The sequence below is a fragment of the Bradyrhizobium sp. AZCC 1719 genome (assembly GCF_036924525.1).
GTDB lineage: Bacteria > Pseudomonadota > Alphaproteobacteria > Rhizobiales > Xanthobacteraceae > Bradyrhizobium.
In genome coordinates, this window is the sequence record NZ_JAZHRU010000001.1 from 2,766,583 (window position 1) to 2,822,680 (window position 56,098).

55 protein-coding genes and 1 pseudogene (2 of these 56 running past the window's edge) are annotated in these 56,098 nt (G+C 63.3%); 33 read left to right on the forward strand and 23 right to left on the reverse strand.

Going from position 1 to position 56,098, the window contains the following annotated elements:
* The 7 genes from V1292_RS13150 to V1292_RS13180 form a co-directional block, all read right to left on the reverse strand.
* Positions 1–799 carry the 5' portion of an alpha/beta fold hydrolase gene (locus V1292_RS13150; protein WP_334373012.1) on the reverse strand. It extends 233 nt beyond the left edge of the window, so 799 of the gene's 1,032 nt are visible here — the first part of the coding sequence; it begins with the start codon at positions 797–799; its stop codon lies beyond the left edge, outside the window.
* Positions 800–928: 129 nt separating this feature from the next.
* Entirely contained in the window at positions 929–1,225 is a 297-nt protein-coding gene (locus V1292_RS13155) for a HigA family addiction module antitoxin (RefSeq protein ID WP_225705153.1), read from the reverse strand.
* 141 nt (positions 1,226–1,366) lie between these two features.
* A complete protein-coding gene (locus V1292_RS13160; protein WP_334373013.1) occupies positions 1,367–1,762 on the reverse strand; it encodes a type II toxin-antitoxin system RelE/ParE family toxin in 396 nt (131 codons plus the stop codon).
* Positions 1,763–1,900: 138 nt separating this feature from the next.
* Positions 1,901–2,923 (reverse strand): YeiH family protein, encoded by a 1,023-nt coding sequence (locus V1292_RS13165; RefSeq protein ID WP_442895613.1) that lies wholly within the window; start codon positions 2,921–2,923, stop codon positions 1,901–1,903.
* Between the two features lie 305 nt (positions 2,924–3,228).
* A complete protein-coding gene (locus V1292_RS13170; protein ID WP_213251868.1) occupies positions 3,229–3,450 on the reverse strand; it encodes a hypothetical protein in 222 nt (73 codons plus the stop codon).
* Positions 3,451–3,586: 136 nt separating this feature from the next.
* Positions 3,587–4,321 carry an SDR family NAD(P)-dependent oxidoreductase gene (locus V1292_RS13175; protein WP_334373017.1) on the reverse strand — a complete coding sequence of 245 codons (735 nt, stop codon included), beginning with the start codon at positions 4,319–4,321 and terminating at the stop codon, positions 3,587–3,589.
* A 14-nt stretch (positions 4,322–4,335) separates the two neighbouring features.
* Positions 4,336–5,364, reverse strand: coding sequence for a LacI family DNA-binding transcriptional regulator (locus V1292_RS13180; protein ID WP_334373019.1), 1,029 nt, complete (start codon positions 5,362–5,364; stop codon positions 4,336–4,338).
* A 197-nt stretch (positions 5,365–5,561) separates the two neighbouring features.
* Here V1292_RS13180 and V1292_RS13185 point away from each other — a divergent pair, with 197 nt between their 5' ends.
* The 8 genes from V1292_RS13185 to V1292_RS13220 all read left to right on the forward strand — a co-directional run bounded on the left by V1292_RS13185 (position 5,562) and on the right by V1292_RS13220 (position 13,900).
* Positions 5,562–6,863, forward strand: coding sequence for an ABC transporter substrate-binding protein (locus tag V1292_RS13185; protein WP_334373020.1), 1,302 nt, complete (start codon positions 5,562–5,564; stop codon positions 6,861–6,863).
* Positions 6,864–6,936: 73 nt separating this feature from the next.
* The gene (locus V1292_RS13190; protein WP_334373021.1) at positions 6,937–7,824 is read left to right on the forward strand and encodes a carbohydrate ABC transporter permease; all 888 of its coding nucleotides are present in this window, start codon (positions 6,937–6,939) and stop codon (positions 7,822–7,824) included.
* 9 nt (positions 7,825–7,833) lie between these two features.
* Positions 7,834–8,661, forward strand: coding sequence for a carbohydrate ABC transporter permease (locus V1292_RS13195; RefSeq protein WP_334373022.1), 828 nt, complete (start codon positions 7,834–7,836; stop codon positions 8,659–8,661).
* A 7-nt stretch (positions 8,662–8,668) separates the two neighbouring features.
* Positions 8,669–9,673 carry an alcohol dehydrogenase catalytic domain-containing protein gene (locus V1292_RS13200; RefSeq protein WP_334373024.1) on the forward strand — a complete coding sequence of 335 codons (1,005 nt, stop codon included), beginning with the start codon at positions 8,669–8,671 and terminating at the stop codon, positions 9,671–9,673.
* Between the two features lie 5 nt (positions 9,674–9,678).
* Positions 9,679–10,752 (forward strand): ABC transporter ATP-binding protein, encoded by a 1,074-nt coding sequence (locus V1292_RS13205; RefSeq protein ID WP_334373026.1) that lies wholly within the window; start codon positions 9,679–9,681, stop codon positions 10,750–10,752.
* Positions 10,753–10,793: 41 nt separating this feature from the next.
* Complete coding sequence (locus V1292_RS13210; RefSeq protein WP_334373027.1) at positions 10,794–11,723, forward strand: sugar kinase; 930 nt, start codon at positions 10,794–10,796, stop codon at positions 11,721–11,723.
* Complete coding sequence (locus V1292_RS13215; RefSeq protein WP_334373028.1) at positions 11,720–12,757, forward strand: tagatose 1,6-diphosphate aldolase; 1,038 nt, start codon at positions 11,720–11,722, stop codon at positions 12,755–12,757. Before V1292_RS13210 ends, V1292_RS13215 begins: the two co-directional genes overlap by 4 nt.
* A 15-nt stretch (positions 12,758–12,772) precedes the next feature.
* Positions 12,773–13,900, forward strand: coding sequence for a mandelate racemase/muconate lactonizing enzyme family protein (locus tag V1292_RS13220; RefSeq protein ID WP_334373029.1), 1,128 nt, complete (start codon positions 12,773–12,775; stop codon positions 13,898–13,900).
* Between the two features lie 53 nt (positions 13,901–13,953).
* On the opposite strand, the gene V1292_RS13225 is transcribed toward V1292_RS13220, so the two are convergent.
* Positions 13,954–14,229: a winged helix-turn-helix transcriptional regulator gene (locus V1292_RS13225; RefSeq protein WP_334373030.1), complete on the reverse strand. Its 276-nt coding sequence runs from the start codon at positions 14,227–14,229 to the stop codon at positions 13,954–13,956.
* Positions 14,230–14,420: 191 nt separating this feature from the next.
* Positions 14,421–15,200 (reverse strand): DNA-binding transcriptional regulator, encoded by a 780-nt coding sequence (locus V1292_RS13230; protein WP_334373032.1) that lies wholly within the window; start codon positions 15,198–15,200, stop codon positions 14,421–14,423.
* A 135-nt stretch (positions 15,201–15,335) separates the two neighbouring features.
* On the opposite strand from V1292_RS13230, the gene V1292_RS13235 reads away from it, so the two are divergent.
* Genes V1292_RS13235 through V1292_RS13265 form a run of 7 tightly spaced genes read left to right on the forward strand, consistent with a single transcriptional unit; the run spans position 15,336 to position 22,477 of the window.
* Entirely contained in the window at positions 15,336–16,154 is an 819-nt protein-coding gene (locus tag V1292_RS13235) for an HpcH/HpaI aldolase family protein (protein WP_334373034.1), read from the forward strand.
* A complete protein-coding gene (locus V1292_RS13240; protein WP_334373036.1) occupies positions 16,138–17,070 on the forward strand; it encodes a hypothetical protein in 933 nt (310 codons plus the stop codon). Before V1292_RS13235 ends, V1292_RS13240 begins: the two co-directional genes overlap by 17 nt.
* Before the next feature lie 28 nt (positions 17,071–17,098).
* A complete protein-coding gene (locus V1292_RS13245; protein WP_334373038.1) occupies positions 17,099–18,070 on the forward strand; it encodes a DUF6282 family protein in 972 nt (323 codons plus the stop codon).
* Positions 18,071–18,126: 56 nt separating this feature from the next.
* Positions 18,127–19,221, forward strand: coding sequence for an alpha/beta hydrolase (locus V1292_RS13250; protein WP_334373040.1), 1,095 nt, complete (start codon positions 18,127–18,129; stop codon positions 19,219–19,221).
* Positions 19,222–19,265: 44 nt separating this feature from the next.
* Positions 19,266–20,237 (forward strand): Bug family tripartite tricarboxylate transporter substrate binding protein, encoded by a 972-nt coding sequence (locus V1292_RS13255; protein ID WP_334373042.1) that lies wholly within the window; start codon positions 19,266–19,268, stop codon positions 20,235–20,237.
* A 16-nt stretch (positions 20,238–20,253) separates the two neighbouring features.
* Positions 20,254–21,015, forward strand: coding sequence for an SDR family NAD(P)-dependent oxidoreductase (locus tag V1292_RS13260; RefSeq protein ID WP_334373044.1), 762 nt, complete (start codon positions 20,254–20,256; stop codon positions 21,013–21,015).
* A gap of 43 nt (positions 21,016–21,058) precedes the next feature.
* Positions 21,059–22,477 carry an aldehyde dehydrogenase family protein gene (locus V1292_RS13265; RefSeq protein WP_334373046.1) on the forward strand — a complete coding sequence of 473 codons (1,419 nt, stop codon included), beginning with the start codon at positions 21,059–21,061 and terminating at the stop codon, positions 22,475–22,477.
* 30 nt (positions 22,478–22,507) lie between these two features.
* Here V1292_RS13265 and V1292_RS13270 read toward each other — a convergent pair whose 3' ends face one another.
* Entirely contained in the window at positions 22,508–23,437 is a 930-nt protein-coding gene (locus tag V1292_RS13270) for a GlxA family transcriptional regulator (RefSeq protein ID WP_334373047.1), read from the reverse strand.
* Positions 23,438–23,590: 153 nt separating this feature from the next.
* On the opposite strand from V1292_RS13270, the gene V1292_RS13275 reads away from it, so the two are divergent.
* Positions 23,591–24,430: a dienelactone hydrolase family protein gene (locus V1292_RS13275; RefSeq protein ID WP_334373048.1), complete on the forward strand. Its 840-nt coding sequence runs from the start codon at positions 23,591–23,593 to the stop codon at positions 24,428–24,430.
* Positions 24,431–24,470: 40 nt separating this feature from the next.
* Here V1292_RS13275 and V1292_RS13280 read toward each other — a convergent pair whose 3' ends face one another.
* From V1292_RS13280 to V1292_RS13310, 7 genes are read right to left on the reverse strand one after another with little or no spacing between them, the layout of a single operon-like run.
* Entirely contained in the window at positions 24,471–24,998 is a 528-nt protein-coding gene (locus tag V1292_RS13280; RefSeq protein ID WP_334373050.1) for a MarR family winged helix-turn-helix transcriptional regulator, read from the reverse strand.
* Positions 24,999–25,018: 20 nt separating this feature from the next.
* Positions 25,019–25,747, reverse strand: coding sequence for an SDR family NAD(P)-dependent oxidoreductase (locus V1292_RS13285; protein ID WP_442895520.1), 729 nt, complete (start codon positions 25,745–25,747; stop codon positions 25,019–25,021).
* A gap of 12 nt (positions 25,748–25,759) precedes the next feature.
* The gene (locus tag V1292_RS13290) at positions 25,760–26,272 is read right to left on the reverse strand and encodes an aromatic-ring-hydroxylating dioxygenase subunit beta (RefSeq protein ID WP_334373053.1); all 513 of its coding nucleotides are present in this window, start codon (positions 26,270–26,272) and stop codon (positions 25,760–25,762) included.
* A 1-nt stretch (position 26,273) separates the two neighbouring features.
* On the reverse strand, positions 26,274–27,587 hold the full coding sequence (locus V1292_RS13295; protein WP_334373055.1) for an aromatic ring-hydroxylating dioxygenase subunit alpha: 1,314 nt from the start codon (positions 27,585–27,587) through the stop codon (positions 26,274–26,276).
* A gap of 11 nt (positions 27,588–27,598) precedes the next feature.
* The gene (locus tag V1292_RS13300) at positions 27,599–28,561 is read right to left on the reverse strand and encodes a PDR/VanB family oxidoreductase (RefSeq protein WP_334373057.1); all 963 of its coding nucleotides are present in this window, start codon (positions 28,559–28,561) and stop codon (positions 27,599–27,601) included.
* Between the two features lie 2 nt (positions 28,562–28,563).
* Positions 28,564–30,108 (reverse strand): indolepyruvate oxidoreductase subunit beta family protein, encoded by a 1,545-nt coding sequence (locus V1292_RS13305; protein WP_334373059.1) that lies wholly within the window; start codon positions 30,106–30,108, stop codon positions 28,564–28,566.
* Entirely contained in the window at positions 30,105–32,267 is a 2,163-nt protein-coding gene (locus tag V1292_RS13310) for an indolepyruvate ferredoxin oxidoreductase subunit alpha (RefSeq protein ID WP_334373061.1), read from the reverse strand. The genes V1292_RS13305 and V1292_RS13310 overlap by 4 nt, the downstream gene beginning before the upstream one ends.
* Before the next feature lie 282 nt (positions 32,268–32,549).
* Here V1292_RS13310 and V1292_RS13315 point away from each other — a divergent pair, with 282 nt between their 5' ends.
* From V1292_RS13315 to V1292_RS13345, 7 genes are read left to right on the forward strand one after another with little or no spacing between them, the layout of a single operon-like run.
* Positions 32,550–33,725, forward strand: a complete 1,176-nt coding sequence (locus V1292_RS13315; protein ID WP_334373063.1) for an acyl-CoA dehydrogenase family protein — start codon at positions 32,550–32,552, stop codon at positions 33,723–33,725.
* Between the two features lie 41 nt (positions 33,726–33,766).
* Positions 33,767–34,162, forward strand: coding sequence for a RidA family protein (locus V1292_RS13320; RefSeq protein WP_334373064.1), 396 nt, complete (start codon positions 33,767–33,769; stop codon positions 34,160–34,162).
* A gap of 53 nt (positions 34,163–34,215) precedes the next feature.
* On the forward strand, positions 34,216–35,343 hold the full coding sequence (locus V1292_RS13325; protein ID WP_334373066.1) for a cupin domain-containing protein: 1,128 nt from the start codon (positions 34,216–34,218) through the stop codon (positions 35,341–35,343).
* Between the two features lie 10 nt (positions 35,344–35,353).
* Entirely contained in the window at positions 35,354–36,265 is a 912-nt protein-coding gene (locus V1292_RS13330; RefSeq protein WP_334373067.1) for a fumarylacetoacetate hydrolase family protein, read from the forward strand.
* 9 nt (positions 36,266–36,274) lie between these two features.
* Complete coding sequence (locus tag V1292_RS13335; RefSeq protein ID WP_334373069.1) at positions 36,275–36,922, forward strand: flavin reductase family protein; 648 nt, start codon at positions 36,275–36,277, stop codon at positions 36,920–36,922.
* A 47-nt stretch (positions 36,923–36,969) separates the two neighbouring features.
* Entirely contained in the window at positions 36,970–38,061 is a 1,092-nt protein-coding gene (locus V1292_RS13340) for an NAD/NADP-dependent octopine/nopaline dehydrogenase family protein (RefSeq protein ID WP_334377036.1), read from the forward strand.
* Positions 38,058–39,035 carry a 3-hydroxybutyryl-CoA dehydrogenase gene (locus V1292_RS13345; RefSeq protein ID WP_334373071.1) on the forward strand — a complete coding sequence of 326 codons (978 nt, stop codon included), beginning with the start codon at positions 38,058–38,060 and terminating at the stop codon, positions 39,033–39,035. Before V1292_RS13340 ends, V1292_RS13345 begins: the two co-directional genes overlap by 4 nt.
* A gap of 308 nt (positions 39,036–39,343) precedes the next feature.
* Here V1292_RS13345 and V1292_RS13350 read toward each other — a convergent pair whose 3' ends face one another.
* Positions 39,344–40,279: a LysR family transcriptional regulator gene (locus tag V1292_RS13350; protein ID WP_334373073.1), complete on the reverse strand. Its 936-nt coding sequence runs from the start codon at positions 40,277–40,279 to the stop codon at positions 39,344–39,346.
* Positions 40,280–40,375: 96 nt separating this feature from the next.
* Here V1292_RS13350 and V1292_RS13355 point away from each other — a divergent pair, with 96 nt between their 5' ends.
* The 3 genes and pseudogenes from V1292_RS13355 to V1292_RS33850 form a co-directional block, all read left to right on the forward strand.
* On the forward strand, positions 40,376–41,251 hold the full coding sequence (locus V1292_RS13355; protein WP_334373075.1) for an aldo/keto reductase family oxidoreductase: 876 nt from the start codon (positions 40,376–40,378) through the stop codon (positions 41,249–41,251).
* Between the two features lie 80 nt (positions 41,252–41,331).
* Positions 41,332–42,249, forward strand: a complete 918-nt coding sequence (locus V1292_RS13360) for an alpha/beta fold hydrolase (protein ID WP_334373077.1) — start codon at positions 41,332–41,334, stop codon at positions 42,247–42,249.
* A pseudogene (locus tag V1292_RS33850) lies at positions 42,250–42,339 on the forward strand (IS5/IS1182 family transposase); the annotation flags it as partial.
* Between the two features lie 71 nt (positions 42,340–42,410).
* On the opposite strand, the gene V1292_RS13365 reads toward V1292_RS33850, so the two are convergent.
* The 4 genes from V1292_RS13365 to V1292_RS13380 are packed head-to-tail and all read right to left on the reverse strand — an operon-like array spanning position 42,411 to position 47,117.
* A complete protein-coding gene (locus V1292_RS13365; RefSeq protein WP_334373079.1) occupies positions 42,411–43,124 on the reverse strand; it encodes an ABC transporter ATP-binding protein in 714 nt (237 codons plus the stop codon).
* On the reverse strand, positions 43,121–44,890 hold the full coding sequence (locus V1292_RS13370; protein ID WP_334373081.1) for a branched-chain amino acid ABC transporter ATP-binding protein/permease: 1,770 nt from the start codon (positions 44,888–44,890) through the stop codon (positions 43,121–43,123). The genes V1292_RS13365 and V1292_RS13370 overlap by 4 nt, the downstream gene beginning before the upstream one ends.
* Positions 44,887–45,930 carry a branched-chain amino acid ABC transporter permease gene (locus tag V1292_RS13375; protein WP_334373083.1) on the reverse strand — a complete coding sequence of 348 codons (1,044 nt, stop codon included), beginning with the start codon at positions 45,928–45,930 and terminating at the stop codon, positions 44,887–44,889. Before V1292_RS13375 ends, V1292_RS13370 begins: the two co-directional genes overlap by 4 nt.
* Positions 45,931–45,968: 38 nt before the next feature.
* Complete coding sequence (locus tag V1292_RS13380; RefSeq protein ID WP_334373085.1) at positions 45,969–47,117, reverse strand: ABC transporter substrate-binding protein; 1,149 nt, start codon at positions 47,115–47,117, stop codon at positions 45,969–45,971.
* A gap of 139 nt (positions 47,118–47,256) precedes the next feature.
* Between V1292_RS13380 and V1292_RS13385 the strand changes: the two genes are divergently transcribed.
* From V1292_RS13385 to V1292_RS13410, 6 genes are all read left to right on the forward strand, one after another.
* The gene (locus tag V1292_RS13385) at positions 47,257–48,093 is read left to right on the forward strand and encodes an alpha/beta fold hydrolase (protein WP_334373087.1); all 837 of its coding nucleotides are present in this window, start codon (positions 47,257–47,259) and stop codon (positions 48,091–48,093) included.
* A gap of 494 nt (positions 48,094–48,587) precedes the next feature.
* The gene (locus V1292_RS13390) at positions 48,588–49,385 is read left to right on the forward strand and encodes an aspartate/glutamate racemase family protein (RefSeq protein WP_334373089.1); all 798 of its coding nucleotides are present in this window, start codon (positions 48,588–48,590) and stop codon (positions 49,383–49,385) included.
* A gap of 137 nt (positions 49,386–49,522) precedes the next feature.
* Entirely contained in the window at positions 49,523–50,701 is a 1,179-nt protein-coding gene (locus tag V1292_RS13395; protein WP_334373090.1) for a thiolase family protein, read from the forward strand.
* Positions 50,698–51,939 carry an SDR family NAD(P)-dependent oxidoreductase gene (locus tag V1292_RS13400; RefSeq protein WP_334373091.1) on the forward strand — a complete coding sequence of 414 codons (1,242 nt, stop codon included), beginning with the start codon at positions 50,698–50,700 and terminating at the stop codon, positions 51,937–51,939. Before V1292_RS13395 ends, V1292_RS13400 begins: the two co-directional genes overlap by 4 nt.
* A 29-nt stretch (positions 51,940–51,968) precedes the next feature.
* Positions 51,969–52,754 (forward strand): cyclase family protein, encoded by a 786-nt coding sequence (locus V1292_RS13405; RefSeq protein WP_334373092.1) that lies wholly within the window; start codon positions 51,969–51,971, stop codon positions 52,752–52,754.
* A gap of 27 nt (positions 52,755–52,781) precedes the next feature.
* Complete coding sequence (locus V1292_RS13410; protein ID WP_334373094.1) at positions 52,782–53,939, forward strand: ABC transporter substrate-binding protein; 1,158 nt, start codon at positions 52,782–52,784, stop codon at positions 53,937–53,939.
* Positions 53,940–53,961: 22 nt separating this feature from the next.
* Here V1292_RS13410 and V1292_RS13415 read toward each other — a convergent pair whose 3' ends face one another.
* Positions 53,962–55,584 (reverse strand): AMP-binding protein, encoded by a 1,623-nt coding sequence (locus tag V1292_RS13415; RefSeq protein WP_334373096.1) that lies wholly within the window; start codon positions 55,582–55,584, stop codon positions 53,962–53,964.
* Between the two features lie 185 nt (positions 55,585–55,769).
* Between V1292_RS13415 and V1292_RS13420 the strand changes: the two genes are divergently transcribed.
* Positions 55,770–56,098, forward strand: partial view of an ATP-dependent acyl-CoA ligase gene (locus V1292_RS13420; RefSeq protein WP_334373098.1) — the start only. 1,315 nt of this gene lie beyond the right edge of the window; only the first 329 of its 1,644 coding nucleotides appear in the window; its start codon is at positions 55,770–55,772; its stop codon lies off the right edge, out of view.

A 56,098-nucleotide genomic window follows, 5' to 3' on the forward strand; every position in this document is an offset into this window, starting at 1 on the left:
CAGCCTTGAGGAAGTCGTCGAACTCTTTGCGGAACACAGACCAGGCTTTCTCATGCGGAAGCAGAATGTGGTTCTTGCTCTCAAGCGGTACGAACCGGGCATTCGGGATCATCGCCGCCACCTGTCGACCCGCCTCGAACGGCACCATCGCATCGCCGCGAACGTGAAAGACGAGTGTCGGCACGCGCACTTTGCCCGCCTCAGTACGTATGTCGAAGGCGTGGAAGGCACTCCAGAGCCGGCAAGCGGTTTCAGGCGACGCACTGCGCCGCTGCAACTCGCCGATCCATTTGAGCTGCTCCTTGCCGCCGTCCGGCATCAGGAGATTGGCAAAGACCTCGCGGAACGCGCCGGCATCCCGGCCCCAACCGATCTCGATCATCTGCGCGAGTGTCTGGGCCTGCCTGGCAGTTTTCTCGGCTGCACCGTCGACATAGGCACCGTGCGGATAGGCGCTGTAGAGGACGAGCCTGCTGACCCGGTCCGGGTGGCGTGCCGCGTAGGCAATCGCAACCGAGCCGCCCTGGCACAATCCAAAAAGCGGGAACCGGCGCAGGCCGGCAGCATCGACCACCGCTTCGAGGTCTGCCACCCAGGCATCCAGCGAGAAATCCGTCACGTTCCTGTCGGAAAGGCCCGAGCCTCTGGGATCGTGGCGGATAAGCGTGCGCTGCTGCACGAATGCCTCCAGCCAGTGCCGCCAGACCGGACTCTCCCAGTCGATCTCGAGATGCGTGAACCAGTTATTCACGCGAACAATGGGCGGTCCATGGCCGGCTGTGGCAAAGGCGATGCGCACTCCGTCGCGGGACGTGCAGAACCGTATCGTCTGCCTCATCGTTGCTCCGTAGCCTTGCCACCGGTCAGAACAAAACTGCGAACACTGGGCGGACCTTAGGTTATCCGGTGCGGGCGATTTGCGTAGCTCTCATACCGCCTCGTAAGACGCAATCTTCTTGATCTGCGGCGCGAGCACGTCTTCGGCCGTTTCGAGATCGAAGCGTGCCTGCATGTTCATCCAGAACGCAGCGCCGGTCTTGAAGAACTTGCCAAGCCGTAGCGCGGTGTCGGCCGTAACGGGCTTTTCTTCGCGCGCGATGCGTTCGATCCGGGTGCGCGGCACGTTCAGAGCGGCCGCGACCGCATAAGGAGTCAGTTTAAGCGGAACGAGAAATTCCTCCCGCAGGATTTCGCCGGGATGAACCGGCGGAAGTTTCTTTGCCATTTGCGATCTCCTACTCGGTGGCCGCATTCGGCCGGGCTGGGCTAGGGCCTTTTCGGTTCTGATTAAATCAGAACCCGGCTCTAGATTCTTGTTTTCGCGTTTACTTGACGCGAGCCGGTGTCCACTTCGCTTGAAAACGCGTTAGTGATAGTCGACTATCTCCACGTCTTCTGGTCCCGCATCGGTCCACCGGAACACGACCCGCCATTGATCATTGATGCGGATCGAGTGCTTACCCGCCAAATCGCCCTTAAGAGCTTCAAGGCGGTTGCCGGGAGGCGAGTTCAGGGCCTCAAGAAAGTCAGCGGAGTCGACCATAATCAGTTTTCGGCGAGCTATCTTGGCGAGATTTGCCGGGAAACCCTTCGGGACCATGCGGCCCTGAAGGATCGACTCGGCAAATTTCCCCTTGAAGCTCCTGATCACCGGCAATACGTATCTTATCGAGATACGTATTGCAAGGCTTTCGTATCTCGACAAGATACTAACGGCGAAACGCAGCGCTTGCGCCGGATCGACCGTCGTCGTGCGCTTCAAGCAAAACCCGGCGCCATCACGAACGATGGGGATTGCTGGTCGAGCCGCAGGTCCTGGCGGATGCGGTGCCGCACGCCGTCTTCAATCCGAAATGGCAATCCTGCAATTGAGGCTTCGACGGAGCTGCGCGCCACATGGTCACGGGAATAGGTGGACGAGCCCGATGCTAAGGCCCAGCAAGAGGAGCAGCGACAGCGTGACGGCGGCGGTGACCCTTCCGCCCACGGTCGAGAGCACGCGCACGTCGACGCCAAGGCCAAGCGCAGCCATAGAGAGGACGGTCAGGATAGCCGCTGTCTTCGTCACCGGTGCGACCACAAGATCCGGCACGAGCTGGAGCGAGCGCAGCGCCGCGAGCACCAGAAAGCCGATGATAAACCAGGGCACCAGCTTGAATGGGCTGATGGCGGCGACCTTCGTTTGATCGGCGTGGAGCTTGCGGCGGCGCGCCGCGACCAGCGAGAGGGCGACCACGATCGGCCCCAGCATCAGCACGCGCACAAGCTTGACCAGCGTGCCAATTTGCGTGCTGACGATGCCCGCGGGCACGGTCGCCGCCAATACCTGCGGAACGGCATAGACGGTGAGGCCCGCCAGAATGCCGTATTGTGTCGCCGACAGGCCCAGCATGGGGATCAGGAGCGGCAGGCCCAGCACCATCAACACGCCGAGGATGGCGGTGAAGGAGATCGACGAGGCGACATCGTCGCTATTGGCCCCGATCACCGGCGCGACGGCAGCGATTGCCGAGTTGCCGCATATCGAATTGCCGCAGGCGATCAGGATCGACATTTTCGTAGGAAGTCCGAGCATGCGACTGAGGCCGAAGCTTACCGCGAGCATCACCGCGACGGTGGCGACGATTGCGCCGATCAGGAGATAGCCGGAGGCCGCGATCGCGCCAAAGCTGACGGAGGCGCCGAGCAGCATGACGGCAACCTCGAGCAGTTGCTTGGCGCTGAAGGCTATGCCGGAACGCCAGCGTTGGGATGGTTGCCAGACGGAGCGAATCGCCATTCCGAGCAGGATCGCGATGACCAGTGCCTCGACGTAAGGATGGATGAAGACGTGCTCTTCGAGGCGTTGCGCGCCCAGCGAAACGGCGGTGATGATGCCGCAGAGCGTGATCCCTGGAACGAGGGCCATGCCGCGACCGAGCATGCCGGGTCGTGGCTTTGCGTCGTCAGAACTGCTTTGGGGGGGCGGCACTTATCCTCCTTGGAGAATAATTTATGCGCCGGACCGCGCGGGCTCGCTAGTACATTTTCGGATTGTGCCCATACAGAGAGGTTATATCCCTCAACCTGCATTTGCAGGCGTCGGCGTGGCCATCGTCCCGGTGGCGACCAACGAGGCTCAGATCAACTTGGGCGGTTCAAGGTAGTCCTGCGGCGGTCGCGTTCGAACGGATCATTGGATCGGGACGTCGGGGCAGCCCAACCCGTACTGCGCATGCCGGCAAGATATTAAAGCGAGGCGAGCAAGCCCTGCGCCCACGCGACGGCCCGCTCGAAGCTGAGATCGCCCGGTTCGAAATAGACCGCGCGCGCCAGCACGATGACGCCGACAAGCCCCCAGAACAGGCCGATGCCGGCTGACTTCAGCCATTTGGACGCGCCGACCGGTGCAGTCGAAGGATCGACCGCCGGGACCGGCTCCCCAAAGGGATCGAATGCGGGCTGGCTCATGGTAGCTTCCGTTTGGCTAAGGCTAATGTCGCCAATAGCTGCGCGGAAGCAAGGGTAGAGGAATGCCTTTTGTGGCCGCGGCGTGGAAGCTCGTTTTCCGCTGCAGCCCCGGGCTAGGGTTTTCTTCTACCGCCCCTCAGCCCGCGAGAAATCCGCCATCAACGGCGACAACCGTGCCGGTCGCATATTGCGACGCCGGCATGCAGAGAAATGCAACCGCGCCGGCGATGTCCTCCGGCTGTCCCCACCTTTTGAACGCCGTACGATCGGCAATGCGCTGGTAGTGCGCGCGATCGGATCGTCCTGCTGCGTTGATCGCCGTCTCGATGTAGCCCGGCGCGACCGCGTTGACGCGGATGCCTTCTTCCGCCCAGGCCAGTGCCAGCGCCTTGGTCAGCATGACGACGCCGCCCTTGCTGGCGCAGTAGGCGGGGATGCGCGGCAGCGCGAGCGTTGCGTTCATCGATGCGATGTTCACGATCGAGCCTTTGGTGCCGGCAAGCGCGGCCCGAAAGGCCATGCAGGTGCGGAACGTGCCGACGAGGTTGACATCGAGCACCTTTGTAAAGGTCTCGATCTCAAATTCCTTGTCGCGCGCCAGTATACCGGCGCAGTTGACCAGCGCATCGACGCGTGCCTGTCGGCCTGCAAACGATGCGACTGCTTCATCATTGGTGATATCGAGGGGATCCAACTGCAATCCCGGCCGCGGCCGTAGCACGGTGCGCGCGATATCGGCCTCGTCGACGCCGGTGGCGGTTACCGTCGCGCCGAGATCGCAGAACAGATTGGCAATGGCAGCGCCGATGTCGCCCGCGCCGCCAATCACCACGGCGTGGAATCCCGGAGCCAGCGCGAAGGGTGCGTTCATCGGATTGTTCCTTGCTATTTGGATGATCGCGTCGGCGATGCGGTGGACTCCCGGACGATCAGCGAATAGTCGACTTCGTGATGCATGATGGTCTGCTCGCCCGCGAGGTGACGCACGAGATACTCGCCGGCGCGCTGCCAGGTGTCCCCGGTCGGTACATGGATGGTCGTGAGGCTGGGGCGCAAATGCCGGCTCCAGTCGAGATCGTCGAAGCCGACCACCGACAGATCGTCGGGCACCGAAAATCCGCTGCGTTCCGCCTCCAGCAGCACGCCATAGGCGATAACGTCATTGCCGCAGACCACCGCCGTCGGCCGGTCCTTGAGGCCAAGCAGGTAGCGGGCGGCTTCGCGCGCATCGTCCAGCGTATAGGGCACCTCGACATGCCATTGCGGGGGCATCTTGACGCCGTGTTCAGCCATCGCGCGGCGAAAGCCGGCGACGCGGGCGCTCGCCCGATCGTTGTTGCGCTGCAGTGCGGAGACGATTCCGATTCGCCGATGGCCGAGTTCGATCACATGCAAGGCCGCACGGTGTGCGGCAGCTTCATTGTCCGTGCCGACACAGGGATAGGGTCGGTCGGGGCGATAGATGCCGACATTGATGAAGGGCACGGAATAGTCGGCAAGCATCTTGCGCAAGCCGTCGTGATGGCAGTCGCCGCGCAGCACGAGGCCGTCGACGCCGCGGCTGACGAGGTTGCGCGCCTGCTCCAGTTCAGCGTCGAGGTCGTAGCCGCTCGTAGTCAGGAACAGCATGTAGCCGACGGAAGAGAGATATTTCTGCAGGGAGGCGATGCCGCGCGCGAACATGGTGTTGTCGATAGTCGGGACGATCGCGCCGAGCGTGCGCGACCGGCGCGACGACAACTCGCGTGCCGGTGCGTGCGGAATATAGCCGACCGTCTCGACGGCGCGCGCGATCCGCGCCCGCAGCGGCGCGCTTACCGAGTCCGGGTTGTTGAGGGCGCGCGATACCGAGGCGGTCGACACGCCGGCCTCGGCCGCCACCGCGCGAATTCCCTGCTTTGCGGATCTTTCCATCACCACATCGGTCGGTCGAATGTAACGTTACAATGCAAGGATGGCGGATGGCGGGTGGGAAGTCTATCGATATTTGCCTTATAAGTCGTATTTTGCGCAAACTTGACAGCCAACTTCATCGGCCTAGTATATAACCGTTTTCAAGAAATCCGGTTGAGCCGGAAACGAGGGCGTCAGCCCCATCAGGGAGGAGATCGATGAAAGCCAAAGCCTTTGCGGCGCGCCTTGCGCTTGCTCTTGTTGTGGCCGGTAATGCTGCCTCGGTGGCCTGCGCCGCTGATTTCGACTGGAAGAAATTCCAGGGCAAGACCGTTACCTTCCTCGCCAACAACAATCCGGTGGCGCAGGCGCTGCTGGCGCACAAGGCCGACTTCGAGAAGCTCACTGGCATCACGCTGAAGGTCGACGCCTACCAGGAGCAGCAGATGCGCCAGCGCCTGGTGACCGTGATGAACGCGCGCAGCGACGAGGTCGACGTGTTCATGTCCTTGCCGTCGCGCGAAGGCCCACAATTCGCTGCTGCCGGCTGGTACGCCGATCTGACGCCCATGACTAAAGGCGCGGTTGCCGGCGACTACGACTATGCAGGCCTCAGCCAGGCTCTATTGAAGGCGGGGACCTTCGACGGCAAGCTCACCAGTATGCCGATGAATATCGAAGGGCCGATCCTCTATTATCGGACTGACATTCTGAAGAAATGCGGCGTCGAACCGCCCGCAACCATCAAGGACATCGAGCCGGCGGCGAAGAAGCTGAAGGCGTGCGACGCCAATATCACGCCATTCGTCTCGCGCGGCCTGAAGCCTGCGATCGCCTATACCTTCAGCAACATGCTGCACAACATCGGCGGCAACTACATCGCCAACGGCAAATCCAACCTCTGCTCGGCCAAGGGCAAGGAAGCCCTCGAGACCTATAGCGGCCTGCTCAGGGATTACGGACCGCCCGGCGTCGTCAATTACAGCTTCCAGCAGATCTCGGCGCTCTATCGCAGCGGCCGCGCGGCGATGTCATTCGAATCCTCGAACGAGCTGCGCACCGTGATGGATGGCGGCGGGCGGCTGAAGGACACTGCGCTCGTTCCGTTCCCGGCCGGCGATGCGGGCCAGGTCCCGACAGCGATCGGCTGGGGCATGGCCGTCTCCGCCCACAGCAAGCAGCCCGAGGCTGCCTGGTATTTCGTGCAATGGGCAACGAGCCCGGAGATTCAAAAGCGCATGGCGCTGCAGGGGATTGCGCCGCCGCGCTCTGCAGTTGCCAACGATCCCGCGTATCGCAAGTGGATTGAGGAAGAGCCGGTGCGCAAGCAGTGGCAGGCCGCGCTCGATGTCCTGGCTGCGAAAGGCTCGTCCGAGGTCGGCTATCCCATTGTCGCCAATCCGGAGTCGCGCGAATTCATTGGTCAGGCCGTGCAGGATCTGATCCTCAAGCAAAAGACCGTCGATCAGGCCTGCGCCGACGCCGACAAGGCGCTCGATGCGCTGATCGCACAGAAGTAGCACGTGGGGCGTCGACGGCATTTGCCGCGGTCGGCGCCTCGTCGTTCCAGATCGAATCCGGAAAAACGCTGACATGTCCGAGGCTGCTGCCACATTGACTGAAGATCGGCAGAGGTTAGAGCTGGCCGCACTTTCGGCGCCGGCGGTGATCTTCACCGTCGCGATGATTGCGTTCCCGGTCGTCTATACGGTCTGGCTCGGGCTGCACAGCTTTTCCTCCACCGGCAAGCAGTCGTTTGTTGGGCTAGCGAACTATTCAAGGCTGCTCGCCGATACCGAATTCTGGCACGGACTATGGGTGACGATTGCGCTCTATGTCCTCTCGCTGGTGCTGCAACTCGTGTTCGGTGTGTGGCTGGCGCTGGTTCTTTTTCACGCCAAACGCCTTCCGGGCATCGTACGCTCGCTCTTCATCTCGCCATTCATGATGCCGCCGGTGGTCGCCGGCATGATGTGGCTGGTCATCCTCGATCCGTCGCTCGGCGCCGCCAACTACATCCTGCAATCCTTAGGGTTGCCGCCGTCGGAGTGGCTGGCATCGCCGGTCTGGGTGATCCCGACGGTTGCGCTGATCGACACTTGGCAATGGACGCCCTATGTCGCGCTGATCGTGCTCGGCGGTCTGCAGTCGCTGCCGCCGAGCGTTTACGAGGCGGCGCAAATCGATGGCGCCTCGGCGTTCAAGACGTTCCAGCGCATCACGTTGCCGCTGCTGCTGCCGACGATCGTCACAGCAACGATCCTGCGCAGCGTCGATCTGCTGCGCTTCTTCGACATCATCTACATCACGACCCAAGGGGGCCCCGGCAACGCGTCGAACACGCTCAACATCTACGGCTTCCGGGTCGGCTTCGAGTTCTTCAACATTGGCTATGCGAGCGCGCTGATGCTGACATTGACCGCGATCGTGTTCGGCGCGGTGCTGGCATTCAACCGCCTGCGTGGCGCAGTGGCCTGGTGAAGTGAAGCCATGACCGACGCACCGATCACCGATGCCTGGATCCGCCGCCTCAACCTGCTTCAGCTCGTGTTCGCTGGCATCATCGTGCTGACGCCGACGCTCTGGATGGTGCTGTCCTCCCTGAAGCCGTCATTCGAGGTGACCGCCTATCCGCCGACCCTGATATTCGCGCCGACGCTCGAGAACTATGCGCAGCTTACGAAAACGACGCCCTTCCTGAGCTATGCGATCAACAGCCTGATCGTCACCATCGGCTCAACCGCCCTTGGCCTGTTGTTCGGAATTCCCGCGGCGTTTGCTGTATCGTGGACGCGCATTTCATGGCCGGCGATACTGACGCTGGCGGCACGTATGGCGCCCGGAACGCTGTTCCTGCTGCAGTGGTACATGATGTTCCGCCACGTCGGCATGATCGGCTCCTACACCGCGCTTATCCTGAGCCATGCCGTCATCACGCTTCCGATCGTCATATGGGTGCTGCTACCGTCGTTCGACGGCATCCCGCGCAGCGTCTTTGAGGCAGCACAGGTCGATGGTTGCAGCGTCACGCGCATCCTTTGGCGGATCGCGCTGCCGCTGGTCGCCTCCGGCGTCGCGGTGGCATCCATCCTGGCCTTCGTGTTTTCCTGGAACTACTTCCTGTTTGCGCTGGTGCTCTCGAACGGCGACAGCAAGACGCTGATTGCAGCTGCATTCAATTTCATCGGCGAGGGATCGACGCAATGGGGCGCGTTGATGGCCGCCGCGACGCTGATCGCGCTACCGCCGCTGATTCTGGCCGCGCTGGTTCAGCGCTGGCTGGTATCCGGACTGACGCTTGGCGCAGTGAAAGGCTAGGGATTGGATGAACGTCGTTCCGCAACCGAATTCGATCATGCAGGCTGCCGTGTTCCACGGCGGCGACCGCATCACCATCGAGCGCATCGCAATGCCGGAGGTGGCGATCGGCGAGGTGCTGGTGCGAGTCTCGCGAACCGCGCTGTGCGGCTCCGATTTCAAGCTCTGGCACAAGGGCGCCGAGTTTACCGCGGGCCATGAGATCTTCGGTGTGGTCGAGCAGCCCGGCCATCCCATGCACGGCAAACGTTGCGCCGTCTACATCCCGCTGCATTGCGACCGCTGTGCGGCCTGCCAACGCGGCGATACGCAGATGTGCCTGGAGATATCGAGCCTGATCGGCTGGAACAGGCCGGGCGGTTATGCCGAATACGTGCCGGTCCCGGAAAATTGCCTGCTGCCGGTACCTGACGACATCGAAGACAGCCTGGCGCCGCTTCTGCTCGACGTGATCGGCACGTCAGGTCATGCCGTGCGTTTCGTCAGCCGTATTGTGCCGCCGCACGAGGCGGGGCCGGTTCTGGTGATGGGCGCCGGGCCCGTTGGGCTCGGCGTGGTGCTGGCGCTCCGCAGTCTCGGCTATCGCGACATTCATGTCGCCGATCCCAATTCGGCGCGCCTCAAGATCGCGCAGTCCTTCGGCGCAAAGGCGCACCCGGTCGGTGATACGTCGAGGCGCTTCGCGCTGATCATGGAATGTTCGGGCGCGCACGCGGCCCGTAACCTCGGCATCGAGCTCGTCTTGCCGCGCGGAGCACTGGTGCTGGTCGGTGAGAACGCCGCGCCCTGGACGATCGAGGAAGGCAAGGTGTTCCGGCGCAAAGATTTCTACATGGTCCGCACGTTCTACTTCCCGATCAGTGATTTCGAGCCTAACGTGGCCTTGCTGCGCCAATACAAGGAGGAATATCGCGTCCTGGTCGACGGCGAATTCGGGCTCTCGGCACTGCCGGAGAATTTTGCGCGATTCGCCCAGGGCGAATTGATCAAGCCCGTACTGGCGCTGGGCTAGCGGTCATGGCCTCGATCTCGATCCGCAATCTCGTCAAGCGTTACGGCAGCTTTACCGTCATTCCCGATCTCAATCTCGAGATTGCGGACCACGAGTTTGTGGTTTTCGTCGGCCCTTCCGGATGCGGCAAGTCGACCTTGCTGCGGATCATCGCCGGTCTTGAACCGATCAGCTCGGGCGAGCTTTATATCGGCGACAATCGCGTCAACGGCGTTCCCGCCGCTCAGCGCGATATCGCCATGGTGTTCCAGGATTACGCGCTCTATCCGCACATGCGGGTCTACGAGAACATGTCCTTTGCGCTCGAGCTGCGCGGTACGCCGAAGGCCGAGATCGATGCGCGGGTCAAGCGCGCTGCGGCCTTGCTGCACATCGAGCCCTATCTCGACCGCAAGCCGAAGGAATTGTCTGGCGGCCAGCGGCAACGTGTGGCGATGGGGCGCGCGATCGTGCGCAATCCAAAGGCCTTTCTGTTCGACGAGCCACTATCCAATCTCGACGCCAAATTGCGCGGGCAGGTGCGCGCCGAAATCAAGGCGCTGTCGCAACAGCTTAAGACCACGATGGTCTTCGTCACGCACGACCAGATCGAAGCCATGACGATGGCTGACCGCATCGTGGTGATGCAGAGCGGCACCGTTCAGCAATATGACACGCCGGAAACGGTCTATGAGCGACCGTCCAACCAGTTCGTCGCCGGCTTCATTGGTTCGCCGGCCATGAATTTCTTTCCAGTCGAACAGCGCGGAGAGCAGATCGTCTTTTCGCAGGATGGCACTGACGCGCCGCTCGACGCGAAGAGCCGCGATCTGTTGCGCAAGACCGGCCATGGCGTATTCGGAATCCGTCCCGAGCATTTTTCGGTGACGGCAGATGCTGCCGGAGCCGTGGCGGTGACGGTGAGGCTGGTCGAGCCGCTTGGCTCGGACACGCTGATTCATTTCGATCTGGCCGGCGCATCGGCGATCGCGCGGGTCGATCCCTCGCTGCGGCCGAAGGTCGGCGATCGTCTTAACCTGCGTCCGCAGCCCGGCAGGGCGCATCTGTTCGACGGCACCAATGGCCAGGTGCTGCGGTGAACGAGCACGCCAATCCCGCGACGCGGACGAGGTTGGCCGACATGGCCTACAAAGACATGGCCTCCAAAGCAAAGCGCGCGCATGTGATCTGCCTTGGCCTCTCGGCGCTTGATCAGATCTGGCGCGTCGACCACAGGTTTTCAGGCGAAAGCGAAAAGATCAGGAGTCTCGACTATTCCACACTGGGCGGTGGCATGGCCGCAAACGCTGCGGTCGCCATCGCACGCCTCGGCGGGTCCGCTGCTTTCTGGGGCCGTGGCGGCGATGATGCCGCCGGGCATGAGATGCGGTCAGCGCTATCAGCCGAAGGCATTGATGTTGCGAATTTCAAACTGTTTCCCGAAGGCCGCTCGTCGGTCTCTGGCGTGATCGTCGACAAGTCCGGTGAACGGCAGATCGTGAATTTTCGAGGGTCGTATCCCGAGCGAGCTGATTGGCTACCGCTCGATGCCGTTGCAGGCGCTTCAGCCGTGCTTGCCGATCCGCGTTGGCCGGATGGAGCTGTTGCGCTGTTCGGCAAGGCGCGTGCACTGGGCATTCCGACTATCCTCGACGGCGATGTCGCCGAAGCCGCCATATTCGAGCGCCTGCTTTCGCTCACCGATCACGCCATATTCTCCGAACCCGCACTGGCAGCCTTCATGGGATCGGCCGACGACGCGTCGTTGGCCGATCTTGCGCGCTTCAATTGCCGCATCGTCGCGGTCACTCGCGGACATGAAGGGGTGAGTTGGTACGAAAATGGGGTCTTGCAAAAGCAGGCCGCCTTCCGGGTTAGCGTCGTGGACACGACGGGTGCGGGCGACGTCTTTCACGGCGCCTATGCCTTTGCGGTCGGTATGGGTCTCGCCGTGCGCGATGCGATGCAGTTCGCTGCTGCCGCGGCGGCGTTGAAATGTGAGCATTCGGGCGGACGCGCCGGAATTCCCTCGATCGAAAATTGCCTTGAATTCATGAGGACGAACCGATGAGAGCAATTGGAAAGAACCGCGGGCTTGCGCGTCTGGCCGATGCGGAAGGGCACTTTCGCATGGTCGCGCTCGACCAGCGGCCGCCGCTGTTTGATGCCATAGCCCAGGCGAAAGGCATCACCAGGGACCAGGTCGAGTATGCCGATGTAACTGCGGCCAAGCGGCTTCTGGTGGAGGCGCTGGCGCCTCACTGCAGCTCGATGCTGTTTGATCCGAATTTTGCGGTACCTGCAGCCATCGACCTATTGCCGGCCCGCTGCGGCCTCATCATGACGCTCGAGGAGCATCGCGTCGAGGAAACTCCGGGTGGCCGCAAGTCGCGGGCCATCACCGATTGGAGCGTGGAGAAGATCCGCGCGATCGGCGGCGATGCGGTGAAGGTGCTCGCCTGGTACCGGCCAGATGCCGATCCTGCCGTCAACGAACATCAGAAGCGCTTCGTGCGGTCGGTCGGCGAGGACTGCGCCCATCACGACATCCCTTATGTGCTCGAGCTGCTGGTATACCCCTTCCTCGGGAGCGCCAACCACACCGCCGACTATGTGGAATCGCCGGGCAAGCTGCCGAAGCTCGTCATCGACAGCGTGCAGGAGTTTGCCAAGCCCGAATATGGCGTCGATCTCTTGAAGCTCGAAAGTCCGCTTGCGGCCAACAGCCTGCCGCCGCGCGATGGAAGCGCTGCGTCCAAAGCTGCACAGAAGGATTTCGAGGCAATCGGCGACATCTGTCGCCAAGGCAACATCCCCTGGGTGCTGCTGTCAGGCGGTGCGGCACCGGAAAAATTCGAGCGCGTGCTGGACTTCGCCTACGCCGCCGGCGCCGGCGGCTTTCTGGCCGGCCGCACGATTTGGCTGGATGCCGTGCGCAGCCATTTCCCCGATCGCGCCGCCGTCGCCGCCAGCCTTCGCAAGGATGGTGTCGGCGTGCTCGAACGGCTCAACACGCTGACCAAGGCCAAAGCAAAGGCTTGGACAGCGCGCTTTCCCGGCTTCAGCGAAATCAGGCAGGAAGGTGATTTCGCGCGATCGTATTGACTTTGGATTCCTGACATGACGTCGCAACCATTCACCGTCCGTAGCGTGCAGGCCTTCTGCTATCGTTACCCATTGTCGACGCCGGTTGTTACCTCCTTCGGCAAGATGCTTGACAGGCCGGCAGTATTCGTTCGTGTGGAAGACACTGACGGCAATGCCGGCTGGGGCGAGATCTGGTCAAATTTTCCATCGGTCGGAGCCGAACATCGAACGCGACTCGTCAACGAGGTCCTGGCGCCCGCGACATGCGGGCGCACAGTCAGCGCTCCCCAGGAAATCTTCGAGGCCCTGACACAGGGCACCGCCGTGCTGGCGCTGCAATCCGGGGAGCCCGGTCCGTTCGCGCAGGCGATAGCCGGAATTGATCTTGCAATCTGGGATCTGTTCGCGCGGCGGCGGAAGCAGCCACTGTGGCGGTTGCTTGGTGGCAACGGCAAGACGATAAGGGTCTACGCCAGCGGAATTAATCCGACCGGCTCGCGGCAAATGGCGGAATCGGCCATTAAGCGTGGGCATCGCGCACTGAAACTGAAGATCGGCTTCGAACTGGCGACAGATCGCGCCAATCTGGCGTCGCTACGCGATCTGGTGGGCGACGGCGTGCTGGCAGCGGATGCCAATCAGGGCTGGTCGTTGGCCCGTGCGCTGGAGATTGCGCCGCATCTGCGCGAGTTCGATCTTGCTTGGCTGGAAGAGCCGATCCGTGCCGATCGGCCGTGGCGGGAATGGCAAGAGTTGCGTGAAAACGTCGGCATCCCGCTGGCGGCCGGAGAGAACATCGCGAGCCGCGCGGGGTTTGAGCAAGCGCTCGGTGACAACGTGTTGCGCGTCGTGCAGCCCGACATCGCCAAATGGGGTGGCCTGACCATGTGCGCAGGTATCGCGCGCGACATCCTGGCGTCAGGCAAGACCTTCTGCCCGCACTATCTCGGCGGCGGAATTGGCCTGCTCGCATCGGCGCATCTGCTTGCCGGGATCGGTGGCGACGGTCTGCTGGAAGTCGATTCAAACGACAATGTGCTGCGCGACCGACTTTGCGGACCGCTCATCAACGTGACGAACGGAACTGTGACCCTGGGCGAAGAGCCGGGATCGGGAATCGAGCCGGATCTGAGCCCGATCGAGCAGTACCGGACCGCTTGATCCGACGGGGCCGCGTGCTTGGTGCGCTCCGTTGTCACTATCCCGGGAATGACTTACGCCGGTAACTTCGCTGCCCACTTCTTCGCCCAAACACCGAGAGGAACAAGAAGGGCATAAAGTTCATGTCCGGTCGGTGTAGCGCGATAACCCTCGTGCGAATGCTCGATCAAGCCTGCTTCACGCAGTTCTTTCAGGCGCGAATTGAGAACCGTAGGCGAGATCGATTCGCAGCGTTCTTGCAGTTCGCGGAATGTGCAGGGTCCGCCATTGCTGAGATTCCACAGAACGCCCAATGTCCAGCGTCGCCCCAACAGGTCCAGGAGCGCCATGACAGGGACGCCTGTCCGCGAGCCTCGGACAGGTCTCCCAGGTTTTGGTGTTTGGCTCATAGGCATTCTCGCTACTAAATAGGTAGCGTTTCCCCTGTCAAGCGTTAGGAATGTCACTCCTTCATCGCGAGTACACAGGATGCCCATCATTGTGCTCGCTGCAGCACTCTGACGGCCAATCTCCCTAGGCTCTACTCCTGCAACGACGAGACACTTGCGGCAATATTGTCCGCCATGGCTTTCACGAGCGGCACGTAGCGTCCGACGACGTCGGCGCGGTCGAGCGCCGAGGTGAAATAGGTCATGCCGACGGTGGCGAGTACGCGCTGATTGACGACGACGGGGAGCGCGATCGTGTTCGAGGACCGCGGTTCGACCATCGGGTCGCGTTCGGCAAAACCTTGCTTGCGGATCGTGGCCAGCAAAGCCAATGCCCGCTTTCGTTCGGTGGCGAGTTTGTCTTCGGCCTCCTGCGATCGGGCCAGCATGTCGAGCAGCATCGATCGCTCGCTCACCGGACAGAACGCCAGATAGGCGCGCCCCAGCGCTCGTCCGAGCAGGCTGAGTTGCATGTTGAGGGTACCGTGAAAGGGCGAGACCGGGCTGTCGGGAATGGTGCTGAAGCGGACCACGACTGAACTCCGGTCGAGGACGGCGATGGCGATGGGCCAGTGATATTGCCGCGTGAAGGCGAGCGCCCACGGGCGCGCAGCCTCCACCACCAGCGGATCGCCGTGAAAGCCGTTGCTCAGCGATTTGACCCGCGAGGCGACCGCGTAGCCGCCCTGCCGCCGGTCGTTGGCGGCATAGCCCAGCGCGCATAGCGACTTCATCAACCGCACCACAGTCGATTTCGGCAGGCCCGTCGCCTTGTGCAGGCGATCGATCGAGGTGACGCGGTGGCGGTTGAGCTCCTCCAGCAGCAGGAGTGTGCGCGAGGCGGCTTCGACGGTGTCGGATTTGAGCGGCATCCTGAAATTCCACCTGGTGGAACGCGGCGGAATAGCTATGGCCGACCGGCGTCGTCCCTGCAATGGTTTTCGCCAAGCGCCACGCCGGACCTGCCTCTCAAGGCAGCCTGTGCAGATGGCCGGGGAGGAGCAACCGTGTCGGGAGACGTCGTCAGGCCACATTTCTCGTCATTCCGCCGCCGGCTCGTAGCGCGACAGGTGGTCGTCGGCTCGTTCATCAAGACGCCGACCACGCACGCGACCGAGATATTCGGCGCGCTCGGCTACGATTTCGTCGTGATCGACGAGGAGCACGCGCCGATCGATCGCGCGATGACCGATGTCATGTTGCTAGCCGCGCGCGCCAGCAACCTCGCCGGAATCGTGCGGGTGTCATCGGATGATCCGGCCAAGATCCTGTCCTGCCTGGATTGCGGCGCAGCCGGTGTGCTGGTGCCGCATGTCGCGACGGTCGAGAAGGCACGCGCAATTGCGGCTGCCGCGCGATACCGCGGCGGACGGCGCGGCTATTCCGGCTCGTCCCGCGCCGGTGCCTATGGCGGCACGCCGATGTGGTCTCTCGTCGATGAACAGGATGAATCGGTTTGCGCAATTGCGATGATCGAGGACCCGGAAGCGCTGGATTACATCGACGCCATCGCTGCTGTCGATGGAATCCACGGCTTCTTCATCGGTCGCGGCGACCTCACTGTCGCCCTTGGCGCCAAATCGTCGGCCGACGCCTCTGTCAAGGATGCGGTGATCAGGATCATTGCAGCGGCGAAGAAAGTCGCCAAGCCGGTTTGCGTGATGGTCGCGACTTCCGCGGAAGCAAAGGATTTCGCCGAGCTCGGGGCCAGCGCCTTCATCATCTCGTCGGACCAGGGGCTGATGCGCCGGGCCGCGGCGCAAACGCTCACCGATTTCAAAACGCTCGTTCGAACCACGGATGGCTCACATGTATCACAGCACTGATCCGCGCGCTGCGCTCGCCGCCACGCCCGCCGGCACAAAGCCGGCAGCTACCCACTTTGCAGGCGCCGAGTACGCCAAATTCTACGAAACGCCGCCGGCCGAAGATCAGAACGGCGCGCGGACCTGGTACGCGCGCGGCCAGAACTTCATCATCGCCTATAGCGAGGCCGACAAGGGCGCGGTGCTGAGCCGGACCAACCAGCCCGACGAATATGTCGTGCTGCTTCCAGATCCTGGCGCCGGGGCCGAGATCGTCTGGGGCAACGAGCGCAAGGTCGTCAACGGTCACTCCATCAGTTTCGTGCCGGCGGGTGCAAGCTCCGTCACGTTGCTGGGTGGCGCCACGGTGGTACGCATGGTGACGACGCGATCGGAAGACCTCGCAAAACTCTGCTCGAACGCCGCGTCCTACGCGACGCCGCATCCCAATCTACCGCCGTTCGAGCCGTGGCCGGTGGCGGCTGCGGGCGCGAAGATCCACACCTACAGTCTCGACGTTGCGGTGACGCCGGGCCGGTTCGGGCGCATCTTCCGCTGCTCGACCTTCATGGTGAATTTCCTCGAGCCGCGAAACGGCCCACGCGATCCGAGCAAGATGTCGCCGCATCACCATGACGATTTCGAGCAATGCTCGCTGGCACTGGCCGGCACCTTTGTTCACCACCTGCGCTGGCCGTGGACGACCGATATGGCCCAGTGGCGCGACGACGATCACGAACGCTGCGGATCGCCCTCCATTGCCGTGATTCCACCGCCGGCCATTCACACATCGCAAGCCGTCGATCCCAAGCTCAACGTTCTCGTCGACATCTTCTGCCCGCCGCGCCTGGATTTCTCGGCCAAGCCAGGCTGGGTGTTGAACGAGGACGATTATCCGATGCCCGCGCAAACCGCCGCCGGGCAATCCGCGGCCTGACACATCTCCATCTGAAAGGGCCCTGACCATGGCCGACAAGCAAGTGTCTTACCCGAACACCGTACCACTGCCGCCGCTATCGCGGGCGGCGGAAGTCGCCGAGCTTCTGGTGGGCGCGATCGACCTGCACTGCCATAGCGGCCCGGCAGCCATGCCGCGCATCCTCGATCATCACGAGGAGCTGCTCGATGCGGCGGAAGCGAAGTTCCGCGCCGTGCTCTACAAGGACCATTTTTATGCCGGCATGGCGCATGCGATCCTGCTGGAGAAGCTGTTTCCCGAAACCAATGTGAAGCTATTCTCCGGCATCGTGCTGAACAATGCCTCGGGCGGTATCAACCCGCATGCGGTCGACCATACGATCAAGCTCGGCGGCAAGATCGTCTGGATGCCAACGCTGTCGGCCGCGAACCATATCAAGGCGATGGCGGCTGGAAACTCGACGTTTCCGAAGACCTCGCAAAAAATGCTCGAACCGATCCCGCTTTCCGCGCTCGATGCCAATGGAAAGCTTACAGACGACACCAGGAAGGTCATCGATCTCATTGCCGAGGCGGACATTATCCTGGCCGGCGGCCACCTGCCGGCCAGCGAATTGCATATCCTGTTCGATGAGGCGGCGCGACGCGGCGTCAAGAAAATGATGGTCAACCATCCGACCTACATCGTCGGCTGCAATGACACCGATATCCGCCAGCTTGTCGCGCGCGGCGTCAAGATGGAGCATTCGATCTGCATGTTCATCGAAGGCAAATCCTTAAAGTACAGCGCGGACGATCTCGCGCACCTGATCGACGTGGCTGGCGTCGACAACACGATTCTTTCGTCCGATCTCGGCCTGCAGGGGTCGCAACGTCCGGTCGACGGCTTCCGCAGCATCACCCAGATCCTGCTCGATCTGCAGATGCCGCGGCCTGCGATCAGAAAACTCATCAGCGACAACGCGGCACGGTTTCTCAACCTTCCGGTGATGCAGTCGGCCACACAAGACGCCGCTTAGCGGGACAAGCGCAAAGACCGCGAAAAGCGGCGTGCGCTTAAGGGGAGGAAATTAGCATGGAACGGGTAGATCGCGACGGTGACGCGCTGATGGACCGCATCGTGGCGCGAGCCATGCCATTTATGGCAGCATTGCTGTTCATGGGAGCAAGCCACACGGTAGTCGCGGAAGAGCAGCGCAAGCCGCCGAAGCCGCCGATCATCCTGGAATCGACGGGCGCGTATGAAGTGGGCGGCAAGGTCGTTGCCAAGCCCGGCGATCCCAGCCAGACGCTCTCCTGCGATCATGGTTATGTCGAATACTTCATCCCCGCGAAAAGGCGCAGCGTCGGCCTGATCATGTGGCATAGCTCCAGCACCAAGGTGTGGGAGAACCGTTGGGACGGCGGCGAAGGCTACAAGAGTATCTTTCTGCGCAAGGGCTATCCTGTTTACCTTTGGGACGGCCCGCGCGTCGGCCGCGCGAACTGGAGTTGCGAGCCGATCACCTACACGCCGGATTATTTCGATCAGCGCAACTTTGCCGCCTGGCGCTTCGGTCTGACGTATCTCAATTGGCATCCAGGCCTGCAGTTTCCCACGGCCGACAAGGAAGCCTGGAATCAGGCGACGCGTGCCCGTTACGACGAGTTCGATACGCTCGCGAACGCATTGTTGCAGGCGGAGGCCGGCGGCCAGGCCATCGACAGGATCGGTCCCGTGGTTGCCGTCACCAATTCCGCGGGCGGCTGGCGCGCGCTGTTGTCGGCGCTCAAGGCAAAGAACGACAACTTGAAGGGCATCGTCGCCTACGAAACGCCTGGCTTCGTCTTCCCGGAGGGCGAAGGGCCCGAGCCCAAGCCGGATGCGCCGTACGGCCCCAACTCCGTGCCGCTCGTCGAGTTCAAGAAGCTGACCAAGTTTCCGATCCAGATGGTATTCGGCGATTACACCGAGACGCGTCCGATCTGGGCCGCCTCGGTCAAGGTGGCACGGACCTTCTGCGATATCGTCAATCGTCACGGCGGAGATTGCGAGGTCCTGCTGCTTCCCGATGCGGGTCTGCGCGGCAACACGCACATCGCCTTTGCCGATCTCAACAATGAAGCCGTTGCGGACGAACTGTCCAAATGGCTGGGCCGCAAGGGCCTGGACAAGTTTGCCGAAGAATAAGCGCTGGTGCCCATGCAGCACCTGCGCACAGCTCGGGAGGAAACATGCGTCTGCTCTCTGTCGGCCTCATAGGCCTTGCACTTGCCATTGCGCCATGTCAGCCCGCTGCCGCGCAGGAGTGGCCGAGCCGCCCGGTCACCATGATCGTACCGTTCCCGGCTGGCGCCGCCGTTGACACGTTGGCGCGCGCCGTTGCCCAGGCGCTGAGCGAAGACTTCGGCAAGCAGTTCATCGTCGAAAACCGTGCGGGGGCGGGCGGCAATCTCGGTGGGGCGGCTGTCGCCAAAGCGGTTGCAGATGGCCATACCTGGCTGTTCGGGACACCGGCGCCGATCGCGCTCAACAAGTTCATGTACAAGGGCCTGGCTTACGACTCCGAGCGAGACTTCACGCCGGTTGTGCTCGTCGCCAAATCTCCAATGATCATCACGGCGACGTCAGACTTTCCAGCGAAGACGCTTCCCGACCTGATCGCTTATGCCAAACAGAACCCGGGCAAGGTCAATGTCGGCCATCCCGGCAACGGCACGCTCGGACACATTACCTCGGCGCTGATCCAGCAGTTTGCCGGCGTAGAGATGACGCATGTACCCTATCGTGGGTCCGCGCCGCTGATCACGGACCTCTTGGGCGGACAAGTCAACGTCGCCATGGATTTCATGCCGACTTATCTGCCGCTGATAGCCGATCGCAAGATCCGAGCGCTTGCAGTAACGACAAGCCAGCGTGTCGCGCAACTGCCCGATGTGCCGACCGTGCAGGACGCGGGATTCAAGGGCTTCGAGGCGACCGCATGGTACGCGGTCGTGGCTCCAACCGGTACACCGCCTGAGATCGTGATGAAGGTCAACAAGGCGGTGAATGCCTTTCTGAAGAGTGACAAGGGAAAGACCATCCTCGAACAAAATTCGCTGCAAGGCGTCGGCGGTGCGCCGCAAGACCTCAAGGCGTTTATCGATGGCGAACGCGACAAATGGCGACCGGTGATCGAGGCGGCAAAGATCGCGATGCAGTAAAGCGAGACCGCCATAGATGACTGCTATTGAAATTCCAGCGCTGTCGATCCCGAAGGTTGTCCTCGTCACCGGCGGTAACAGCGGCATCGGCAAGGCGACGGCGGCGCGCCTTGCCGCCATGGGTTCTGCTGTCGTGGTCGGCTACAACAGCCGCCGTTCACTGGCCGAAGAGGTGATCGATGGGCTGCAAGGCAGCCGGCACGTCGCCATGCGGATTGCGATCGACGATCCGACTTCCATCTCCGAGGCCGCGGCGGCCGTGGACAAGCAGTACGGGCGGCTCGATGCGCTGGTTAATTGCGGCGGCGCCACGACGCCCGTGCCCGCCGCTGATCTGGAAGCGCTGACGGACGATATCTTCGACCGGACCGTTACGCTCAACCTGCGGGGACCATTCGCCATGGTTCGCGCCTTCCGTCCCTTGCTGGAGCGCGGCAGCGGGTCAGCGATCGTGAGCATTTCATCCATCGCGGCTCGCACGGGGCTCGGCAGCAGCCTGGCCTATCTGGCTGCAAAGGCGGGTGTCGACGCGCTGACGATCGCGCTCGCGAAAGTGCTTGCGCCGCGGATCCGCGTCTTCTCCGTCTCGCCCGCCGGCGTGGACACGGATTTTGTCCCGGGCCGGAGCCGTGAACAGCTACAGAAAACGGCCGAAAGATTGCCACTGGCCCACGTCACCACGCCCGACGATGTCGCAAGGGCGGTAGTAGCCTGCATCGTCAACCTGACCAGTTCGACGGGAATTGTAGTGCCGGTGGATGAGGGCAGGCACCTGTGACGGAGCAATGACGCCGCTATGCGGACATCATGAAAGGAGAACAATGAAAAAACTGAAATTCTATATCGACGGAGCCTGGGTGGATCCGGCCGCGCCGTCAACGCTTGGAATCGTCAATCCTGCGACGGAGGAGATCTTCGCGCAGATCAGCCTGGGCTCCCCTCCGGATGTGGATCGGGCCGCCAAGGCAGCCCGCCGCGCTTTTGCCACCTATTCCGAAACCAGCGTCGAAGAACGCCTGTCCTGGCTTCAGAAGATCATCGAGGGCCTTAGGGCGCGCCTGAAGGAACTGGCGCGGATGATGACCCTCGAAATGGGCGCGCCCATCACGTTTGCGACGGAGCGTCAGGCCACGGTCGCGCTGTTTCATTTTGAGGAAGCGGCGCGCGTGCTTGCGAACTACAAGTTCGAGGAGCGGATGGGGAACGGGATCATCCGCCGCGAACCGATCGGTGTCTGCGGACTGATCACGCCGTGGAACTGGCCACTGAACCAGGTCGCGTCCAAGGTCGCGCCGGCGCTCGCAACCGGCTGCACGGTCGTCCTGAAACCCAGCGAGATCGCGCCGCTCAGCGCGATGCTGTTCGCAGAGATCGTCGACGCCGCTGGCGTGCCGGCGGGCGTCTTCAATCTCGTCAACGGCGACGGTCCCACCGTGGGCGAGGCGATCGCCGCCCATCACGAGATCGACATGGTGTCGTTCACCGGATCGACGATGGCGGGTGTCAGAGTGGCCAAGCTTGCGGCGCATACGGTCAAGCGCGTCGCGCAGGAACTGGGCGGCAAGTCCGCCAACATCATCCTTGCCGATGCTGATCTGAAAACGGCCGTGATCCAGGGCGTTCACGCCTGTTACACCAACGCCGGCCAGAACTGCCAATCTCCCACGCGCATGCTGATTCCACGCGCGCAGCGGGATGCGGCATTCGAGGCGGCGCGCGAGGCGGTCCACAGTATTCTCCTGGGAGACCCGCTCGACCCCGCATCGACGATGGGGCCGCTGGTGAGCCAGGCGCAGTTTCAGAAAGTTCAGGATCTTATTCAGTCCGGCGTTGATGAGGGGGCGACGCTGGTGGCCGGCGGAACGGGGCGGCCTGCCGAAATCAACCGCGGATACTATGTTCGTCCGACCGTCTTCGGCGACGTGACGCCGCAGATGAAGATTGCGCGTGAGGAGATCTTCGGTCCCGTGCTGTCGATCATGAGCTATGATAGCGAGGAGGAGGCGATCGAAATCGCCAATGACACGCCGTTCGGCTTGGCGGGCTTCGTGCAATCCAGGGACGTGAACCGCGCTCGCATCGTCGTCAACCGCATCCGCGCAGGGCGCGTCTACCTCAACGGTGCTCCTTTCGACCGCAGCCTGCCGTTTGGCGGCTACAAGCAGTCCGGCAATGGGCGCGAATTCGGAATCTTCGGATTTGAGGAATATCTCGAGGTGAAGGCGATACTGGGCCAGTGAGACTGGCGACGTCGCGGGCGAGGGAGACGCTCAAGCGACAGGGCGGAAATGTCCGGGAGGATGTTTCGTATCGCGCCGGATCAGCCGGCGAAGCGTGGAAGGCTCCGCATATCCGACCTGCCGCGCGATCTGCTCGACCGACAGGCGCGTCGTCTCAAGCAGCAAGCGCGCTGTTTCCAGCCTGATCCGCTGCACGAACTGAATTGGTGAAACACCGCAGGTCGCCGCGATTCGCCGGGCAAATGTCCGCGGCGCCAGCGCGACGGCTGCGGACAGCTCCTCGATCGCAAAGTCACGCGCGATGTTGTCGCGCACCCACTTCTCGGCCTTGGCAATCCTCGGGTCCTGGCCTGCTAGATAGGTAATCGCCATGAATGGCGCCTGGGAGCGTCGCTCATCCAGCAGGAGATAATTGGCACAGGCTTTCGCCAGGCCTGGTCCTGCGAACCGGCTGACGATCGCGAGCATCAGGTCCATCTGCGCCATGGCCGCGCCAGCGGTTGCGATCGGCCAATCGGCGACGACCATCTGCTCCGTCATGAGTTCGACTTGGGGATAGCGCTGCTGGAACAGCGGCGCGAGCCACCATGTCGTGGTCGCGCGCCGGCCGTCGAGCAGGCCCGCCTCTGCCAACAAAAAGGTGCTGGCGCAGGACGCAGCGAGCATGGCTCCGGTCGCGTGCGCCCGGGTCATCATGTCGCCCGCGCGCCGGCATGCCGGGCTCATCAACTTCGTCTCTAGCTCGTCTGCCGACGCCGTGCCAAGCCCGGGAACGATGACAAGCTCGATTCCGCGCAGATCGGCGCTGCTTCGGCGGGATCCGCAACGCACCGTCGTCACCTTGAATGGCAGAACGCGTTTCGCAGCGCTGATCCGGTTCGCGGTCGCCAACACGTCGTGAGTGATGGCCGCGCTCGAGGCCATGCACCCCTCGATCTCGACAACCGCCACTTTGGTCATGTCAAAAAATGCCCGATAAATGTCATTTTTGACACTAGCCCGATGGCTCAGAAATCGCAACGATAGTCACGAGGACGGCGTTTGTAGGAATCTGCGGCCGCTGCGCCGCGGCTCCTGCCTGAGCATCCATTGATCGACAAAGGAATTGTGCCGATGCCGAAACGGTCCATGACGCAGGACGATCCGCTCGAGGATTTCGCGCGCCGCGACATCGCGCTCGATGGCGTCACCAAGATCGTCTACGTGACCGGCACGGGGCCGGCTGTCATCGTGATGACGGAGATGCCGGGGATCAGCCCGCATGTCGCGCGATTTGCCCGCTGGGTCCGCGACGCCGGCTTCACCGTCTACATGCCGTCGCTGTTCGGCCGCGACGGTGCCGTTCCAGGCGCGGAGGAGGGCGCTGCGATCTTTCAGCGCGCCTGTGTAAGCGCCGAGTTTCGCGCGTTGTCCTCGAACCAATCCAGTCCGGTGACAAAGTGGCTGCGGTCGCTGGCGCGATTGGCGCATGGCGAGTGCGGCGGTCCCGGCGTCGGCGCTATTGGCATGTGTTTTACGGGAAATTTTGCGCTGTCCATGATGCTCGAACCATCGATGCTGGCGCCGGTGCTTTCGCAGCCGTCGCTGCCGCTGAACGATCCGGCAGGCATCGAAATCACCCCGGACGAAGTCAGGGCCGTCCGCGAACGGCTGGAGCGGGAAGATCTGACGGTGATGGCCTATCGCTTCGCCGGCGACAAGTTCTGCATGGCGCAACGCTTCGCGGCCTATGCGGAAGCGCTTGGCGAGCGGTTCATTGGACGGGTGCTGCCGGATAGCGCAGCGAATACCGATCTCGCGCCATTCTTCGCGCGCCATGTGACCACCCCGCACAGCGTCGTCACCGCGCACCTGATCGACGAGGCCGGCCAGCCGACGATCGCGGCCCGCGATGAGATCCTGGCGTTCTTCAAGCATCGGCTCGCGCCTTCGGGAAGCGGCCCCAGCTCATAGCACTTCAAGCCGCTTGCGGCGCCGCCGTCCGGCATCCGCGTCAGGCGTGCTTGTCGAGGCGGCGCTTGAGCAGGGTCAAATGTTGCAGCAGGTCCGACTGCGCGACCGGCGACAATTCGCCGATCAGGGCGATTACCCATTCCTCGTGCCGGCGTGCCATCCGGCCGAATTCCTTGGCGCCTTCCTGTGACAGGCGCAGGCGGAAGGTGCGGCGATCCTCGGAATCGACTTCACGATGGATAAAGCCGTCGGCTTCCAGCTTCTGCACGAGCGCGGTGATGGCGCCGTTCGAGACCATCAAGAGCTCGGAGACTTCGGACATGGTCGCGCCTGCAGGTTTGCGCGCGAGCTGCGCCAAAAGGTCGAAGCGGGCCAGCGTAGTGTTGAACTCCTTGCGCAGCCGTGCGTTCAGCGCCTTCTCGATCCTTGTGGCGCAGGAAAGCAGGCGCAGCCAGATGCGCAACTCGAGATGCGCGCCATCGGACTCGTGCGTCGGCTCGCCAGGGTGCAGCGGTTGCGTGCGCGCGCCCTTGGGAGATCGAGCCTTTCGTTTGACCGTGGCGTCCATGGCTGGCATCTCACCCCAAGCTAGATGGAAATCGACCCGATGCTGGCTCCGCCGCAGACGTAGAGCGTCTGCCCGGTGATGAAGTCGGCATCCGGTGAGCTGAAGAAACTGACCGCGCGGGCGACGTCGGTGGATTTGCCGAGACGGCCGAGCGGAATCGACTGTGCGAGCTTCTTGGCGCGTTCGGATTCCGGCGACATCACGCTCTCGAACATCTCGGTATCTCCGATCGGGCCCGGCGCGACGACATTGACCGTGATCCCGAACGGCGCAAGCTCGAGCGCCCAGGTCCGTGCCATGCCGATGATGCCGGCCTTGGTGGCCGAATAGACGGTGCGTGTGGCGGCGCCGAGTGCCGCGCGGGAGGATAGCAGTACGATGCGGCCGAAGCGGCCTTTCTTCATGTTGGGTAACGCCGCTTGCGCCAGCGCAATCCCCGCGCCGAAATGGAGCTGCGCCAAAGCGCCGACGTCCCCGTCATCGACCTCTTCCAGCGGCTTGGGCCGAATGGCGCCGGCATTGTGCACGACATGGGTGATCGCAAAATTCGCGGCGATTTCCGTCGCCGCCTGGCGCGTTGCCGTCGCATCGAGCAGGTCGACCTCGCGCGAGGAGAGTTTTGGATGGCTCCAGTCCGGCTTGCGCCGCGACAGCGAGATCACGTCATACCCCTCGGCGAGCAGGCCGCGCGCGATCGCAGCGCCAATGCCGGTATTACCGCCGCTCACGATCGCCGTGTGGTGGACCACGTTCATCCTCCCTCACATGAAGAGCTGGATGTTGCCGAAGGCAGCATCGCAATTGATCAGATCGACACGCTTGAGCTTGATCTTCAGCCTGCCGTTCTCGACGCTGAGATGATGCGTGGCCCAGGCAGCAAAGAGTGTCTGCTCGTCCATGCGGGTCTCGATGTAATGCATCGGGGTCCAGGTGACGTAGTTGTTGGCGGCAGGATCGCGCGAATCCACCTGCGGCGTCTGCAACACATGATGGCAGCGGCTTTTCGGCTTCTGGCTGAACGTCCGCGCGCCCTTGAGCCGTTCGACCCGGATCGAGAGCAACAGCTTGTCTTCATACATCAGCGAACAGGTCAGCCGCGGATCGGTTTGATTCCATTCCAGCGGCATCCAGTAGAAAGCGTCGTCGGCGTAGAGATCGAGCCATTCGTCGAAACGCTGCTGATCGATCAGCCGCGCCTCGCGAACCACGAAGTCGATCAAGTCCTGGTCGGTGGGAATCGCATTCTTCACTTGAGCGTCGGTGACCATGCTCATGTTACATCCCCATCGTCATGAACTTGGTCCAGGCCCGGAACTGGTGGCGCATCGGCCACTCGCTGGTGCCGTTGACCGCTACGTTGGTCTGCCCGGCTTCGTCGGGGCTGTAGAGGCGCTGGAGGTTCACCCACTCATTGCCGTTCGAGTGCAGGCCCTCCTGTGCGCGTTCATACATTTCGAGGTCGTCGTGGCCGACGATCGAGGTCGGCGCGTTGATCAGCCGGTTGTACATCAACGTGCGCTCGAGCAGCATGTCGGGTGCATCGACGAGCTGGAACGTCCAGGATTCGACCAGCGTCTTGTTGGCTGCGATCGGCTTGAAGTGCCGCAACAACTGGATCGGCCCTTTGATCATGATGTTGGGGAAATAGACCGTGTTGTGCCGGTTCTCGCCGAGGATCGCCTTGGCGCGTTCTTCGCCATAGGCCGCTTTCATCTTCTCGAAATAACCGGGCACTGCCGAATAGTCGGAATGGATCGAGTGATGCACGCCGGTGTGGCCGTGGCCGTTGTCCCAGATCCGGATGCCCATGTTCTCGAAGAACTCGTAGGGGCTCATGAAGGGAGCGATGATCTCGACCGCCATCGGCTTCTTGGTGCCGGGCGGCGCCTTCTTCCAGACTTCGACCACGGTCCCGGCGGAGGACTCATGCGCGACCATCGGATGGCAGGTGTCGGTCTGGTTTTCCACCAGCATCTTCCAATTGCAATTGTGCATGTACCGCAGCACGCCGCCGGCGACCTTGAGCTGACCGACCGGCGAGCGGTCGATCATGTTGTCGAAGCTCGATAGACTGTCGCCGAAGAACTCCTCGAAATCGAGGCCGCCGTCATTGATCTTGGCGAACACGAAGCCGCGGTAGTTGCGGACATGGCGGACTGGCGCCATGCCGCTCGCCGCATGGCTCTGCTCAAAACCGGTATTCTCGTAGCCCTTCTTTAGCGGGATAGCGAGCAGCGAGCCGTCGGTTCTGAAGCTCCAGGCATGATAGGGGCAGCGGAAGAACTTTCCGGCATTGCCGCAGGTCTCGGACGTGATGCGCGTGCCCTTATGCGGGCAGCGGTTGTGCAGCACTTTTACCGTCCCGTCGGTGTGGCGGACCAGCAGGATAGGCTGCGTGCCGATCGTGGTGCCGAAATAATCGCCGGGATTGGGGACCTGGCTGTCATGGCCGACATAGACCCAGCTATTCGGGAACATGTGCTCCATCTCAAGCTGGAACACTTCCTCGCTGACATAGACGTCGCGGTGAACTTCCTGGTCGCGGACCAGGTCGCGAATGGCTGCGACATTGCCGGCATATCGGGTCATGCGTTTCTCCCTCACAGGTCGAGCACGAGTCGCTTGGTCTTCGCGCGCGAAATACAGATCTGCATCACCTTGTTCGAGGCCTTCTCGCTGTCGCTCAAGATGTAGTCGCGATGATCGGGAATGCCGGAGATCACCGTGGTCTGGCAGATGCCGCAATCGCCGCGCTTGCAGTCATGCATTGGGTCTTCGCCGGCCTCGATCAGCACGTCGAGGATGGTCCTGCCGGCGGGAATCTCATAGACGCGCCCGCTGCTCCTGAGTTCGACTTCGAAGGCGGAGTCTCCGGACTTCTCTTCGGGCGCGGTGAAGATTTCGAAATGAAGCCGCCCTTGCGGCCAGTTCATCCGCTTCGCCAGCGCGATGGCAGCCTCGATCATCGGCAGCGGTCCGCAGAGATAGAGCGGCACGTCGGGTGCGAGCCCGCTCATCAAGCCCTCGAGGTCGAAGAAGCAGCCGGCTTCGTCGTCGGCGTGGATGGTCGCGCTGGCGCTAGCCAGCCGCTCGATGTCGCCGAGAAAGGCGAGTTCGCTGCGGCTGCGGCCGGCATAATAGAACGAGAACGGCCGCTTCGCCGCGTTCAATTCACAGGCCATCGTGAGCAGCGGCGTCACGCCGATGCCGCCCGCGACAAGTGCCACTTCTCCCGCGCCGGCTCGAAGCGGAAAATTGTTCGCCGGTGGCGAGATTGTCAGGCGATCGCCGGTCTTGAGGCCGTGCATAAAGCTGGAGCCGCCGTGGCTCTTGTTTTCCTGCAGCACGGCGATGCGATAGGCGGTCGGATGTTCGGCCGCGCGCGGCGAGACCGTCTCGATCAGCGAATAGGAGCGACGGCCGACATCAGGCAGGTGGACGTCGATATGCGCGCCGGCGGACCAGCCCGGCATCGGCGCACCACTGACGCGCGTCAGCACGAATTCGCGGATGCGCGAGGTGAGCGCCTCAGCCTTCGACACCACGACTTCGAATTGATCCATCCTCAGGAGTCCTCGAACAGTGTCCCGACGGTTCGCAAGGCGCCGTCGAGTTCGGTTCCATCGGCATCCTTCAGCGCCACCTTGGTCAGCCGCTGTACCCATTCGGCGGCATCTAGCCGGCCGGCCAGACGCTCGGACGCAAGCATGACCTTGTCGAACTTCGATTCACCGCGCGAGTGTGTGTCCGAGTAGCCGCCGACGAGACGGCGAGCCTCACACACGGCGGTCGCAAGCGCCGGATCGCTCCCGGCGAAATTCCGGATGCGTTGCGCCCACTCGTCGAGATGGCGCATCTCGCGCGCGTGCCGCAGCGTGCGCCGGCGGAAGCGCCGCAATCCGGCCACGCCGTACAGCAGCAGGAACGACGACGGCGCGGTGGTGCGCAGTTTACGTCCACGATCGATCAGCCGGGCAAGCCGCTCGCTGCGCTCGACCTTCTTGCCGAGCCGAGGCGGTAAAAGACCTGCCAGTTCCTCGATCCGCGGATGGAAGAACTCGGTGATCGCGAGAACCTGGTCGTCGCCGGCGCGGACCTCGCGGCGGACCCGGTCGAATCTTCCCGCTCGCGTCTTCAGATCGGCCACGCGAATCACGTCGTCATAGGCCATTGCGATCGCGAGATACTTTGCAAACGCCTGTAGCAGGCCGGTCGCCTCGCGCGGCATCGCTTCGAGCCGGTCGAGATATTCACCGCCGTATGCGACGTCCTGATAATCTACCACGCGCTGCAGGCCGGCGGCGACGATGCCATGCACTTCCGGCGGCAACTGCCGCGATCGCGCGACCAGCGCGTCATAGCCGGCGTGGCCGATTGGTTCGAGACGCGGAAAATGTTTTGCGAGCGGCGGCTTTGCCACAGGCTTGATCTTGGGATCCTGCTTGACCATGGCGCCGGCCCGCTCGCGGCCGGCGGTGAAGGCGCGCAGGCTGGCATCGACGCCGACCCCCGCGGCCCGGATCGTGGCTTCAAAATCCTCGGTGGCAAAGGGCAGAGCGCCGGAGCCCGCAAGCGCGCCGAACAGTACCGCAGAAACCACGCTGCCGGTGGCGTCGGCGATCTCGGCCATGTCGAACGCGATGAAGCGGTTGGCAGCAACGTTTGCCGCCTCGTAGACCTGCGCCGCGTCGGCAGTGCCGTCGCCGGGCGCGGTCTTCTCGCTCACGGCCAATGAGCGGTGCGAAGAGCCAATCAACAGTGTGCGGTCGGGCGAGACCAACCCGCGCAGAATGGCGCGGCCAGCTTCCATCAATTCGGCGCCGATCACGATATCGACCTTGCCCGGCGCGGGCATCAACGACAGGACGGGATGGCGGTCGGGCTTGCTCGTGTCAGGCGCGATCATCTCGATGTAATAGATCGTGGCACCGGTGCGCTGGGCGACGCCGGGCACCGATGTCGATTGCGCGAACCAGCCGCGCCGCTCGGCCAATGCGACAATCCAGTCGACCAAGACGCCGCCGCCCTGACCGCCCATCGCGAGCACCGCGACGGTGATCGGGCGAGCCTGACTAAGTGCGATGGAGGAGGGCGCGACCGAGACGTTCATGCCGCCTCCTGCTCAAACGTGACGCGGCGTCCGGCGCGCCAGCGCTGCAAAACGCCGATCATTCGCTGCCAGAGGCGGTCGAGCCGCGTTTCGAACGAGGTCGGATTGGAAACGATGTCGGCGCGATAGAACGAGGGACACAAGACAGCCGCGTCCGCGACCTCGCCGCAATGGCCGCAGCCGACGCAACTATTGTCAACGGCGGCGACTGGATTGTCCTTCAGGGGATCGCTGGTTGGCTTCACCGACAGCGAGGGGCAGCCGGACAGGCGGATGCATGCGTGGTCGCCGGAACATACATCCTCATCGACACCGAAGCGCTCGCGCACGATGCGCTCGCCGCGCTTGGCGGCGGCGGCCACCAGCGGCTTCACGCGCCGCTGCTTGTTCAGCATGCATTCCGACGAGGCGACGATGATCTTCGGCCCTTTCTCCTCCGTCGTCAGCGCCTCGCGCAGCGTGTCGCGCATGCGCGTGACATCGTAAGTGCGGTCGATCTGGCGCACCCATTTGGCGCCGACACCCTTCGCCGCCTCGACGATCGGGTGCTTGGTCGAACGCGAACGATTATCGGCGCGCGAGGAGGGGATGTCCTGGCCACCGGTCGCGGCGGAATAGTAATTGTCGACAACGACGATCACGCCGTCGTGCTGGTTGAAGACGGCGTTGCCGACGCCGCTGGTCAACCCGTTGTGCCAGAAGCCGCCGTCGCCCATCATCGAGATCGGCCGCTTGCCCGCAGGCACATTGAAGGCGGAGGCCGAGGCCGGGCCCAGCCCGTAACCCATGGTGGTAGCGCCGATATTGAACGGCGGCAGGATCGAGAACAGGTGACAGCCGATATCGGCGGCGATGTGATGCGGTCCGAGTTCCTTCTCAACCAGCTTCATTGCGGAAAAAATCGGCCGCTCCGGACAGCCGGTGCAGAAGCCCGGCGGACGGGGTGGCACCACATCGGCGAGCACGCGGATTTTCTCATCTACCTCAGTGCGGTCGATGTTCGGTGCGCGCGCGGCATCCGACAAGGCATCCGGGCGCCAGCGGCGGATGAAGGCCCCGATCGCTTCGCCCATGACTTGTGCCGTATATTCGCCGGCCATCGGGAACAGGTCCTTGCCGTGCAGCTTGGCCGGGATGTCGGCATTGCGCAGGATCTTGTGCAGCGCCTGCTCGATGAACTCGGGCTGTCCCTCCTCGACCATCAGCACCGCTTTCTTGCCGCGGCAGAAGTCGATCACCTCGCGGTCGACGATCGGGTAGGTCACGTTCATCACATAGATCGGTACGCGCGTCTCGCCCCAGATGTCGGCAAGCCCGGCCTCGCGCAGCGCCGTGATGACGCCGTTGTACATGCCGCCCTGCATGATGATGCCGATATCGTCGATGTCGCCGTCGAAGGTCTCGTTCATGCCGCGGGCGTGGATGAACTCAACCGCCGCGGGCCAGCGATGCTCGACCTTCTCCTTCTCGTGCAGGAACGAGGCCGGCGGCAGCACGATGCGGTTGGTGTCGCGCGACGGCTGATCCAGCGCGCGGGACAGCGGAAAAGCGGGGCGGACATTGTCGCGGGTGGCGAAGCGCCCATGCACATGGCAGGCGCGTATCCGCACCTCCAGCATCACTGGCGTATTCGACGCCTCGGACAGCTCGAAGGAATCGTGCACGGCCTTGACGATCGACGCCACGTTGGGCCGCGGATCGACCAGCCAGAGTTGCGACTTCATTGCAAACGCGTGCGAACGCTCCTGCATGATGGAGGAGCCTTCGCCGTAATCCTCGCCGATGATGATCAGCGCACCGCCGGTCACGCCGCCCGAGGAGAGGTTGGCGAGCGCGTCGGACGCGACATTGATGCCGACCGGCGCCTTGAAGGTGACCGCGCCACGGACCGGATACATCACGGAGGCAGCCAGCGTTGCTGCGGCGGTGGCCTCGCTGGCGCTGGATTCGAAGTGCACGCCGAGATCGGAAAGAATGTCCTGCGCGTCCGACAGCACATCCATCAGGTGCGAGATCGGCGCGCCCTGGTAACCGGCGACATAACTGACGCCGCATTCGAGCAGTGCTTTGGTAATGGCGAGGATGCCTTCGCCGCGAAATTCCTGACCGGCGCCGAGCTTCAGGTCTTCCACCTCGCGCGCGAAAGAGCGTTCTGCCATGCTCGCCTCCTGAGGGCTCGCCCGGAACTCCGGATGACCGAATATAATTTTAGACATCAAACAAAAATGATGTCAATCGAACCCGCGAGTTCTGAGGCTGCAAAACGCTTCACGCGCATTTGAGCGCAGTTTCTAGCCTGTTTCATAGGCTTCATGCACACGCGCCGGGCTTCCGATCGGCGGGCCCGTTCGCTTGACAGGATATTTTAGCCATGAAACATTATTGAGGCCGCGCGTTGCACTTGGCGGCGTGCGCAAAACCGGCCTTTGCGGGAGACTGACATGACTCCGGTTTCGCCATTACGCGGGCCGTCGCGCGAACACCTCGCGTGGCCGTTCTTCGATTCCCGCCACAGCGAATACGCTGCCGCGCTCGACGCATTTGCAGCCGACCTTGGCGATACGCATGGCCATGACGTCGACGAAACCTGCCGTTCGCTGGTACGCCAGCTTGGCGCCGCCGGATTGCTGGAGGCATCGGTCGCAGGCGATCGGCCCGATGCGGTGATCGACTCTCGGCTGATCTGTCTCGCCCGCGAAACGCTTGCCTGGCATAGCGGGCTCGCCGATTTCGCATTTGCGATGCAGGGACTTGGAACTGGTGCGGTGGCGATTGCCGGTTCGCCCGAATTGCGCGCGCTGGTGCTGCCGAAGGCGCGGCGGGGCGAATGGATTGCCGCCTTTGCGTTGTCGGAGAAGGAGGCCGGTTCCGACGTCGCTGCCATGGGCTGCAGCGCCCGCCGCGAAGGCGACCACTACATCCTCGATGGCGAGAAGACCTGGATCTCCAACGGCGGCATTGCCGACGTTTATACGCTGTTTGCGCGAACCGGCGAGGCGCCGGGTGCGCGGGGCATTTCGGCCTTCGTGGTGCTGCCGGATGATCCCGGGTTTTCGATCGCCGACCGTATCGACGTGATGGCGCCGCATCCGCTGGCGACGCTGCGTTTTGATTCTTGCCGGATCCCGGCGGCGCGGCTGTTGGGTTCGCCGGGCGAAGGTTTCAAGATCGCCATGCGCACCCTCGATATCTTCCGCGCATCGGTGGCGGCCGCCGCGCTGGGCTTTGCCCGCCGCGCGCTCGATGAGGCGGTGGCGCATGCCCTGTCACGGCGGATGTTCGGTGGCGTGCTGGGCGACCAGCAATTGACGCAGGCAGCCCTCGGCGACATGGCCGCAGGCGTCGATGCCAGCGCGCTTCTCACCTACCGCGCGGCGTGGCGGCGCGACGTGCAGAAAGCTTCCACGACCCGTGAAGCAGCAATGGCCAAAATGGTCGCAACCGAAACCGCGCAGGCGGTGATCGACCGCGCCGTACAGATGTTCGGCGGCCGCGGCGTGCGCTCGGGCGAAGTCGTTGAGCAGCTCTATCGCGAGATACGCGCGTTGCGCATCTATGAAGGCGCGACCGAAGTCCAGAAACTCATCATCGGACGTGATGTCCTGAAGGCGGTCTAGCCGAACGGCCGTTCAGTCGCGTCCTGCTACGGGAGTATGAAATGTTCGAGGTCTTGCAACCACCCGGTTGGGCCAAGCCGAGGGGGTACGCGAACGGCATCGCCGCGCGCGGCAGGATGATCTTCGTCGCCGGCCAGATCGGCTGGAACGAGCAATGCAAGTTCGAGTCCGATGATCTGGTAGATCAGATCAGCCAGACCCTGAAGAACGTCGATGCGGTCTTGCGCACCGGCGGCGCTGCGCCCCAGCATGTGGTGTCGATGACCTGGTTCCTGCTCGATCGCAAGGAATACTCGGCGCGTCTGAAGGAAATCGGCGTCGTCTATCGCGACGTCATGGGTCGGCACTTTCCGGCCATGACGGCGCTGCAGGTATCTGGGCTGGTCGAGGATCGTGCCAAGGTCGAAATCCAGGCGATCGCAATGATACCTGACTAGATGAACTGACAACGCGACGCCGAAGGCGGCGCCAACCCCCACAGGAGGGCGACATGGCAACGAAAGCGCGTGAAAACCACCGGGAAGATGTGGCCGGCCGGGCCAATGTCGAGGATACTCCTGAACTGCTCGCCTACTATGACGAACTCGAACGGCTGGAGGCGGGCGCACTCTGGACGGTCGCGAACAAGATCGAGCCGTGGCAGCCCAAATCGTCCTCCGTCCCGGTGCTGTGGCGCTATGAGGACCTCCGCGCGCACGTGCTGCGTTCCGTCGAACTGGTGTCGCCCGAAAAGGCCGGGCGTCGCGTCATCTACCTGAGCAATCCCGGACGCCGCGAGCACGCCGCCGCGGTGGGCTGGCTCTATTCCGGCCTGCAGGTGATGCACCCGGGCGAGGTCGCATCTGCGCATGCCCATTCGGCCTCCGCGCTCCGCTTCATCATGGAAGGCGAGGGCGCCTATACGATCGTCGACGGTCACAAGATGACGCTCGGTGCCAACGACTTCGTGCTGACGCCGAATGGCACCTGGCACGAGCACGGCGTCTCCAGCGACGGCACGCCCTGCATCTGGCAGGACGGCCTCGACATTCCCCTCGTCAACACGCTCGAAGCCAACTTCTATGTGGTTCACCCCGACCTGCAGCAGAGCGTCGGTTATCCCGTCGACGACATGACGCACGCCTGGGGCAATGCCGGCCTGCGCCCGGCGGGCGCCGAATGGTCCAAGGGATATTCGCCGCTATTGAAGTATGAATGGGCCCCGACCTACGAGGCGCTGCAGCGTTACGCCAGGGCCACCGACGGCTCGCCCTATGACGGCGTCCTCATGAACTACGTCAACCCGGTGACCGGCGGCCCGGTAATGCAGACGATCGGCGCGTCGATGCAGATGCTGCGGCCGGGCGAGAGCACGCGCGCGCATCGTCACACCGGAAGCTTCATCTATCAGGTCGCCAAGGGGCGCGGTCACTCGATCATCGACGGCAAGCGCTTCGACTGGAAGGAGCGGGATATCTTCTGCGTTCCGTCCTGGGCCTGGCATGAACATGTGAACGCCTCTGGCAGCGAGGACGCCTGCCTCTTCACCTTCAACGACCTGCCGGTCATGCACGCGCTCGGGCTCTATCGCGAGGAAGCCTTCGGCGACAATGGCGGCCGCCAGCCACTCGTAGCCTAGGAGAGCAACAGTGCGTCTTGTTACCTATCGCAGCACCGTTGAAGCTGCCGCGCGTCTCGGCGCGGTTGTCGGCGATCTCATTGTGGACGTCGAGAAATTGGGCCAGCATACCGGGGTTCCCCTTCCCTCATCGATGCTCGACTTCATCGATCTCGGACCGCCGGCCTTGGCGGCGCTCAGGAACATACTGAACGAGGGCACGAATATGTGGCCAGTCGGCGCTGCGTTGCCGCTCGCAAACGTCAGGCTGCTGGCGCCGATACCGCGTCCGCGCAAGAACATTTTCGGCATCGGCCTCAACTATGTCGAGCATGTTGCGGAATCCTCGCGCGCCCTCGATACCGCAAAAGACCTACCCAAGCAGCCGATCATCTTTTCGAAGCCGCCGACCAGCGTCATCGGACCGGACGAAGCCATTCATCACAACAAGGCGATCACGCAGCAACTCGACTGGGAAGTCGAGCTTGCTGTTGTGATTGGACGAACCGCGCGGCGCGTGTCCGAAGCCGAAGCGCTCGGCTTCGTGTTCGGCTACAGCGTGATGATCGACATCAGTGCCCGCGACAACCGCCGTGCCGGACAGTGGATCTACTCCAAGGGGCAGGACACCTACGCGCCGTTCGGGCCGTGCATCGTCACGGCGGACGAAATCACCGACCCGCATGCGCTCGATCTCTGGCTCACGGTGAACGGCGTCGAGAAGCAGCGCTCCAACACGCGTCACATGCTGTTCAAGGTACCGCTCCTGATCGCCGACATTTCGGCCGCGATGACGCTGGAGCCGGGCGACATCATAGCGACCGGCACGCCCGAGGGCGTCGGCGCCGGCCGCTCTCCGCAGGAATGGCTGTGGCCGGGCGATGTGGTGGAAGCCGAAGTGACGGGCATCGGCCGTCTGCGTCATCCGGTGGTCGCGATCTGAGAGGCTGGCATGATCTTCGACATGGAGACGCTGGAGGCGCAGAACCGCTACAAGATATTGACGGCCACGGTGACGCCGCGGCCGATCGCCTGGATCACCACGCTCTCCGCGAGCGGCGTGATCAATGCCGCGCCGTTCAGCTTCTTCAACGTGATGGGGCATGAGCCGCCCACCGTCGCGATCGGACTTCTGGCGGGTTCGCAGCGATTCAAGGACACGGCGGCGAATATCCTCGATACCGGGGAATTCGTCGTCAATCTCGTCGCCGAGCGCAACGCCGAGGCCATGAACATTACCTGCATCGATGCGCCGCCCGAGATCGATGAATTGGCGCTGGCCGGACTGACCCCGGCGGCCTCGCAGGCGGTGCGCCCGCCGCGCATCGCGGAATCGCCGGTGTCATTCGAGTGCCGGGTGCTCACGTCGCTGGTGACAGGGCCGCGCCAAACCGCCGTTATCGGTCGAATCGTTCGCGCCCATGTCGACGATGCGGTAATTCTGGACAAGGAGCGCTGTCACATCGATACGCAGGCGCTGCGTCTGATCGCCCGCATGCACGGCAGCGGCTGGTATGCGCGCTCTACCGACCTGTTCCAGATCGATCGGCCGAGCTGGGCGACGTGGCAGCAACAGGACGTCAAGGCGGAACCTGCGTGACAGGATTGCCGATACGCGTGGCGACGAAGCGGAGGACACCTGTGAAGATGAAGATCGCAGTGTTGGGTGGAGGAAACGGTTCGTTTGCGGCCGCCGGGGACCTCGCGTTGACCGGTCACGAAATCCGGCTGTGGCGGCGAAATCCCGGAGATGTCGACGCACACCGTGCGCAGGGCGGCACGATCACGGTCATCGATCGATCGGGCCGCCGCGAGGCGAGGCTGGCTGTGATTACGTCTTCGATCGCGGAAGCGATCGACACTGCCGATCTCATCCTTTGTCCGGCGCCGGCTTTTGCGCAAGGCGCGATCGCCGATCTGGCCGCACCGCATTTGCGCGACGGCCAGGTCGTGTATTTGCCGCCGGGCACATTTGGCTCCTACATCTTCGCCCGTGCCGCCCGCGATGCGGGCAACCGTGCGGAGGTTGCAACGGCGGAGACCGGAACCTTGCCGTGGCTGGCGCGCAAGCAAGGTCCTTATGCGGTCCGTATCTCGGGCAGGGGCGCCCGATTACCAACCGGTGTGTTTCCGAAGCGCCTTGCCCCGCACGCGCTTGATGTGATCGAGCGCGTGTTTCCGAATGCCATCGAGCCATGCGGCGATGCGCTCTCGGCGGCGCTGATGAATGCCGGCCCGATCATTCATCCGCCGCTGATCACCATGAACGCTGGCCCGATCGAACATTTCGACAAATGGGATATTCACAAGGAAGGAACGCAGCCGGCGATACGCCGCGTCACGGACGCGCTCGATGCCGAGCGCATCGCCATTCGCGAGGCGCTTGGTTATGGAAAGCCGCATTTTCCCCTGGCCGATCACTATTCGCGGGATGGTGAGCCCTGGATGTATGCGCGCGACGCGCACGAGCAGCTCACGGATTCCGGCGATTGGTCCGAACGCCTCATTCTTGTCGAGCACCGCTACATGCTGGAGGATCTGCGTCTCGGCCTGTCGTTCCTCGCATCGGTCGCTGATCTTGCAGGCGTGCACACGCCGCTGGTCAAGGCGTTCCTCGCAATCGGCTCTGCCATCACCGGCGAGGATTTCTCGGTGACGGGCCGGAGCTTGTCCTCGCTCGGCCTCGGCAATCTCGACCGGACCGCGTTGCAAAATCATCTCGCCGAGGGTTTCCGATGAAGCCGGTGATCGGATGCCTCGGTGCCGGGCGAATGGGGCGTGGGATTGCGGTCGTGTTCGCTTTCGCCGGTCACCAGGTCATCGTCATCGATTTCAAGGAACGGGAAGCCTCGGCATTCGAGGTGTTGGCAACCGAAGCCAGGGCGGAAATCCGCTCAACGCTTGAGATCCTCTCGCGCATCGATCTGCTCCCGTCAGAGCTTGTATCCACGATTGCCGAACGGATCACGGTCGTGTCCCGGGAGGAGGCGGCCACGGCGTTGCCGCGCTGTGATGTCATCTTCGAGGGAGTGCCGGAGATCCTTGAGTTGAAGCAGGCGGCGCTGGCCGAAGCCTCGCGGCTGGCGGGCGAGGGTCCGATCATCGCCTCGACCACCTCGACGATCCTGGTCGACGATCTCGCCGGATCGATCGAACATCCCGGTCGCTTCCTCAACGCGCACTGGCTCAATCCCGCATACCTCGTGCCGCTGATCGAATTGTCTCCGGGGCAGCTCACCTCGCCGGAGACAACGGCGCGGATGAAGACGCTGCTCGAAGGCATCGGCAAGGTGCCGGTGGTCTGCGCAGCGCGTCCGGGCTTCATCGTTCCGCGAATCCAGGCGCTGGCAATGAATGAAGCTGCCCGGATGGTGGAGGAGGGTGTCGCCTCGGCGGAAGATATCGACAGGGCCGTGATTTATGGTTTTGGATTCCGCTTCGCGGTGCTCGGCCTGCTCGAGTTCATCGACTGGGGCGGCGGCGATATCCTGCATCACGCCAGCCGCTATCTGGTCGAGGCGCTCGGCGACAGCCGCTACGCCGCGCCGCCGATCATTGCCGCCAACATGCGCGAAGGACGCATCGGCATGAAGACCGGACAGGGATTCATGAACTATGAAGGCGTCGACCAAGCCGCCTATCGCGAGCAGCGGCTGGCGGCCTTTGCTTCGGCGCTGCGGGCCTTGGGACTCGCGCGCGAACCCGTCGCGTAACGCGCGCTGTCCTAGTTAGCTAGCTAGGGCATGCACTCATTAAGCGGTTCGCCGACTGGGGTCCGGTCTCACCCTCAACAGCGGCCCAAGAGCGGAGATTCTCCCAAGTCGCAGATGGGCCAAGAGCCGATCTGCGACCGGCCTGAGCACGCCCGGGGCACGACTACTCGTGGAATTGCTCCGGGGTATTGGCAACGATTTCGTGCCGATCGACTGTCTCACGTCGCGCCCGCATGGCGTCTGGATTCGCTTCGAGCCGTCTCTGAACCCTCAAAATGTGAGCGCTTCGCTGCTGGCGAACGCATTGGCTACGCGGTGGGCATCGCTCCATGCGGTGAGTGCGACGGTTCATCCCTTACGAAGTCGATGAACGCGCGCAACGGCGCCGGCACGAGACGTCGGCCAGGATAGTAGAGAAAGGGACCCGAAAAGCTTTGCCACCAGGGTTCGAGGACCGGCTCGAGCTGACCACTGGCGAGATAGGGACGCAGCCAGTCCTCGAAGAGGGTGACAATGCCGGTACCGGCGATGGCCGCGGCGACGGCGAGATCTGTCGCCGTCCCGACGCTGACGAGCAGCGGTCCTTTGGGTTCGACGCGAACGATTTCGCCCTCTCGTTCAAACTCCCACGGGGCCACCATCGCACCGGACGAAAAACGACCGCCAAGACAAGCGTGGTTAAGGAGGTCGCGAGGATGATTGGGCCGGCCGTGGCGATCGAGATAGTTTGGAGAGGCAGCGGTTGCGAAGCGCTGAACGCGAGGTCCGATTGGAATCGCGATCATATCCTGCTCCAGACGCTCGTCGTATCGGATGCCAGCATCACAACCCGCGGCCAGAACGTCGATGAAATTACTCTCCGCAATGACTTCCAGCCGAATGTCTGGATAGGCGGCGAGGAAGCGGGGCGCGATGGTGGGCAGCACGAGGCGCGCCGCGCTGACGGGTACGTTCAGTCGCAGCATGCCCGCAGGCCTGTCGCGGTAGTTGTTGACGACGTCGACGGCAGCTTCCACCTCGGCGAATGCTGGTCTTAGCCGGTCGAGGAGCCGCTGCCCCGCCTCGGTGGGCACCACGGTCCGCGTCGTTCGGTTCAACAACCTGACGCCGAGTTGCGCTTCCAGCCTGGTTACCGCTTCGCTGAGTCCTGACGCACTGGCCCCGCTCGACCGAGCTCCGTCGCGAAAGCCTCGGGCCCGCGCGACGGTCACAAAAGCGCTCAGTTCACCCAGATCGATTTTCACTGTTCGCTTCTCCGAACGACCCGTTCGGATTGTACCCAGTTATCGAGCACGCGGGCAACGTCTACCTACCGACCATTGGTTTCATGGAGATGACCTATGCCCAACACCGACCCAACCGCTAGCTTTGACCTCGGAGACCGCCGCGTAAAGCGGCTTGGCTACGGTGCCATGCAGCTTGCTGGCCCCCACGTGTTCGGTCCGCCCAAGGATCGCGCCGCTGCATTGGCTGTCCTGCGAGCGGCCATCGCCTCGGGCGTGAACCATATCGACACAGCCGACTTCTACGGCCCGCATGTCACAAACCTGTTGATCCGTGAGGCGCTGCACCCCTACCCCAAGGATCTCGTCATCGACACCAAAATCGGGGCTCGGCGTGGCGCGGACGCTTCATGGAATCCGGCCTTCTCGCGCGAAGAGCTCACCCAGGCGGTCCACGACAACTTGAGCAATCTCGGGGTCGACGCACTCGATGTCGTCAACTTTCGCGTCATGATCGACCGGCATGGCCCGGCCGAGGGCTCGATCGAAGCGCCGCTGAACGTCTTGGCGGATCTCCAACGTCAGGGCCTGCTAAGGCATATTGGGCTGAGCAACGTGACCGCCACACAGGTCGCGGAAGGACGCAAGATTTGCAAGATCGTCTGCGTGCAGAACCAATACAATCTGGCCCACAGGTCTGACGACTCCTTGATCGACGACCTTGCCCGGGACGGCATCGCCTACGTGCCGTTCTTTCCGCTCGGCGGGTTCACTCCCCTGCAATCGTCCACTCTAACCGATGTCGCTGCCCGCCTTGGTGCAACGTCGATGCAGGTAGCGCTTTCTTGGCTGCTTCGACGGGCGCCCAACATCCTCCCTATCCCCGGCACCTCGTCCGTCGCGCATCTGCGCGAGAATCTCGCCGCAGCCGAACTCGATTTACCGGATGATGCAATGGATGAGCTGAATGGCCTTGCCGGCAGCCCCGGTTGAGACGGTTTCCAGGCGCAGCATGGTGCCAGTGCTGCCTCATGGCAAATTGGGGCCGACAGTATGAAAATGGAAAAACGCTCATGGACATCGGACGTCGCAATGCCTTCAAGACCCTGGCCGGCGCTACCCTCGCCGCCGCAACCGCCCCGCGGGCTCTCGCACGTTCTGGCGAGATTGAATCCCGGATTGCCCGCTTGAATGGCTGCGACATTCATTATCGGGTCGCGGGTTCCGGTCCCACCGTCGTGCTGCTCCACGGGTGGCCGCAAACGTCCTTCGCATGGTTAGGCGTGATGCACAGGCTGGCCGACCGATACCGCTTGATCGCGCCCGACATCAGGGGCACCGGCCTCTCGGAGAAGACAGTCTCTGGATACGACAAGCGCACCATCGCCGAGGACGTCCGGCAATTGATCCAACTGGAAGCGGACGGTCGCGCGCATCTCGTCGGTCACGATATGGGCGGCAAGGCGGCGCTTGTCCTCGCCCTACTGGCGCCGGAGTCCGTCTCGAGGTTGGTGCTCGTCGATTGTTCGGTGCCGGGCACGGAGAACATGGACCCATCGCGCGGCGGCCTGTGGCACTACGGGTTCCACATGGCGCCCGAGATTCCGGAACTTTTAACGAAGGGCCGCGAACGCGACTATATCGCGGCTCAGATCAAGTCATGGTGTCATCGCAAGGACGCGGTGACGGACGAGGCGATCTCCGAATACGCCTCGCATTACGCGAAGCCGGGCGGGATGACGGCCGGGTTCAACCTTTATCGGGCGCTCAAGACCGACGCCGCCCTGGTGGCTTCGTTGAGCGATCGCCGGCTTGTCATGCCGGTGATGACCATCGGTGGTCGCCACAGCGTCGGCGACAAGCTCGCCCAGCAAGTCGCGCCGCGCTGCGACCGACATGTGGGCGTCGTCATCGAGGACAGCGGTCACTTCGTTGCTGAGGAAGCTGAGAGTACGTTCTGCGACCACATCGTCCGGTTCCTCAGCGCCTAAGCACTTGACGACTTACATCATACCGCTGTGCGAATGATCGACACGTCGATTGTTCGCGTGCATCAGCACGGAGCTAGATCTAGTCGTTCGGATGATGCGAGGCCCCATTTCTACTTTGCATGGGGTTGTTTTCGCAATTTTTGGTCCCGCTCTTCGTTGCTCTAGTGCCCGCCTAGATAGGCTGCGATCAGCTTCGGGTCGTGGATCAGGGTGTCCGCCGGCCCCGACTGGATGATCTCGCCGGTTTCCAGCACATAGCCATAGTCTGCGGTCTCCAGCGCGGCGCGGGCGTTCTGCTCGACGAGCAGGACCGACACGCCGAGGCTCCGCAGCGAGGCGATGGTGCGGAAGATTTCCCGGACGATGAGCGGCGCAAGGCCGAGACTGGGTTCGTCGAGCACCAGGAGTTTCGGCTTCGCCATCAGCGCGCGCCCAAGCGCCAGCATTTGCCGCTCGCCGCCCGACAGCGTGCCGGCGGCTTGCTTGCTGCGCTCCTTCAGCCGCGGAAAGCGGTCGAACACATCGTCGAGGCTTTTGCGCGTCGTCGAGCGATCGCGCAGGCTGTAGGTGCCGAGCAACAGATTGTCGGCGACCGACAGATCGGCGAACAGCTCGCGTTTCTCGGGCACGAGGCAGAGACCACGCTCGACGCGTCCCTCGACGTCGATCCGCGCGAGATCGTTGCCTTGAAAGACCATCCGTCCGGTGGACTTCAGCAGACCGATGGCGGCCATCAGCAGCGTCGTCTTGCCGGCGCCGTTCGGCCCGATCACGGTCACGATCTGACCTTGCTCGACGGAAAGCGAGACGTTCCGCACCGCCTCCACCTTGCCGTAGGCAACCGACACATTCTCGATCGAGAGCATCTGTGTCACGCGACCCCTCCAAGATAGGCTTCCTGGACGCGGGCGTCGTTGCGTATTGCCGCCGGTTCGCCTTCGCAGAGTTTTGAGCCGAAATCGAGTACGACGATGCGGTCGACCAGCGACATCACGAACTCCATGTCGTGCTCGACGAGGAGGATCGTCAGATGGTCGGCGCGAAGCGACCGCAGCAGTTCGGCCAATTTAAGCTTTTCCTGGCGGCGCAGACCGGCCGCCGGCTCGTCGAGCACGAGCAGTGTCGGGTCGGCTGCGAGCGCGCGGGCGATCTCGAGCACGCGCTGATTGCCGAGCGGGAGGTTGCCGGCGAGCTCGAACGGCTTGTCGCCGAGCCCGACCCGCTCGAGCTGCTGCAACGCCTCGTAGCGTGCGCTGGCCTCTTCCGCCTGATTCAGGCGGAGCGCGCCGGCGAGCAGGCCGGTCTTGGTGCGCGAATAGGTGCCGAGCAGCACGTTGTCGAGCAGCGTCATGCGCGGGCGCAGCTTGACGTGCTGGAAGGTGCGGGAGATGCCGGAGCGAGCGATGTGGAATTGTTGGTCGTGGGTGATCGAGCGTCCCGCGAAAGCGATCTCGCCGCTGTTGGCGCGCAGCGCCCCCGTGAGCAGGTTGAACATCGTGGTCTTGCCGGCGCCATTCGGCCCGATCAGCCCGAGGATCTCGCCGGACCTCACTTCGAAGCTGACATTGTTGACGGCGACGAGGCCGCCAAACCGCCGCTGCGCGCCACTCACTTTAAGAAGAAGCGTGCCGGGCGCCGGCTGCTCGCGGCGCGGCAGCGGGCTAGCCGGTTGCGGACGGGACAGCTTCACGTCGGGCAGAAAGCCCGCGAGAAACGGAACGATGCCTTGCCGGGCGCGCTGCAGGAACAGGATAAAGAGCGCGGAGAATGCCACGATCTCGAGCTGGCCGGAGGCGCCCTTGGCGATCAGCGGCAGGTAATCCTGCACGGTGTTCTTCAGGAGCGTAACAATCGCAGCACCGACAACGCCGCCCAAAATGCTGCCGGCGCCGCCGACCATCGCCATCATCAGATATTCAATGCCCATGATGGCTTCGAACGGTCCGGGGCTCACGAAACGGCCGAGATGGGCATAGAGCCATCCCGATAGCGCGCCGAGGAACGCGGCGATCACGAATGTCACCAGCTTGATCTGGAAGGCGCTGATGCCGAGGCTTTCGACCAACGTATTGCCGCCCCGCAGCGCGCGCATCGCGCGGCCGATGCGGGAGTCGAGAAGGTTGTAGCAGAGGAGGAGGACCGCGACGACGATCGCCCAGATCAAGAAATAGATCTGCCGACTCTCCACCAGCGCGAACGGGCCGATCGAGATCGGCGGAATGCCGGAGATGCCGTTATGTTGGCCGAGCCCCTGGATGTTGCCGAACAGGAACGCGATCGCCAGTCCCCAGGCGACCGTGCTCAGCGACAGAAAGTGACCTCCCAGGCGCAGCGTCACGAAGCCCAGGATTGCCGCGATGCTGCAGGTCAGGACCACGGCCAGCACCAGTCCGAGCCAGGGCGAATAGCCGTTCAGCGCTGTGACCCACGCTGTTGCATAAGCAGCGACGCCGACGAAAGCGGCCTGGCCGAACGAGACGATGCCGCCGACGCCGGTCAATAGCGCGAGCCCGATGGCCGCAAGCGAGTAGATGCCGATATAGTTCAGCAAGGTGATGCTGAACGGACTGAGCACAAAGGGCGCCGCCACGAGGCAGGCGATCGCCGCGGCAATGATGAGGCGAATCTGCTGCAGCGTCATTCCTCGACTTCCTCTTCGGAATGGTGCGAGGCGAGCGAGCGCCAGAGCAGCACGGGAATCAGCAGCGAGAAGACGATGACGTCCTTCAGGGTGCTGCTCTGGAACGAGGCGAAGCTTTCGAGAAGGCCGACGCCGAACGCGCCGAGCGCAGCCCCCGGGTAGCTCGTCATGCCGCCCACGATGGCGCCGACGAAGGCTTTCAAGCCGAGCAGGAATCCGGAGTCATAGAAGATCGTGTTGACCGGCGCGATCAGAATGCCGGAGACGCCGGCCATTAATGATCCCAGCAGATAGGCGATCGTCCCGGCACGCGCCGGCCTAATGCCCATCAGCCGGGCGCCGGTCCGGTTCAGGGCGGTTGCGCGCAGCGCCTTGCCGATCAGCGTGAAGTCGAAGAACAGAAACAGCAAGCCGCTGAACACGAGCGCGGCCGTGAGGATCAGCACCGTCTGTCCGGAGACGTGCACCCCGGCGATCTCCATTGCCATCGACGTCAGCGGCTCGGTTCTGACGCCTTCGGGGCCGAAGAACAGCAGGCCAAGTCCGACCAGCGCGAAGTGGAGGGCGACCGAGACGGTCAGCAAGAGGAGAACAGAGGCATCCGCGATTGGGCGAAACACGATCCGGTCCAAGAGTGGCGAGATCGGCAGGATCAAGAGCAGCGCCAGCACGATCCGGAGCGGCATCGGCGGAGCAAAGCGCATCGTCAGCCAGACGGTCCCGACGACGATCAGGGGTAACACGAGATAGAAGAGGAGGGCCTTCGGCACCGCGCGAAGCTCGCCGGCGCGCGCCAGCGAGACGACTTCCATCAGGCAGGCCATGCAGGCCAGCACGACAACCAATCCGATGGTTCCGGGAAGCTGCTTGGCATCGAGCGCGGCCAGCGTCAGCGCCGTGAACGCCGCGATGTCGCCGAACGGAATGAAGATCACCCGCGTCACGGTGAAGATCAGCACGGTGCCGATCGCCACCAGGGCGTAGACCGCCCCGGTGGCTATTCCGTCGATCGCAAGGATCGCTGCGATGTCTGCCGTCATGCCCTCAGTCGTCCTTCCGTGTTACGCGTCGGCACCGCTCAGGGCTGGTAGGTCCAGGCGCCATTGACCAGGCGAACGATCACCAGCGCGCGCTCGTCCACGCCGTGATAGGCACCGGGCTTGAAGTTGTAGACGGCGTGCACGCCCGAGAGCTCCTTGGTGTTGAGGATCTCGTCGCGCAGGGCCTTGCGGAATTCGACGGTGCCGGGTTTTGCGGTCTTCAGCGCGCGCGCCGCCGCTGACGTGAAGATCATCCAGCCGTCGAAGGAGTAGGCGGAGAAGCCGTCCGTGCTCGGGAGATTGTTGGCCTTCTGGTAGGCGGCGCGGAATTCGAGCGCGAGCTTCTTGGCGAAGTGATTGTCGGGAAGTTGCTCGGCCACGATCACCGGACCGGCGGAGACCTGAATGCCTTCCGCAGCCTTGCCGCCGACGCGCACGAAATCGGGATTGACCAGTGCGACCGTGCCGTAGGTCTTGCCTTTGAAGCCACGTTCCCCGAGCGCAAGCAGCGGCAGCGCGCCCTGCGTGCCCGATCCGCCGATCAGCACGGCATCCGGACGCACGGCAAGAACTTTAAGGATCTGGCCGGTGACCGACGTATCGACGCGCGCGTAGCGCTCGTTGGTCAGCACCTTGATGCCGTCCTCGGTTTCCACCGCCTTGGCGCCGTTGTAGACGAGATCGCCCCAGGCATCGGAAAAGCCGATATAGCCGATGTTCTTCATCGCGTCGCGCTTCATGCGATCGGCGACGACCTTGACCAGCAGCGAAGCGGGCTGCGGAACGGAAATGCCCCATTGGTCGGTCGGATTGGGCTGTCCGATGACCGGGGAAACGGCGATCATCGGCACCTTCAGTTCGGTCGCAACTGCCATCATGGCGATGGTCGATGGAGCGGTTGCGGTGCCGATCAGGAGATCGACCTTCTCTTCCTCGATGAGCTTGCGCGCGTTGCGGGTTGCGGCGGAGGGATCGGAGCCGTCGTCGAGCTGGATCAGCTTGATCTTCTCGCCGTTGACCTCGTTCTTGTATTCCATAGCAGCCTGGATGCCGCGCCCATATGGGATGCCGATCGAGGAGCCGGGTCCACTGAGCGACGTCACGAAGCCGATCGTGATGTCGGCCTGTGCAGTCGAGGCCGCGACGAGGCCGCCGAGGAGGGCAGTCAAACTCAACATCTTGCGCATTGCATTCCCCTTGGTTGAAAACAGCCGAGACCTGAGCGAGATGTCAGCATGGATCGGGTCGGACCAGCACGATCGATGCCGTGATTGTCGCCGAAACCCGGCGCGGGTCCGGTCCCCGCCTCCGGATGGGAGTTATGAAATGAGCGTCAGCAACGTCGGTTCCAATCTCGAGCGCCGCTTCGTCATGACGCGTCTTGGCCGCATCCATGTCGCTATGGCAGGAACCGGGTTTCCCGTTCTCCTGCTGCATCAGACGCCACGCTCGTGGGACGAATACCGTGATGTGCTGCCGCTGCTCGGCCGCGATTTCCGCGCGATCGCAATGGATACGCTCGGCTTCGGAGATTCCGATTCCCCTGCCGCTGATCCTTCGATTGAACTGTGGGCCGAAGGGGCCTTCGCGCTGCTCGATGCGCTGGAAGAGCCGCGGGCCGCGATCGTCGGTCATCACACCGGCGCGGTGATCGCGGTCGAAATGGCCGCCTCGGCGCCTGCGCGGGTGAGCGCACTGGTGCTCTCGGCCTGTCCTTTTGTCGATGGGACGCGCCGGGCCACGCATGACGGCATGCGTGTGATCGACGAGGTCGAGGCGCGTACCGACGGCTCTCATCTCACCGAGCTCTGGGCGCGCCGGCAGCCGTTCTATCCCGCTGATGATATTGATTTGCTGCAGCGCTTCATGATCGATGCGTTGCGGGCTGGCGAGATGGCGGCGGAAGGCCATCGGGTGGTGAATCGCTATCGGATGGAGGATCGTCTGGGAAGCATCCAGTGTCCCACGCTGGTCATTGCTCCGACAGCCGATCCGCACGTTCATCCCGCGGCTCCGAGAGTTGCTGGAGCTATCAAGGATAGCATCTTGCGCGAGCTCTCAGGAGGCATGGTGCCGCTTCCCGATCAGATGCAGGAGGCCTTCGCCGGCTTGGTCAGCGATTTCGTCGCCGCCGAGGCGGCCAGGGGCGGGAACGGCACCTGAAGCGCCGGATCCAACCGCGGCGGATGCGAACCCGTCTGCAACACCTGCTGTTCCGAGGTCGATAATCTCAGCCACGATTGATGACCTTTATCAACGCAACTACCAATGCGACGCATGCCCGCACAGGGTCGATGCCCGTCAATTGTTTAAAGCCTAAAGTATTTATCGGCCGAACGTCAATACGCCGGCTTGGTGGCTTTGCGGAAAAGTTGTGGCGGCGCGTGCAAGCGCGAAAGCTGAATTCGCCTGTGCAAAAGCGTGAGGCGCTCTCTGCCTGTCCTTTCGGCAACTCGATCTCGTCGCGCGCAGATGTCGTCGGAAAGCCGTTTAATTGACGCGAAAATTATTTTGTGGTTGAAATATTTCAATCGATGGAATGGCGCTAAGCTATCTCGTGCCTTCACATCGACCGACTTGTGCATATCGTCAGTCCTCTCAGACTGCGTGGATTGAGGATCGATCGGCACGCGTCGGCTGCGAACGGGATATCCGCTGTGCGCATCTTCTGGCAGAGCTTCGTCGACCAGGCTACGAGCGCGCCCTACATGGCGCGGCTTGCGGCCTATCTGAACGAGATCGCGGCGCCCGGCACCAGCGTCCACGTCGAGGGCATCACGCCTGCCGACCGCGACTTCGGCCGCCTCAGCGAATTCCGTTGTGCCATTCAGGCGGTCGACAACGGACTCGCAGCGCAGGAAAACGGCTTCGACGCCTATGTCATGGGCCACTTCCAGGATCCGGGATTGTACGAACTGCGTTCGGCGCTGACGATTCCGGTGGTCGGCGCCGGCGAAGCCACGCTGCTTGCGGCCTCGCAGCTCGGCCGTCGGCTCGGCCTTGTCACGCTCGATGCCGCCTTCGAGGTCTGGCATTATGAGCAGGCCGATCGTTACGGGCTTTCCGGCCGCGTGGTGCATGTTACCGGCATGGGCTGTCGTCCGGAAGATTTCAGCGCCGCGTTTGCAGGCGATGCGGCGGCGAAGGCGCGCATGCTGAGCGACTTTGCAGCCTGCGCGCAGCCGCTGGTCGATCGCGGCGCCGACGTCATCATTCCGGCCGGCGTGTTGCCCGGTCTCCTGATTGCGAGCGAGCGTGGCTTGAGGATCGGCTATGCGCCCGTGGTGAATTGCGCGGCGGTCGCGCTGAAGAGCGCCGAGATGTGGGTGCAGTTGCAGCGTCTCAACGGCACCGAGCCGAGCCGCGGGCCGAGTTTTGCGCTGGCCAATGACCGTGCCCGCCGGGATTTCCGCGCCACCGTGGCGCGCACGCCCCACAAACCGAACAGCGCTTGAGGACAAGACATGCTGCAGCCCGACAGGATCTTGTATGAAGCCGAGGTGACGGCGACCGGCCGGCGCGACGGCAAGGTGACGAGCGACGACGTCAAATTGACCGTACTCTGAGCGGCTCACAGGAATCCGGCGGTCCGATGCAGAGCTCCATCCGAACACCTTACGATCGGGTCGTGATGGCAGTTCCGGTGACGGTCCCGTACGTGCGCTACTCGATCGAGAGCGCGCAGTGGTGGATCGGCCGCGCGCTGAAGGCGCTGGTCGATGGCGCCGGAATCACACCGCGCGACATCGACGGCTTCTGTGTTTCGAGTTTCACGGCGGGGCTCGACAGCGGGATCGGGCTCACCCAGCATTTCGGCCTCTGTGTGCGATGGATCGACACCATTCCGCTCGGGGGCGCGAGCGCAATTGCCGCGCTGCGCCGCGCGGCGCGGGCGGTGCAGGCGGGCGACGCCCGCATTGTGGCCTGCGTGGCTGGAGATACCAACCACGTCGATTCCTTCCGCTACACGCTCGAAAACTTCTCGCGCTTCAATCAGGATGCCGTCTATCCCTATGGCGCCGGCGGCGCCAATGCGAGCTTTGCATTGATCGCGCGCAACTACATGCGAACGTTCGGCGCCCGGCGCGAGGATTTTGGCAAGATCGCCGTCGCCCAGCGCAGCAATGCGCTCCGCAATCCCAACGCGCTGATGAAAGCGCCGCTGACCATCGAGCAGTACATGTCGGCGCGACCGATCGCCGATCCGATCCATCTGTTCGATTGCGTGATGCCGTGCGCCGGCGCGGAGGCGTTTCTCGTGATGGGCGAGGATGTCGCCGGTTCCCTGAACCTGCCTGCCGCCAAGATTCTCGCCACGATCGAGCGCCACAATGCGTTCGGCGACGACCCTGTTCAGGTGCGGGGCGGATGGGCGCTGGACGTCGATGAGCTCTACGCGATGGCCGGCGTCAAGCCTGACGATCTCGACTTCGTCGAGACTTACGACGATTACCCTGTGATCTCGATGATGCAGTTCGAGGACCTTGGCTTCTGCCGGAAGGGGGAGGGACCGGACTTCGTTCGGCAGCACGATCTCACGATCGACGGCACCTTCCCGCACAACACGTCCGGCGGTCAGCTCTCGGTCGGGCAGGCCGGCGCGGGCGGCGCCTATCTCGGCGTAGTCGAGGCGCTGCGCCAGGTTCTCGGCCAGGCCGGTCCGACGCAGGTTAGGGATGCACGTGTCGGGTTGGCGTCGGGTTTTGGAATGATCAACTATGATCGTGGCCTCGCTTCGGGTGCGGCGATCCTCGCGGGGCCAGGCGCATGATCGAGCCGATCCAAAAACCGCGCCGGAAGAATCCTTTACAGCGGACGCGGCTGCCGACATCGCCACCGCGCGCACGCAGCCGCGCCTCGCACGGGTTCACGCGGGCCGCCGCCGAGGGCCGCTTCATGCTGCAGCGCTGCGGCGCCTGCGGAACGTTCTGTTATCCGGCGCGCGATGCATGCCCTGCATGCCTTTCCGCCGATCTCGCCTTCACGGACGCGCCGCGGCGAGGGACGCTTTTGTCCGAAACGACACTGCATGTCCCGGCGGACGTGCACTTCCGCGAGCGCGCGCCATGGCGCATCGGCCTGGTTGCGATGGAGTGCGGGCCAACCCTCGTGACGCACCTGCACGCCGATTGCGAAGAGGGCGGGCCGGTCGTGATGTCGTTCCAACTGGACAAGAGCGGACAGGCCGTGGCCTTCGCACACCCCGAACGTGAGACCTCCAACATGACGGACGACAGGCAGTGGCGTGAGATGACCGCCGATCCAAAATTCCGGCGCGTTCTGGTGACCAACGGGCGCAGCGTCGTCGGTCAGGAAGTGGTGGCTGCGCTGAAGACAGCCGGCGCGTCGATCGTGTTCGTCGGCGTCGCCGAGCCGTGGAAGCCGTTTCGCGGCGAGGATGCGCTGCGCGCCATGGAGGGCGTCGAGATCGTGCCGCTCGATATCGGCGATGAGAAGTCGGTCGCAGATCTGGCGGCCGACATCGGCGGCAAGGTCGATATCCTCGTCAACACCACCGAATATGTCCGCGCCGGCGGGCTGCTCGATCGTCAAGGCACCAGCGCCGTGCGCGACGAGATCGACCAGAGCTATCTCGGCTTCGTACATCTGGCGCAGGCGTTCGGACCGGCGATGCGGATGCGCGGCTCGGATGGCGTCAACAGCGCTGCCGCCTGGGTCAATATCCTGTCGGTCTATGCGCTCGCGAACTGGCCGGTGTTTGGCGCCTATTCGGCGTCGCAGGCCGCCTGTCTGTCGCTGTCGCACTGCCTGCGGGCGGAGCTTCGGTCCGGCGGCGTCAAGGTGGTGAACGTGTTCACGGGTCCGCTCGATACCGAGTGGTTCCAGACGGTGCCGCCGCCGAAGGTGGCGCCACGCGCGGTGGCGAGTGCGATCGTGTCGGCGCTCCAGCGCGGGCTTGAGGATGTGTTCGTGGGCGATGTCGCCGAAGACATTCGCCAGCGCCTGGCCGCCAACCCCAAGGCAGTCGAGCGTGAGCTAGGGGCGTAGGCGGGCTTGTTGAGAACGGGAGAAGCGCAATGGACAGCAACAGTCTCATGCAATTTGCCGGCGCGGTTGCATCCGGCGCGGTGCGTGTCGTCGATCTGACGTTTACGCTCAGCCCGGAGTTTCCCGTCATCGTGCTGCCGCCGGAATTTGGTCAGGCCGCGCCGGTCCGCATCCAGCAGATTTCGCGCTACGACGCGAATGGTCCTGCCTGGTACTGGAACAATCTCACCTTCGGCGAGCACACCGGCACGCATTTCGATGCACCGATCCACTGGTTCACCGGCAAGGACCTGCCGAACAACGCAGTCGACACGCTGCCGGTGCGCGACATGATCGCGCCGGCCTGCGTGATCGATTGCTCGGCGCAGGCCGCAAAGGATGCGGATTTCCTTTTGACGATACCGGTCGTGGAAGCCTGGGAAAAAAGCCACGGCAGGATTCCGGAACGGCACTGGGTGCTGCTGCGCACCGACTGGTCGAAGAAGGGTTGGCGCGACTACGCCAATCTGAAGGACGACGGCGCCCACACGCCCGGACCGAACGCCGCCGTGATGCGCTGGCTCGTCGAGGAGCGCGGCATCATGGGCCTCGGCACTGAGACGATCGGCACCGATGCCGGCCAGGCCGGGCATCTCGATCCTCCGTATCCGGCGCACCATTTCCTTCACGGCGGCGGACGTTACGGCCTGCAGTGCCTGTGCAATCTCGATCAGCTTCCGCCGACCGGTGCGGTGATCGTGGCCGCGCCGCTCAAAATCCAGAATGGCTCCGGCAGTCCGTTGCGCGTGCTTGCGTTGGTACCTGGGCAGGGTTGAACCTTTTCGTCGACATCGAGTGACATCATGAACAAGAAGAAGACTTTGTTGATCGGCGCTGCGCTCTTGCTCGCCGCCGTGGCGCCGGCGCATGCCGAAATCCTCGTCGGTTTCGTTACCGGCCTGAGCGGACCGGTGTCCTCGATCGGCGTGCCGAATGCCAAGGGATTGGCCGCGGGCCAGGCCTATGTCGGCGAGATCGATGGTGAAAAAGTTCGAGTCATCCAGCTCGATGACGGCTCGGACCCGGCCGCGTCGACGCGCAACGCGCGTAAGCTGGTCGAGCAGGAAAAGGTTGATTTCCTGATCGGCACGTCAGGCGCGCCGCAGACGCTGGCGATGGCGACCGCCGCCATCGAGATGAAGGTGCCGATGGTGGCGGTCTCGCCGATCGCGCCAGTGCCAGCCGGAGAGGGCGGGCCGTGGGTGGTGCAAACCCCGCAGCCGACGCCGCTTCTCGTCCAGGGCATCGTCGATCACATGAAGAGCCGCAATGTAAAGACCGTGGCCTTCATCGGCTTCTCCGACGCCTTTGGCGACCTGATGCATAATTCGCTGCTGCAAAGCGCCGAGAAGGCTGACATCAAGGTGATCGCCAACGAACGCTATGCGCGCTCCGACAACTCGGTCACTGCGCAGGTGCTGCGTGCAGTTTCCTTGCGTCCCGACGCGATCATGCTGGGCGGCACTGGAACGCCCGGCGCGTTGCCCGTGATCGCGCTATCCGAGCGCGGTTACAAGGGGCCGCTCTACGGAAATCACGGCATGATCAGCGCGGATTTTCTGCGACTTGCCGGCAAATCGGCCGAGGGCATCATCTGCCCGACCGGGCCGGTCACGGCAGGCGAACAGCTTCCCGAGAGCAATCCTATCCGCAAGGTCGCGCTCGCATTCCGCGCGGCCTATGAGAAAGCCAATGGCGAGGCGCCGGCCGATGCTTTTTCGCCCTATGCCTTCGATGGCTGGCTGGTGTTCATGGATGCCGCCAAACGTGCCAAGGCGACCGGCGCGACGCCCGGAACGCCGGCGTTCCGTAACGCGCTACGCGAAGCCTTGTTCACGACCAAGGATGTCATCGGTGCGCACGGCATCTACACTTATACGCCGGCCGACCGCCACGGCGTCGATAGCCGCGCGCGGATACTGGTCCAGATCGAAAACGGGAAATACAAGCTGCTGCCGTAGTTGCCGGGTCGGCGCCCGCGGCTCAGGCGTGTCGCAGCTTCGCCTTCAGCGCGCGCATGTCGATCGCGCGATTGGCGCTGACGGCGGCAGCCGCCAACGTCTTGATCTCGCCCCGGGCGAGCTTGCGCGTTGACGACAGCGGCAACTCGTCGAGGATGGCGACGTAGCCGGGCACCTTGTGATAGGCGAGGCGTTCGGCGCAGGTTTTGACGATCGAAGCCGCCAGCGCGGCTGCATCGTCGATCTCCACATTCGGCACAATAAAAGCAAAAACCTCTTCGCCGCGGATGTCGTCAGGAACGGGTGTCACCGCGCAGCCGCCGATGCGGGTATCCATGTAGAGCGCGCTTTCGACCTCGAGCACGCCGATGTTCTCGCCGCTGCGCCGCACGATGGTCTTCTTGCGATCGAAGAAATACAGAAGCCCGTCCTCGTCGGCGAAAACCAGATCGCCGGTGTGAAACCAGCCGTCCTGCCACGCCGCTTCGGTGGCTTCCTCGTCTTTCAGGTATCCGCTGAAGAAGCCAACCCGGGCATTGTCGCCCTTTGCACGGACCAGCAATTCGCCGGGCTTTCCAGCCGCGACATCCGCGCCCTGATCGTCAACGAGACGATACTCCATACCCGATGATGGCCGGCCGACGCAGCGCGCGCCAAACCCCGCAGGCTCACGGGCGGTGGTCGTCGCCGCCGCACCGCCTGTCTCGGTCATTGCCCAGGCCTCGACGATTGGAATGCGGTAGCGCTCCTCGAAGGTGGCGCGGTGGCGGACATCGACGCCGGGCGCGAAGGCGAAGCGTACGCGATGCTGCCGTTCCACTTCAGTTGCAGGCAGTTGCAGCAGAATGGCCGGGATGACGCCGAGACAATGCACGACGGTGGCACCGCTGTCCGCCACGCACTGCCACCAGCGGTTGGCGTGGAAGCGGTCGAGCGGCACCACGGCGCCGCCGAGCACCATCATGCCGACGGCGCTGCAGCCGAGCGCGTTCATGTGAAACATCGGCAACGGCGTCAGGTTGATCTCGCGGTCCGGCTGTAGCTCTGCCACACCACCTTGCGCGAGGTACCAGTCGGCGACCTGCAGAAAATAGCGGTTCGAGAGCATGCAGCCCTTTGGCTTGCCGGTGCTGCCTGAAGTGAACAGCAGCGCGCATTCATCAATGTACTCGGGGCTTTGGGCGCTGACGTTCGTCTGGCACGGTGGAATGCGGCTATCGGTATCGATCAGGCGGGCGCGGCCGAGCGCCGCGTCTTTCGTCACATGGATGCGATCGAGCGTCGCAACGAGCAGGTCGGCCTCCGACAGCTCAAGCTGGAAGGACAGTTCATCGGGACGGACGTCGGGGTTGATTGGAACGATCGAAACCCCGAGCGCATTGAGCGCGAGCCAATGCAGGAAGAAGACCGGGCGATTTTCGAGCAGCAAGGCGACCCGCGCACCGCGCCCGTAGCCGGCGGCCGCGTATTCGACACGCAGACGCTCGACCTCGGACCTGAAGGCGCCGTATTCGATCTTGAAACCTTCCGGTGCGTAGGGCAGTTGCGCACTCGCAGGCGCCAGCAGGAATGGCGCGTCCGGCCGCCTTGCCGCCGTGGCGACGAAAGCATCGAATGGCGATCGATACGGAATGTTGAGACTCATTGCGGGCGTCGCTCCCATTCATGTCCTGCCGCCGGACGCAGGTGGCCATAAGTCCGCACGCAGCACTTGCTGCAGCGGTCTTCGTCGAATACTTTAAGCCTAAACTATATTGCTGGCCAATAGCGATCTATCGCAGACCTGCCCGGCGAACCCTTGGAGAGTAGCCTTGGAAGTAGGAGGTGCGTATGCAGGCAGGTGATGGCAGCGCGGCCGGGCAGCGGCGGCGTGGGTCGATCTGGCCGCAGGCGGCTGAGCGTTTTCCGCCGGCGGATCGAATTCTCTCGACCATTCTGACACGGCAAGCCGCGCAGTACCGCGACCGCACCCTGTTTGTCTTTGGCGAAACGCGATGGAGCTACGCCGAGACGGTTTCGATCGCCGCCGCATCGGCCGCCCGCCTGATGCAGGCCGGAATTCGCGCCGGCGACCGCGTGGCCCTGATGTGCTCGAACCGGCCGGAATTCCTGGAAATCTATCTCGGTTGCGCCTGGATGGGCGCCGTCACGGTGCCGAT

What these genes read in the sequence shown, in the direction of transcription:
- V1292_RS13155 (WP_225705153.1), bottom strand. Translation starts at nt 1,225, where the DNA reads ATGGCAAAGAAACTTCCGCCGGTTCATCCCGGCGAAATCCTGCGGGAG.
- V1292_RS13165 (WP_442895613.1), bottom strand. Translation starts at nt 2,923, where the DNA reads ATGCTCGGTCGCGGCATGGCCCTCGTTCCAGGGATCACGCTCTGCGGC.
- V1292_RS13170 (WP_213251868.1), bottom strand. Translation starts at nt 3,450, where the DNA reads ATGAGCCAGCCCGCATTCGATCCCTTTGGGGAGCCGGTCCCGGCGGTC.
- V1292_RS13175 (WP_334373017.1), bottom strand. Translation starts at nt 4,321, where the DNA reads ATGAACGCACCCTTCGCGCTGGCTCCGGGATTCCACGCCGTGGTGATT.
- V1292_RS13180 (WP_334373019.1), bottom strand. Translation starts at nt 5,364, where the DNA reads ATGGAAAGATCCGCAAAGCAGGGAATTCGCGCGGTGGCGGCCGAGGCC.
- V1292_RS13185 (WP_334373020.1), top strand. Translation starts at nt 5,562, where the DNA reads ATGAAAGCCAAAGCCTTTGCGGCGCGCCTTGCGCTTGCTCTTGTTGTG.
- V1292_RS13190 (WP_334373021.1), top strand. Translation starts at nt 6,937, where the DNA reads ATGTCCGAGGCTGCTGCCACATTGACTGAAGATCGGCAGAGGTTAGAG.
- V1292_RS13195 (WP_334373022.1), top strand. Translation starts at nt 7,834, where the DNA reads ATGACCGACGCACCGATCACCGATGCCTGGATCCGCCGCCTCAACCTG.
- V1292_RS13200 (WP_334373024.1), top strand. Translation starts at nt 8,669, where the DNA reads ATGAACGTCGTTCCGCAACCGAATTCGATCATGCAGGCTGCCGTGTTC.
- V1292_RS13205 (WP_334373026.1), top strand. Translation starts at nt 9,679, where the DNA reads ATGGCCTCGATCTCGATCCGCAATCTCGTCAAGCGTTACGGCAGCTTT.
- V1292_RS13210 (WP_334373027.1), top strand. Translation starts at nt 10,794, where the DNA reads ATGGCCTACAAAGACATGGCCTCCAAAGCAAAGCGCGCGCATGTGATC.
- V1292_RS13215 (WP_334373028.1), top strand. Translation starts at nt 11,720, where the DNA reads ATGAGAGCAATTGGAAAGAACCGCGGGCTTGCGCGTCTGGCCGATGCG.
- V1292_RS13220 (WP_334373029.1), top strand. Translation starts at nt 12,773, where the DNA reads ATGACGTCGCAACCATTCACCGTCCGTAGCGTGCAGGCCTTCTGCTAT.
- V1292_RS13225 (WP_334373030.1), bottom strand. Translation starts at nt 14,229, where the DNA reads ATGGCGCTCCTGGACCTGTTGGGGCGACGCTGGACATTGGGCGTTCTG.
- V1292_RS13230 (WP_334373032.1), bottom strand. Translation starts at nt 15,200, where the DNA reads ATGCCGCTCAAATCCGACACCGTCGAAGCCGCCTCGCGCACACTCCTG.
- V1292_RS13240 (WP_334373036.1), top strand. Translation starts at nt 16,138, where the DNA reads ATGTATCACAGCACTGATCCGCGCGCTGCGCTCGCCGCCACGCCCGCC.
- V1292_RS13245 (WP_334373038.1), top strand. Translation starts at nt 17,099, where the DNA reads ATGGCCGACAAGCAAGTGTCTTACCCGAACACCGTACCACTGCCGCCG.
- V1292_RS13250 (WP_334373040.1), top strand. Translation starts at nt 18,127, where the DNA reads ATGGAACGGGTAGATCGCGACGGTGACGCGCTGATGGACCGCATCGTG.
- V1292_RS13255 (WP_334373042.1), top strand. Translation starts at nt 19,266, where the DNA reads ATGCGTCTGCTCTCTGTCGGCCTCATAGGCCTTGCACTTGCCATTGCG.
- V1292_RS13260 (WP_334373044.1), top strand. Translation starts at nt 20,254, where the DNA reads ATGACTGCTATTGAAATTCCAGCGCTGTCGATCCCGAAGGTTGTCCTC.
- V1292_RS13265 (WP_334373046.1), top strand. Translation starts at nt 21,059, where the DNA reads ATGAAAAAACTGAAATTCTATATCGACGGAGCCTGGGTGGATCCGGCC.
- V1292_RS13270 (WP_334373047.1), bottom strand. Translation starts at nt 23,437, where the DNA reads ATGACCAAAGTGGCGGTTGTCGAGATCGAGGGGTGCATGGCCTCGAGC.
- V1292_RS13275 (WP_334373048.1), top strand. Translation starts at nt 23,591, where the DNA reads ATGCCGAAACGGTCCATGACGCAGGACGATCCGCTCGAGGATTTCGCG.
- V1292_RS13280 (WP_334373050.1), bottom strand. Translation starts at nt 24,998, where the DNA reads ATGGACGCCACGGTCAAACGAAAGGCTCGATCTCCCAAGGGCGCGCGC.
- V1292_RS13290 (WP_334373053.1), bottom strand. Translation starts at nt 26,272, where the DNA reads ATGAGCATGGTCACCGACGCTCAAGTGAAGAATGCGATTCCCACCGAC.
- V1292_RS13295 (WP_334373055.1), bottom strand. Translation starts at nt 27,587, where the DNA reads ATGACCCGATATGCCGGCAATGTCGCAGCCATTCGCGACCTGGTCCGC.
- V1292_RS13300 (WP_334373057.1), bottom strand. Translation starts at nt 28,561, where the DNA reads ATGGATCAATTCGAAGTCGTGGTGTCGAAGGCTGAGGCGCTCACCTCG.
- V1292_RS13305 (WP_334373059.1), bottom strand. Translation starts at nt 30,108, where the DNA reads ATGAACGTCTCGGTCGCGCCCTCCTCCATCGCACTTAGTCAGGCTCGC.
- V1292_RS13310 (WP_334373061.1), bottom strand. Translation starts at nt 32,267, where the DNA reads ATGGCAGAACGCTCTTTCGCGCGCGAGGTGGAAGACCTGAAGCTCGGC.
- V1292_RS13315 (WP_334373063.1), top strand. Translation starts at nt 32,550, where the DNA reads ATGACTCCGGTTTCGCCATTACGCGGGCCGTCGCGCGAACACCTCGCG.
- V1292_RS13320 (WP_334373064.1), top strand. Translation starts at nt 33,767, where the DNA reads ATGTTCGAGGTCTTGCAACCACCCGGTTGGGCCAAGCCGAGGGGGTAC.
- V1292_RS13325 (WP_334373066.1), top strand. Translation starts at nt 34,216, where the DNA reads ATGGCAACGAAAGCGCGTGAAAACCACCGGGAAGATGTGGCCGGCCGG.
- V1292_RS13335 (WP_334373069.1), top strand. Translation starts at nt 36,275, where the DNA reads ATGATCTTCGACATGGAGACGCTGGAGGCGCAGAACCGCTACAAGATA.
- V1292_RS13340 (WP_334377036.1), top strand. Translation starts at nt 36,970, where the DNA reads ATGAAGATCGCAGTGTTGGGTGGAGGAAACGGTTCGTTTGCGGCCGCC.
- V1292_RS13345 (WP_334373071.1), top strand. Translation starts at nt 38,058, where the DNA reads ATGAAGCCGGTGATCGGATGCCTCGGTGCCGGGCGAATGGGGCGTGGG.
- V1292_RS13355 (WP_334373075.1), top strand. Translation starts at nt 40,376, where the DNA reads ATGCCCAACACCGACCCAACCGCTAGCTTTGACCTCGGAGACCGCCGC.
- V1292_RS13360 (WP_334373077.1), top strand. Translation starts at nt 41,332, where the DNA reads ATGGACATCGGACGTCGCAATGCCTTCAAGACCCTGGCCGGCGCTACC.
- V1292_RS13370 (WP_334373081.1), bottom strand. Translation starts at nt 44,890, where the DNA reads ATGACGCTGCAGCAGATTCGCCTCATCATTGCCGCGGCGATCGCCTGC.
- V1292_RS13375 (WP_334373083.1), bottom strand. Translation starts at nt 45,930, where the DNA reads ATGACGGCAGACATCGCAGCGATCCTTGCGATCGACGGAATAGCCACC.
- V1292_RS13380 (WP_334373085.1), bottom strand. Translation starts at nt 47,117, where the DNA reads ATGCGCAAGATGTTGAGTTTGACTGCCCTCCTCGGCGGCCTCGTCGCG.
- V1292_RS13385 (WP_334373087.1), top strand. Translation starts at nt 47,257, where the DNA reads ATGAGCGTCAGCAACGTCGGTTCCAATCTCGAGCGCCGCTTCGTCATG.
- V1292_RS13395 (WP_334373090.1), top strand. Translation starts at nt 49,523, where the DNA reads ATGCAGAGCTCCATCCGAACACCTTACGATCGGGTCGTGATGGCAGTT.
- V1292_RS13400 (WP_334373091.1), top strand. Translation starts at nt 50,698, where the DNA reads ATGATCGAGCCGATCCAAAAACCGCGCCGGAAGAATCCTTTACAGCGG.
- V1292_RS13405 (WP_334373092.1), top strand. Translation starts at nt 51,969, where the DNA reads ATGGACAGCAACAGTCTCATGCAATTTGCCGGCGCGGTTGCATCCGGC.
- V1292_RS13410 (WP_334373094.1), top strand. Translation starts at nt 52,782, where the DNA reads ATGAACAAGAAGAAGACTTTGTTGATCGGCGCTGCGCTCTTGCTCGCC.
- V1292_RS13415 (WP_334373096.1), bottom strand. Translation starts at nt 55,584, where the DNA reads ATGAGTCTCAACATTCCGTATCGATCGCCATTCGATGCTTTCGTCGCC.